Origin of the sequence: Vulcanococcus limneticus LL, from assembly GCF_943369875.1 — a bacterium.
Classification (GTDB): domain Bacteria; phylum Cyanobacteriota; class Cyanobacteriia; order PCC-6307; family Cyanobiaceae; genus Vulcanococcus; species Vulcanococcus limneticus_A.
Window position 1 is genome coordinate 1 of the sequence record NZ_CALROT020000017.1, and the last position, 50,405, is coordinate 50,405.

The window sequence follows — 50,405 nt, forward strand, 5'->3', positions numbered from 1 at the left end:
TCCCCGGCGGCCCTGGTGCTGGGGGACAACCTCTTCCACGGCCACGAGCTGGTGCCCCAGCTCCAGAGCAGCAACGCCGCCGGACCCGGCGCCACCGTGTTCGCCTATCCGGTGCGGGATCCCGAGCGCTATGGCGTGGTGGAGTTCTCCGCGGACGGTCGGGTGCTGAGCATCGAAGAGAAACCGCAGCGGCCCAGATCCCGCTATGCCGTCACCGGGCTCTACTTCTATGACGACACCGTGGTGGAGCGGGCTCGGGCGGTGCGCCCCTCGCCGCGGGGTGAGCTGGAGATCACCGACCTCAACCGCAGCTACCTCGACGAGGGACTGCTGACGGTGGAGCTGATGGGCCGGGGTATGGCCTGGCTGGATACCGGCACCTGCGACTCACTGCATGAGGCCGGCAGCTACATCCGCACCCTGGAGCACCGCCAGGGGCTCAAGGTGAGCTGTCCCGAGGAGGTGGCCTGGCGCCAGGACTGGATCAGCGCCGAGCAGCTGGAGCGCCTGGCGGCACCCCTGCGCAAGAGCGGCTATGGCGACTACCTGTTGAGGCTGCTGCAGGAGAGTGCCAGCACTCGTGGAGCACTGCAGCAGAGCCTGGAGGTGAGCCATGCGGGTTGAGCAGCTGAGCACCACGAGCGGCCAGCCGATGGAGGGGCCCCTGCTGATCACGCCGCAGGTCTTTGGCGATGCGCGGGGATTCTTCTTTGAGAGCTGGAACCAGCGCCGCTTTGATGAGGCCGCGGGTGCAGCCACCTGCTTTTCCCAAGACAACCACTCCCGCTCCAGCCGAGGTGTGCTCCGGGGATTGCACTACCAGCTGGAACCAGAACCCCAGGGCAAGCTGGTGCGCTGCCCGATGGGGGCGGTGTTCGATGTGGCGGTGGATCTGCGCCACAGCTCGCCGACCTTCGGGGAGTGGGTGGGTACGGAGCTGAGCGCCGAGAACCACTGCCAGCTGTGGGTGCCGGTGGGCTTTGCCCACGGTTTCCTGACCCTCAGTGAGGGTGCGGAGGTGCTCTACAAGGCCAGCGGGTTCTGGAGCAAGAGCTGCGAGCGTTCCTTGCGCTGGAGTGATCCTGTGCTGGCGATCGCCTGGCCACTGGATCGCATCGGCGGCAGCACACCGCTGCTGGCCGAGAAGGACGCGGCTGCCCCCAGCCTCGCCGAGGCCGTTGCAGCCGGGGAGGTGTTCGCATGAAGGTTCTGCTCACGGGCGCCGCCGGACAGCTGGGCTGGGCCCTGCGCCAGCAGGTGCCGGACGGGGTGGAACTGATCGCCACCAGCCGCAACCCTGCTGGCGATGGGAGCCGTGGCCTGCTGCCTCTCGATCTCGCCGATGGCGACGCCTGTCGGGCGGCAATACTGGAGCACCGACCCGACTGGGTGCTCAACGGCGGCGCTTACACCACCGTCGACAAGGCCGAGAGCGAGCCGGAGCTGGCCCTTGCGGTGAACGGAGGAGCACCGCGGGCCTTTGCCGAAGCCCTCCTTGAGACCGGCGGTCGACTCCTGCAGGTGAGCACAGATTTCGTGTTCAATGGCCGCCAGGGCAGTCCCTATCGCCCCGAGCAGCCGCGTGATCCTCTAGGGGCCTACGGGGCCAGCAAGGCCGCCGGCGAGGAGGCGGTGGAGGAGCTGCTGGGCGCTACAGCTGGCATTGATGGCACTAGCCAGGGCGTGATCCTGCGCACCAGTTGGGTGATCGGGCCGGTGGGCCACAACTTCGCCCTCACGATGCTGCGCCTGCACCGCGAGCGCGATCAGATCGGCGTGGTAGCCGACCAGGTGGGCTGCCCCACAAGCACCGTCACCCTGGCGTCAGCCTGCTGGCGCGCGATCGAACGCAACCTGGCGGGAATTCATCACTGGAGCGATGCCGGTGCGGCAAGTTGGTACGACGTGGCCGTGGCGGTGGGGGAGCTGGGCTCCGAACTCGGACTACTTGAGCGAATGGCCCAGGTCAATCCGATCACCACGGCGGAGTTCCCCACGCCGGCGCAGCGGCCCAGCTACTCGCTGATGGAGTGCAGCGATACCCGAAAAGCACTGGAATTGCCAGCCGCGCACTGGCGCCAGGCCCTACGTGAACTATTGGAGGTGTTGCCATGACCAATCCGATGCCCACTGCTTCCGCCCTACTGGGCGATTGCCGCCGCATCCTGGTGACTGGTGGCGCGGGCTTCATCGGCGGGGCTGTGGTGAGGCGCCTGCTGCGGGAGAGCGAGGCGCTGGTGATCAACCTCGACAAGATGGGTTACGCCAGCGATCTCACCAGCATCGAGGAGGTGCTGACTGAACTGGGCTCCTCAGGGGAAAAGCGCCACCAGCTACTGCGGGTGGATCTGACGCATGCAAAAGCGACGGCGGAGGCGGTGCAAGCGGCTGATCCGGATCTAGTGATGCACTTGGCGGCCGAAAGCCATGTGGATCGCTCGATCGACGGCCCCGGAGCCTTTATCGCCAGCAACGTGACCGGCACGTTCAACCTGCTGCAGGCGGTGCGGGCCCACTGGCAGGCGCTGCCGGCCGAGCGCCAGGCGCGCTTCCGCTTCCACCACATCAGCACCGATGAGGTGTTCGGCTCCCTGGGGCCCACGGGCCGCTTCTCGGAAACCACCCCCTACGCCCCCCGCTCGCCCTACTCCGCCAGCAAGGCCGCCAGCGACCACCTGGTGAACGCCTGGCACCACACCTACGGCCTGCCAGTGGTGCTCACCAACTGCTCCAACAACTACGGCCCATGGCAGTTTCCGGAGAAACTGATCCCGGTGGTGATCCTCAAGGCCGTGGCCGGTGAGCCGATTCCGCTCTATGGAGACGGCCTCAACGTTCGCGACTGGCTGTATGTGGAAGATCACGTGGATGCGCTGCTGCTGGCCGCCTGCCGGGGCGAGCATGGCCGCAGCTACTGCGTGGGGGGCCATGGGGAGCGCACTAACAGGCAGGTGGTGGAGGCGATCTGCAAGTTGTTGGATACGCTGCTCCCGGCTGGTGCCCCCCATAGCCGCCTGATCAGCAGCGTCAGAGACCGCCTTGGCCACGACCGGCGCTACGCAATCGATCCCACCCGGATCAGCGCGGAGCTGGGCTGGCAGCCGCGTCACAGCATCGAGGAGGGGCTGGCTGCGACGGTGACCTGGTATGTGGAGCACTACGCCAGCGCCTAGCCGGAGCACTCCGATCGTCAGCCCGTCACTATTCCGTTTCAACTCCAAGCTATCTCATGGTCGCTGCCAGGTCCTCCGAGCGAGATTTCAGTAACCCCGCTATTCGGTCGCGTGTTTTCGCGATCTCGTCGTTCGACGCGCACTGGTATCTAGCGACCAACAACATCAGCGACGTACCTCTGAACAAGGCCTGGTCCCACTACAGATCCATGGGCCATGCCCGGGGCTACCGAGCTCGCTATGAAGTGAGCAAGTTGGTGCGTGCTGTCCTGCGAGATGAGCTCAGCGGTAGCATTTATGCAATCCTGCAGGAGCAGCTGCAGCAGAGTGAAGCGGCTCCGATCTACTTCTACCCGGAACATCTCAGCGGACCCAGTCTGTACCGTTGCATAGACCCAGACCCCTTCTACAGCTTCGCGGACGCGTTTCGCCGCCTGCTGCTTCAGCAAGATACTTATGGGGCCATGCTCGGACTGCAGGCGCTCCTAGCCGGATCGACGCCGGAGCTGAGCGGCTACGACGGCAGCAACTCTCTGCTGCAATGCCTAGAAGCATGTCTAGTCTCTGGCTACAGGGCTACCGAAGAGCGACGTGAACGCTTCGGCGACCATTGGCGGGGCAATTTCAATGATTTGACGCGCAATGAGATCAGTGCAGTTGGACTTTGCTTTGACGCCGGTTTCTACTGCGGTGTCTACTCAGACATTCGCATGGCAGGAATAAATGCTCTCGACCACTTCCTGGGCCAGGGGCGATTAGAGGGGAGGCAGGGAACACCTATTTTTGATCCGCATTTTTATTTGGACACCAACCCGGATGTGCAGGCAGCTGGCGTAGACCCCTTCGCTCACTACATCATTCACGGTTGGCGCGAGAAGCGGGATCCCAGCGAGGCCTTCCCGCACTGCTGGCTGCTGCAGGTTTTTCCCGAGGCGATCAAGCATCCAAATGGGTTCTGCGGCTACTTAGCCGAAAGCATCAGTGGCGAGCAGAAACTTGAGGCCTTACACAGCAACTACAACAGCAGCTCTAACCCAGACTACCGGCAGCAACCAGCGTCAGCGGCAATTTCCGGGGCGCGGGACATCGCCCGCGTCTTCGCCTTCTACCTCACCCAATATCACCCAATTGCTCAGAACGACTTCGCTTGGGGCAAAGGGTTCACAGAATGGCGGAATGTCACTAAGGCATTTCCACGCTTCTTCGGTCACTATCACCCGAAGCTCCCCGCCGACTCAACTTTCTACGACCTACGGCTTCGGGAGAATATTGTCGACCAGATAGAGCTTGCTCGCAAACACGGAGTAAGCGGCTTTTGCTTTTATTACTATTGGTTTAGTGGTGAGCGCGTTCTCGAGCAGCCACTAGATATTTTTCTTCAGGAGAAAGATCAAGCAGATTTCCCCTTCTGCATTCTCTGGGCTAACGAGAACTGGACTCGCAAATGGGACGGACTATCAAAGGATGTAATCATCGGCCAGAGATATACTGAGTCGGATCAGCTGCAGTTTATCCGCGATGTAGAGCCTCTTCTGCTGGATCCGCGCTATGAGCGTGTTAACGGTGCGCCCCTGCTAATTGTCTATCGCCCCGACGATCTTCCTGGCTGCCAGCAATGGGTTACTACCTGGCGCGAATACTGGAGACGTCAGGGACATGGCGATCTTCATCTGGTGTGCGTGCAGTTCCTGCCGGACACGAATCCCAGAGACTACGGCTTCGACGCGATGCTGCAGTTCCCACCTAATGGTTTTCCCAATCACGGAACTCATCAGAAGATCGCCCGCTACACCCGAAGCTTTTCGGGGAATCTTTTCAGCTACGACGAAATGCAGTGGCGCGCTTTGGTCCAGCAATACGACCATGCTGTTTATCGTACGAGTGTTCCCTCTTGGGATAACGAATCCCGTCGCCCCCAGCAGGGGGACATTTTCGTTGGTTCAACACCAGCAAAGTTCCGCGACTGGACCACTGCTAATCTTCTTCACGCCCACGAGGACAACCCTGCGGGCATCTGCTTCGTCAATGCTTGGAATGAATGGGCAGAATCCGCTTGCCTTGAACCGGACAGTCGCTACGGCTATGCCCACCTCGAGGCATTAGCCGACGCTCGCACGATTGCAGCGGTGCAGAAGGAGGCCCAAACATGGTCTGCCTGCAACAGTGCGGCAATGGTCGTACATGCGTTTTACCTCGACAGTTTCGACTCGATCTCCAGCCGTCTCGAGTTGTACAGCGGTGACTGCGATTTGTACTTCACGCTGCCACCCTTATGCTGCCATGAGAAGGTTTCCCGCATTCGCGAGCGCTTTCCTCAATCCCGTTTCTTCATCTCGGAGAATCGGGGGCGTGATGTTCTGCCCTTTCTCTCCCTGATCCGGTTCCTGCGAACGCGTCGTATCAGGTATCGGGAATTCTGCAAGCTGCATACCAAGAAATCAGCGCACCGTCGCGATGGTGCCATCTGGCTTGATGAGATGGTCCAATGCTTGTTACCTGTTGATGGTATGCAACGGGTTAAGACGCTTCTGGAGGGGCAGGTGGGAATGCTGATTCCAGAGGGGCACGCTGTCAGTCTTTGGGAATTCATGGGCGGCAATGAAAGACTTCTGGATATGATCCTTGATGCTCACCAAGCACAGAATCAGAAGACCAGCACTAGTTATTTCTCTAGTGGAACAATGTTCTGGATCCGGAGCGAGGTTTTGGAAGCTCTCAGTGAAGATGAGCAGATCTATAGCTTCGAGTATGAACGTGGGCAGGTTGATGGCACCCTCGCGCACGCTTGGGAACGAGCGATGGCCCTGCTTGTAAGGGCAGCTGGCCTGCATTGCCGGCAGACCGATGGACGTGAGGTGGAGGTGGCTGCTCGTGGCACCTACCGGTTTGCGAATCTCGAGGGCCGGGTTGACCTAGGGGGGGCGAATTCAATGCGTACGGCCGGGGTGCTACGCACCCTCCAGTGCCACGACAATTCCCCCCAGCAGCGGATAGCACTTCTGGCCACATACGTCCGCGATCAGAGTGATATAGGTAACGTCCGACAGATCTGCTCCTACCTGCGCAAGAACGGATACTTTACTGTTGCTATTAATCCAGGCTACAATTACACAGAGAAAATTGGAGAAGACAATATCTGCTCTTACCTTGATTGCGACTTCTACATCGAGCGTGGCAATACAGGTTATGACTTCGGCTCTTGGGCGGAAGGATTCTTTCTGCTCAAGCAGCGAGGGATTCTCGATGTTGCCATCACCGAGGAGCTGCTCATCGTTAATGATAGCTGTTACCTAGTTGACCCCACGTCTGAACTGATCATCCAAGCACGCGCCATCGATGCCGACGTTGTCGGGCTTACTGATAGCCATCAAATCCTCCACCATCTCCAAAGCAATTTCTTGCTGTTTCGTCGCTATCAAGAGTGCGATTCACTTCTGGATAAGTTTTTTGAAGAGTATCTATCTCGGGCCATCAAGTCGAAGAGTGATGTTATTCAGCATGGCGAGCTTGCGTTGGCCCAGAAGTTCAAGCAAATGCACATTCAGAGCAAGGCTGTCTATGAGATTCAGCAACTGACCACCATGATGTGCCAGAAATATGCAAACTCTTCCGAGGAGAGCTGGGAGGCACTTACGCTTGCAAAGATTGCAGAGGGCAGCCATCTTAATCCGCACCATTACCTGAGCGAGATCCTCTATTCGGATTTATGTTGTCCACTGATTAAGAAGCAGTTTCTTCGCGAAAACCCCGGACAGCATCCAAATATTCAACCATATGTAAACCTTTTACCTTAGCAACCTGTATTTAGCGCTTTTCACTGCTTAGAGCATGGCCATTGCATGGTAGTTGTTAACTTTGAGTGACGTGACCCCCTTTATCGATCCAGGCCTTATGAGAGTGGGTGGATGTGGTCATGCGGCAGCTCAACAGGGAGCTGCCTCCAGGGGCGTCAGCCCCTGGAGGGCCAGGGCCGCCTAAAAGTCCGTCCGCATAGCTCTTGGCGAGGCTGTCAGCATTGGATTTGGTCGGCGGGTCTTACCACTCCCGATGCCCGAATCCCATTCCGCCGCAGTCGATTAGGGCGCTCCGACTGATCTGATTAGCTTTCTCAAGGCGATTCCCGATGGCCGCTACCGACGTGGGGGGCGTTACCCGTGACGTGGACCCCGGAAACCGGTCCAGGGTGAATGAGAGTCCTCATCCGGCCAGACTGGGCCGGGGACTCCACCATGAAACGCACCAGGCACACAGCGGAGCAGATCATCCGCAAGCTCAAGACCGCCGAGCAGCTGATCGCCCAGAGCAAAACCGTCGCCGACGTCTGCCGCGTGATCGAGGTGACACAGCCCACTTACCACCGCTGGCGGGAGCAATACGGGGGGATGCAGGCCGAGGAGGCAAGACGACTGACCCAGCTCGAGAAGGAGAACGCCCGGCTCAAGAAGCTGCTGGCGGAAGCGGAACTGGAGAAAGCGATGCTCAAGGATCTCGCCGAGGGAAACTTCTGAGCCCGGAGCGTCGCCGCAGGGCCGTAGTGGTCCTGCAGGAGCGTTACCGGGCCTCTGAGCGGTGGGTCTGCCGGGTGGTGGGCCAGCACCGCAGCACCCAGCGTCACAGCGGCAAGGTCGTTGACCTGGAGGAGGTCAAGCTCAGGCATCGCCTACGGAAGATCGCGGCTGAGCACATCCGCTGGGGCCGGCGGATGGCCTACCGGCTGCTGAGGCGAGAGGGCTGGGCGGTGAACCACAAGCGGGTGCAACGGCTTTGGCGAGAGGAGGGTCTGCAGCGGCTCACCCCCAGGAAACGCAAGCGAGCCCGGCCCGCCGACGGCTCGGTGCGGCGCCACCGGGCCGAACATCCCCACCAGGTGTGGGCCATGGACTTCCAGTTCGATGCCACTGCCGATGGGCGGCGGCTCAAGTTCCTGAACGTGATCGATGAGCACAGCCGCCTCTGCCTCGCCATTCGCGTCGGCAGGCGCTGCAAGGCCAAGGATGTGGTGGCCGTGCTGGAGGAGCTCACCAGCCTCTACCCGGCACCGGCGTACATCCGATCGGACAATGGGCCGGAGTTCATTGCCCAGGCTGTACGGGACTGGTGTGAGGCCAGCACCACCACCAGTACGGCCTACATCGAGCCAGGATCCCCATGGGAGATCGGCTTTGCGGAATCGTTCAACGGCCGGTTCAGGGATGAATTCCTGAACACTGAGCTGTTCACCACGGCTCCAGAGGCTCCACTGCTCGCCGATCGCTGGCGCTGGGAGTACAACACGTTCAGGCCGCATTTGACCCTCCAAGGGCGTACGCCCCTGGAGGCGGCTCAACAACGAGCTGCAGCATGACCACCACAACCCACTCTCATAAGCCCTGGTCCGACAAAGGGGGTCACGTCAGCCGCACTGAGCCGTCCGCGGGCCGTGCCCACTTTCGCTTCCTGGGAGTGGGCCGCTGCAGACCCTCTTCCCGCCAAATCCGTTGCACCCGTTTGTGATTCACGGTCCAGCCCTCCCTCCGCAGCAGGCGGTAGACCTTGCGGCGGCCCCAGCGGATGTGCTCAGCCGCGATCTTCCGTAGGCGATGCCTGAGCTTGCCCTCCTCGATCGAGACGACCTTGCCGCCATGACGCTGCGTTCTGCGGTGCTGGCCCACCACCCGGCAGACCTGGCGTTCAGAAGCCCGGTAACGCTCCTGCAGGACTACGACAGCCCTGCGCCGTAGTTCCGGGCTCAGAAGTTTCCCTCGGCGAGATCCTTGAGCATCGCCATTTCCAGTTCCGCCTCCGCCAGCAGCTTTTTGAACCGGGCGTTCTCCTTCTCCAGCTGAGTCAGCCGTCTGGCCTCCTCGGCCTGCATCCCCCCGTACTGCTGCCGCCAGCGGTGGTATGTCGGCTGTGTCATCTCGTTCACGCGGCAGACGTCGGCGACAGTCTTGCCCTGGGCGATCAGCTGCTCGGCCGTCTTGAGCTTGCGGATGATCTGCTCCGCTGTGTGCCTGGTGGGTTTCATGGTCGAGTCCCCGGCCCAGCCTGGCCGGCTGAGGACTCTCATTCAGCCTGGACCGGTTTCCGGGGTCCACGTCACGAGCATCGAAACGCGCCTAGTGCATGGTCAGATGGCAAGCACTGTTGCCTGTATTCGAAGCAACAGCAGTGCTTTAATGCTTCGTCGCTGTGGCCATAAGATACTTAATTGGATCGAGCTGCTTGCTCCTCCTTGAAAGAATCGATGATTTCACCAAGAACTGTGCCCTGATCCATGCCCTCCCCATACGAACTGCCCACAGGATGAGAATTGGCGGTCTTTCTTAGTGTCACAAAAAACTCGTAAACGCCATCAGACGCGACTTCTTCTAAGGCAAGGCTCACGAGATTAGATCGCTCAAGTATATTCATTATCGCCTTAAAGCTCGAAGGGGTGAAGGCCCAGGCGTGTATGTCGACATACTGTTCGGATTGATGCAAGGATATGGATTTCTGGTAGACATCGCTAATATCATTTTGAAGCCTAAATCCATCAAATCCTGTGCTCCCGGGAAAAGCTAGACTGCCATCCTTGAGACAATGCAGAGAAAGCGCATCAAAATACTGGCCGAGTGAATGGCGCTTTCTGTCTTCAACATAAGCTTGAATCAAGCCACCAGCTGTTGTCAATGGCTTAAGCGCATCAAAACAAAAACGCTTGTCGGGTATAGCCAAACGAAGAATCCCGCCCGGTCGAAGCAGTTGATAACTTACCTCGAGAAATCGCATAGGATTCGGAAGATGCTCGAACACATGGGAAGCCAAGATATAGTCAATTCCATTAAGCTCAGATTGCAACTGGACTTCAATAGGCTCGTCATCGCTCAGCACAATATCAACTCTCTCAATAAGATCGGTTGGAACATTCCATTGCGAATACTTAGATATTAGCTGCTCTTGAGTGGCGTGATCAACTACGATGGTATTAAAGCCCTGTGCTTTTGGCAAGACAGGCGCATACGAAGGTCCATACTCAATGCCACGCATCTGAGCCGTGATACCACTGCGAAGCTTTTCTAATCTGTCAGTCATTGGTCAAGAAAAAGAATTTAGAAAACATTAGGATAGCATATTTCGCAATGCGTTTTGAATTCCAATTAACGTAGCCCTGGCACGGCGGGAGTCAAGGTTGATTCTAAGTCTGGCCCACTCGGTCTTGTCGTGGTTGCAACCATCGGTGACTGCCAGGAAAGATGACGCCCCTGCTGCTGTTCAGGCAGCCATCGACAACGTAGCTGGCTCGAGTTCGATTTCGGCTGGTGGCGGATTGATCCAAACCACCTCCGGCTGACGCCAGCACCGCGTCGATCGTGTCCACCGGCGCGGATGCCTGTGGCGCACCTGTTCGTAGAAGACAGCGCGGTGCCGGCAGATCTCCACAGCCTCACCGTTGTGCCGCTGGTAAGGCGTCACGAACTTGATACCGCTGTGGCGGTGCCGGTGGTTGTACCAGTCCACAAATGCCGCCACCCATTGGCAGGCATCTTCCCTTGCTCGCGAATAGCCGGCTTGGGGAGTCGGGCCGGTACTTCGCAGCCCTGAAAAGGGATTCCGAGTACAGATTGTCATTCGACACCCGTGGTCTGGAGAAGGACCTGAGCACAGCCAGCTCCTCCAGACGTCTCTCCAGCGTTGCCGCACGCATGGCATTGCCGTTTTCGGCGTGGAGGATCAGCGGCTGACGGCGGCCCTTACTGATCCGCTCGCGTAGGCAGGCCCTGCTCACCAGATCCGATGCAATGGCTGGGGCTTCCCGGTAGGCGACATCCCAGGCCACCACCTTGGGCCTCCAGACGTCAATCACCAGGTAGAGGTACAGCCAGATTCCGCGCACGGTGGTGGGCAGGTAGGTGATGTCTCAGCTCCACACCTGATTTGGCCCTGCGGCCCGCAGCCGTGGAAACGGTCTGGGCTCTTGTGGTGGCCGCGCACGACCGCGGCGGTGGGCCTGGCCATGGGCGTGCAACACGCGGCAGAAGCTGCGCTCTGAACCGATGTAAGGCCACGATCTGCCAGCACCGGAATGATCTGGCGGGGCGGCAGCGCAGCAAAGTCAGGCTCGTTGCAGGCCAGCAGGATACGCTGACGCTCCTCCTCGCTGAGGCGGTGGGCCACATGGCGGCTGCTACCCACTGGTCAACCTGATTGACGCGACCCCTCAACCTGATTGACACGGGACAATCGCCACCCGTTTCACCCGGGTGAAGTGGAAGAAGCCAAACTCGCCGGGCTGATAGGCCAGCGGGAACATCAGCGCCGGCGGCGGGCCATGGAGCCCTTCCACTGCTGCACCCGCCGCTGCAGGGTACGTTTCACCGAACTCCAGTCCTGATGTGGCTTTTGCGCCTGCAGATGCTCCAGCAGGGTGGTGGGCGTCAAGGCTGGACGGCAGTCCAGCAGCGGCAGCAACAGGGGCTCCAGACCTCAGCCAATGGATCGGGCCGCCGCCGACCACTGGGCTTGGCGGTTTTGGGTTGGAGGCGGCCTGCATCGATCCAGTGGGCACTGCTCACCGAGATGCCAGCCCCAGCGGCAGCCACCTCATGGCGGCTGCCGGCTCGTTGCTTGAAAATGTTCAGCGCAATCTGATGGGTGGTGAGGGGAGCAGGTATGAATCGATGCCCTGTGCATGGTGTTCGGATTCAGAAGCCCCCCTCAGGAGCGGCCAACCTATTCGGCGCGACACCCCTCAACCGGATTGTCTTCGGACACACGGCAGAAACTCAGACCCAGCCTGGCCAGCTATGAACTCTGATTCACCGTGAATCGACCACCGAGGGTCACTTGAATTAGATTAAAGGGCCAGGATCCTCTGCCTGATCTCATAGAAAACAAGAAGCAGCCCCTCCCAATACATACAGAAGAGGCACTTCGTGGCAACCCAGACAGAGGAAGAAGATTCGCACCGATGATCGACTTACAATCTTGTGCGATTGAGCGCTAGCGTGTCTTTACATACTTTTGCCTCCCCAGGGGAGACTATCCTGGCTCCAAGCGAAACCGGCGCTTCGCCAGCAGACTTGCGGATCACAACCATGGAGTTTGCGAACTCAATTGAGCATATATGCAATACACTCTCTTCAGTTAGCCCGTCCTGATTCAGAGAGGCGCATACAAGCGGAACGCTCTCACGAAGAGAGTCGCAATCCCTTCTCAGCCAATGCTCCAGATTAATCAGATCAGCAATTTGCTTGAAAAACTCCATTGCAGAGAACTCACAGCCCGGCGCGCCTCCACCATAATCAGGAAAATAACTGGCATGAAGATCCTCGATGACATAAACACCCGATGGCTTAAGGTGACCAAAAAGAATGCAAAATGCTTTAACAATATCACGGCTCACATGAGACCCGTCATCAATAATAACATCAAACGGTCCATTATCCGATGCCATAGGTTCCGCCCAGGCTGGATCAGTAGCATCACCGATGAGGCATCGTACGCCAGCATCAAACTTCAGCAAAGACACAGAATGGTCTATGTCAACCCCTATTATTTGTGCACCTGCCCCAAAGAAATCCCTCCAAACCTCCAAAGAGCCACCATTCTGGACGCCAATTTCTAATAGTTTAAAATCTGCGCAACCCCTGGATAAGCCTTGAAAGATACGCTCGTAGACAGGAAAGTACGACTCCCACTTATCTGACGACTTCCTGGAAGCATGAAGATGCAACCCGAGAAGGCGCTGCTGCGTTTGCGCACCTTCAGAGCCGGAACCCTCGGATTGCGATGCAGTCAAATCATTCAAACCAGAAGGTACCTCGCGAGTGCCATCCACTTCAGATGACAGCGACAATGCATCACGATCCTTCAGTAGCAATGCAATCCTTGCAGCGTCAATACGCACTCGATCCGCAAGATCTCTCTTGTCGCGCTCCAATGCATCACGCTGCAAAGATATTTCTCGAAGCTTACTTGCCTGATCTAATGTGAGTAACTTATCAGCTTCAAGCTCGCATTGAAGCGAGGCGTTCTGGTCCTGCAACGCCTCGCGCTGCTGGTTCTGCTCCGCCATCTGTACTGTCTGTGCACTCAGCTGAACCTCTAGCTCTTCACAACGCATCTGCAACGCTTCACGCTGCTGGTTCTGCTCCGCCATCTGTGCTGTCTGTGCACTCAGCTGGACCTCCAGCTCTTCACAACGCATCTGCAACGCTTCACGCTGCTGGCTCTGGTCCGCTGTCTGCGCCGTCTGCGCACTCAGCTGAGCCTGCAGTTCATCAACCCTCACCTGCAACGCCTCGCGCTGCTGGTTCTGCTCCGCCATCTGTACTGTCTGTGCACTCAGCTGGACCTCCAGCTCTTCACAACGCATCTGCAACGCTTCACGCTGCTGGCTCTGATCCGCTGTCTGCGCCGTCTGCACACTCAGCTGACCCTGCAGTTCATCAACCCTCACCTGCAACGCCTCGCGCTGCTGGTCCTGCTCCGCCATCTGCGCTGTCTGTGCACTCAGCTGGACCTCCAGCTCTTCACAACGCATCTGCAACGCTTCATACTGCTGAGTGAGCACCAGCAACCGCCGCTCCAGCAGGCGCTGCCCATCCAGCCGCCACAGCTGACGGCTGGGGCCGTCCCTCTCCAGGCGATGGCAACTGGCCTCCAGCCAGGCCACCAGCTCGGTATCGAGGCCAGCGGCCACCGAAGTACCTTCGAGCCAGATCGACGCCAGTCGCTCCAGGAAGGCGCCGGCACCAGCCAGCACCGAAGGCGCCACCGTGGCCGGCAGCCAGAGCAAGCCGGGTTGGCTCGCATCGGCAGCAGCCTGCTCCAGCCAGACGCGGAGCACCGCATCCAGGCGCCGCGTGGGCCGCAGCTCCAGGCCCTCCAGCCGCAGATTGGGCCACAACACCTGCAGCCGCTCTGGCGATGTAGTGCCATCGCGGCGGGCGTCGTTATAGCGATACCAGCACACGTCGCCGTCCTCGGCGCCGAGCACCTGCGAGCAGAGGGTCACCCCCTCCACGCCCTCCTCCAGGAGCTGCTGCTTGAGCTCGTCGCCGTGATCCAGGCCCGGCAAGATCGCCAAAACGGGCACTCCAGGCTGGGCGGCTGCCTGAATCCAGCCCAGCTCCTGCCCGGCCGGGAGCGGCCCCACCAGCACCACCCACCCCACCGGAGCAGCATGGTGGCGCAACTGGTCGTGCAGCTCCAGCACATGCCCGGTGGCAACGGTCATGGCAGGCACCCAGCAGTGCCATAAGTCTATGGAAGGCCCACCGGATGGACCGCCAAACTGTGAGTCCTCGCCAGCTCCTGTGGCCAGCTCCAGCCAACCCCATGCCGCAGCGGTGGAGCAGCTGCTGCTCTGGCTCGAGCCACCCCAACCCGGCCACAACAACGCCAGTGCCGGGTGGGGAGCCACGGCCGTTGCTTGGAGGCTGCCCCTGCATGCGGGGCTATCGGCTGAGGAGCTGTACGCCAGCCTCAACGGCGCAAGTCAGGGGCCCCTGCCCATCACCATGGCCCTGGCCATCGATGGACGCGATCCCCCCAGCCCGGCCCAGCGCAACCAGCTGCTCGGGGCGCTGCAGCCCTGGCTGGAGCAAACGGGCTGGTTCAGACCCTGGGGTCGCCCCCTGCTGCTCCTGGAGCCCCTCGCCGATCCCCACGCCCAGAAGATCTGGCTCCAGCGGCTTCGGGGCCTCCAGGCCCAGCTGCTCGAGCTGCACCGCTGGCGGCCCGCCCACAGCGAAGCCGATGGCGTTGTGCTGTTCCATCCCCATGGAGAGCCACCCCTGCCGGCCTCCGCCAGCGACGAGCTGCTGGCCCTCCAGAGCCGCAGCTATGGCCCCATGGCCGCCCGGGAGCATCGCGCTGTGCAGCTCGACGCCGCGATCCCATGGCATCCCTGGCTGGTGAACGCCATCGCCAACACCGAACTCAACCACCACCACCAGCCCGGTCTGGTGGTGGTGCAGTTATCCGATGGTCACACCACGCCGCCGCCGCGTCCAGCCGATCCCCCCGTCCAGCCCCAGCAACCACGGAGGCCCCTGCAGCGCGGCTTCGTGCTGCACGCCTTCCACCTGGAGCTGGTGGAGCCGATCCTCCAACGCCTGGAGCAGCTCCTGGTGGCCGAGGGCCCCACGGCCTGGGCTGGCACGGAACTGTTTCTTACCGCCCCCGCCGGCCACATCACCATCCTGCGTGAACGGCTGAAGCACTTCCCCTGCGCCAGCCACCTCGCCGTGGTGGCCAACCAGGGCCGCGACCTGCTGCCCTTCCTGATGGTGCTGCCAGACCTCCTGGCCCGCCGCTGCCAGCAGGTGGTGAAACTCCACACCAAGCGCTCCAGTCACCTGCGTCCTGGCGCCCTGACGCGGGTAACCGATGGCGACGCCTGGCGTGAGGGCCTGCTCGACGGCCTGCTCGATCCCACCGCCCACCGCCAGCTCCAGCAGCAACTCCAGGGCGCCGCAGACAGGCCCTGCATCACGGCACCGGAGGCCTTCCTCTGGCCCGTGGAAGTGTCGATGGGGCCATCCCTGCCGCAACTGCGTCAGCTGCTGGCCGACCAGGGCCTGTCCCTGGCCGCCCTCGGCGGCCGCCGCTTTCCCGCCGGGTCGATGTTCATGGCCAACTACGCCGCCCTGGAATGGCTGGCCGCCCTGCAGCTTGGGGCCACAAGCTTCGAGCTGGAGGACGGCGCCACCGACGGCCAGCTCATCCATGCCCTCGAGCGGCTGCTGGGCCTGCTGGTATCGACCTAAGTTGGCGCTTCAGACAACTGGGGCTTCCTTGGTAGATCCATCCAGCCGCCCCAGCCACTCATCTCCCGCCACCATGGAGACCGCTTCGGCGCATCTTGAGCCCGCCATGGCCAGTTCCATGCCCCAACTGGTGAGCGCTGAGGGTGCTGACTGGCCTGACGCCATCTGCGCCACCACCGCCCCGGGCCCATCCCCTGAAGCTCTCACCCACTGGCTCCAATCGCCCCAGCCCGCCCCCCTCTGGATCGGCTACACCAGCCCCCTGGTGCTGCTCCATCAAGCCCAGAACCAGGCGTCCCTGGGCTGCCCCCCCAACCTCCTCAACCAACTCGCGCGCTGGTGCCGCCACGCAGAACTGTGTCTTGAAGCCCAGCGCAGCGCGCCCCAACGGGTCCGCCTGATCAACACCAGCCACCTCAACCCCAGCGCCATCGCCCAGCTGTTGGAACAACCCCAGCCAGCCTTGGGCGATCCCCCACCCTCTGCAGCGAAGGCTGAAGACCTCGATCCCCGCCTCCTGCTTGCCCTCAGCCGCCACAGCCGGCTCCTCAACCTCTACGCCGACCTCGAAGCCCAGGTCGACCTCCTCGGCCGCGAGCCGGAGTTCAGGCTGGTGTTTCCCCTCCCATCTCCCTCCGAGCTGCCGGAGCAGTTGCTTCTGGGCTGGCAACACGAGCAGCTGCAGCTGCAGCTCCAGGCCGACCACCAGGCCCTGCGCCAGCAGCTCGACGACGCCCAGGCCGCCGCCGTCGACACCAACCAGCTCCAGCAGCAGCTCAGCGAAGCCAGGGAGGAAGCCGAGCTCACCGTGGTCCAGCTGCACCAGGTGCAGGAGGAGCTCGAAGACCAATTCCTGGGGCAGCAGGCCACAAAACAGCAACTCGCCGAAGCTCAGCAGTGCCACGCTGCTCTCCAGGCCGACCACCAGGCCCTGCGCCAGCAGCTCGACGACGCCCAGGCCGCCGCCGTCGACACCGACCAGCTCCAGCTGCAGCTCAGCGAAGCCAGGGAGGAAGCCGAGCTCACCCTGGTCCAGCTGCACCAGGTGCAGGAGGAACTGGAATACCAATTCCTGGAGCAACGCAAAGCCAACCAAGAACGCGAAACCTTGGCCCAGCAGCTGAAGGCCCTCCAGCACGAGGCTCTTCTGCTGTTCCTACACAGCACCCCTCACCGCGACCTCGACCGCAGCCGCTTGCCCGAGCTCACCACCCTGATCCGCGAAGCCCTCAGCCCCAGCCGCTAACCATCCCCGTCCCAGGCCCCCAGCCACTGACGCACCCAGGCACCGCGTCGATCTCCCTGCCAGCGGCGACGGCTGAGATACCAGAGGCGGTTCAGCTGAAAACTGCGCCGGTTCCCCCGCTCCAGGGCGGGATCCGCCGCCAGGGTGGCGCTGCCCCCAGGGTTGGCAGCCGCCATTGCAGCCAGCCAGGGCCCCTCACCAATCCGCTCCACCAGCGGATCGGCTTCCAAGCGGTCCTGGTAGTCGTTGTCTTCCCAGTAGGCCGGCTGGAAGCTCTCCTCAAACAGACCCAAGCGGTTCCACGCCAGGGCCGTCACTGCAAACGCCGAATAGGCCGCCGGCGGAGGCAGCAGGCTCAGCCACTGGGGCCGTCGCCCATCCAGCCGTGCGGCCACCGCTGCCAACACCCCCGGCGCCATCACCACATCGTGGTTCACCAGCAGGGCCCAGGCCGCTTCCGGGAAGCTCCGGAGGATGCCGTTCCAGGCCGTGGCCACACCGCCGTTACCGAAGGGTCGTGCCACCCGCACCTGCTCCACCCCAGGGCAGCCCTGCCGCTCCAGCTGCTCCAGCAGCTGTCGCACGGGCCCCGGCCCACCGCTGTGGTCCACCAGGGCCAGGGTGTGCACAGGGGCATCAAGACTGGCCAACAATTGCTCCAGGCGATCTGCTCCATTCAGGATCGGCACCCCCAGGAGCGGGATCTGCCCTGGCGGTGGTGGTGGCGGCGCCAGCAGCTCCAGAACCTGCCAGAACTGTTCCAGTAGACGCTGGTCAGCCGTGCTCTCCACCACGTCCCCCAGGGCTTGCCACAGCGCCGGGCACCTCGCCCGCTGCCGCGTGGGGAACAGCTCCAGCTCAAGCCTGTACTGCCGCAACCAAGCCCACACTTCGGCGTGGGCCTGACGCCACTCCCCATCGGCCAGCCAGGCGCGAACTTGCTCCCCACGCTGGTCATCCGCCCATAACCGAGGAGAAAGGGGATCCATCAGAAGGCTCAAAACAAAAAATGCCTGACCAGAGGGCCAGGCATGCAAATCAGCAGGGACAAGAGGTCACGAAATCGTGGTTATATCGACGCTGAGACCCCTGAAGCCGTTCTGAGCCTCCTGACCAGCTATCTGATCAGCCCTAAAAGTTTGCCCACTGGAGTTGGTGAACAGGTCATTGTTGTCGGCTTGAACAACAAGCCCCTTGACTCTGCCAAGGACCTGAATGTTATCGACAGCACCATCTGTTGTCGCGAAGTTGCTGTTCTGCACTTGAGACCTAGCGCCAATAGTGAAGGTCTCACTAATACTTCCTTCCTTTCCTCTTACCCTAAGATTTTGATAGACCCCACTGGTAAGGTTGATGCCAGAATTGATCACCAGGCCCTTGATAGCGCCCTGGGCTGCCGTGGTAACGGTATTTGCATCGCCAATCGCCGTTAATCGTCTCTGGGTCGACGTAGAGAGGCTTGCAAAGTTAGAAGAGGCAAGAGCGCCAGAATCCGCAGGCATGGAACCAGTATGTAATCTCTACAAGTCTACGCCACTCTCCGGCCAGAAAGTCCCAACGCCCCCGTCTATGCGAAAAACGCATAGACCCCTATCCCGGTCGCCAATGAGTCTCCATGCCCCCGTCTATGCGGCAAACGCATAGTCCCTTATCCCAGCTGCAGGCGTCGCCTGCCCATGGCTTGGATTCCTGGTTAGACCGTGCTCGCCGTGCCGAAACAGCCGGCCAGTGGCGCCTCGCCGCCGCGGCCTACGGCCGCGCCGCGCGCATCCAGCCCTTCAATTACCGACTGGCCACCAACCACGGCAACGCCCACTGGTTGGCCGAAGAACCCCTCAAGGCCCTGCCGACCCTGCAAAGGGCCAGGGACCTGGCCCCCGAAGATCCGCTGCCCCTCCGAGGCCTCGGCAACGTATTCCGCGACCTCAATCAACACACAGCCGCCGCCGCGGCCTACAGGAGCGCCTACAGCCTCGATCCAGACCCTCACACCGCCTGGAACCTGAGCCAGGTGCTGATCGGCCTTGAGGCCTATAGCGAGGCCTTTGCCCTCGCCGAGCAGCGCTTCGCCATTCCCAGCTTTGTCTTCCACCGGCCAGGTCCTTGCTGGCAGGGGTGGCCTGACTGCCCCGAGATCACCATCTGGAGTGAACAGGGCCTCGGCGACACCCTGCAGTTCCTGAGGTGGCTGCTGCCCCTGAGCCACCGCGGCTATCGCCTTCACCTGGAGGTAGAGGACTGCCTGGTGAGCCTGCTGCAGGAGGGCCTGCAGTGGCTGCCTGCACCCGTCAAGGTCAGCGCAAAGGCCAATCCTGGGCCCAGCGCAAGCTGCCATGGCTCCCTGATGAGCCTCCCCCATCTGCTCGGGGGTGCGCCCCTGGATCCCCGTGCCTATGGCCATGTCGCCTACCTCCGCTCCCACCGTTGGCAGCGCCGTCGAGGCCGGCGAGCCCAGCCCCAGGTCGGGCTGATCTGGGCCTCCGGGCGCAAGCTGGAACAGCCTTTCATCGCTCGGGAATACCGACGCCGCAGCCTGCCACCGACCGCGCTCCAGGCCCTGCTGGCCGGCCTGGCAGACCGTGGTGCAACCTTGGTGAATCTGCAGTTCGGCCACGACCGGGATCGCGCGGGTCCCTGGCTCGAGCGTTTCAGCGAGACGCTCCCCGCCAGCGCGGACTTCGCCACCACGGCCGCCTTCATGGCCCAGCTGGATCTTGTGATCAGCGTGGACACCGCCGCCGCCCACCTGCTCGGAGCCACAGGCCTGCCCGCCTGGATCCTGCTGCCCTGGAGCGCCGACCCCCGGTTCAATACCGAGGGCGAGCGCTGCCCTTGGTACCCCGATCTCACCCTGCTGCGCCAGCCCCGTCCCGGGGATTGGGGGGGCCTGGTACACCATGTTTTGGAGCGGTTCAGCCGCTGGTGCAGCCAGCCAGCAGGCGGCTGAACAGGGCCAGATAGCGCTCCGCCGCCTGGCGATGGCTGTAGTTCTGGAGCACCGTGGCCCGAGCCGCCTCCCCGAGCCCCCGGCGTCGCTCAGGCTGCAGCAGTAGCTCCAGCAACGCAGCCGCCAGGGCCGCCGGATCGTTGAAATCCACCAGCACACCATTACGGCCATGCTGAATCAGGTCTTCCACCGGGCTGCGCCGGTTGCCCACCACCGGCGCTCCGCAGGCCATCGCCTCCAGCAGACTCCAGGAGAGGGTGTAGGGCGTCGTCAGAGACACGTGGGCCGCACTCACCTGGAGCAACGTCAACAGCTCGCCATAGGCCAGCTTCCCAACCAGGTGCAGTCGAGCTGGGTCGAGGCGATCCCCAACCCGGTCGAGCCACTCGCCGATGTGGCCGCCGGGATGGGCGCTCAGAAGGCCATAACCCATCCCCAGGGCCTCGCCCACAACCACCACCTGCACAGTGGGGTGGGCCTGCAGCAAGGCAGGCAAGGCCTCCAGCAACGTGTGCAGTCCCCGCAAGGGCTCGAGCGTACGGCTGATGAAGGTCACCACCGCATCCCCAGGCCGCAGCACCTGGCCATCGGGCAGCTGGAAGCTGGCCTGGTGGTCAGGTCGCACCTGGTCGAGGTTCACGCCCTCGTGGAGCACCTGCAACAGCGGCTGCACCAGGGCGGGAAACCCCCGCCGCTGTGTTTCCGTCGGCACGATGGCAGCAGAACAATGAGCGAGAGCCGCGAGGGCCAACAGATTCTGGCGATCGCTGCACCGCTGCAACCAGCCTGGGATCGGCCCCAGGCGTGGGTCGTAACCGAAGCCAAGGGCTTCAGCACTGCCATACAACTCCGGGTACACCACCCGAGGTGAGCCTGGCCAGATGGAGGCGAGGTGCAGTGCATCCCCCCAGCCGCTGTGCACCAGCACCAGATCGGGCTGGTAGTCCTTCTCCGCCAGCCCACGACAACAGGCCTCCACCGCCACCGCCCGGGTCAGACAGGTCTCCAGGTCAGGATCCACAACCGCCTGTTCAAGGCCCTGCTCCAGCCCTGGAGTGGGGCAGTGGTAGTAGCGCAGTCCGCCAGACTCCAGCCCTTCGGGCAGGAGCTCGGGCGGGGTCGCGCCAATCCCAACGACCCCGTGGCCGCGAGCCAGAAACTCCGGCAGCAGGTGACGGAATTGCCCTGGGAAAGAATGGTGGATCAGCAGCAGCTGCATCCGCTTTCGTTAGCACCATGGTCCGCACATCCCCACCCTAAACTGCGTACACGCCCATTGGTCTGCCATGTCGCTGCTGAGTCGTCTCCTCGGTCTTGGCCGAACCACGAGCAGCCGCCCCACCAAAGCGGTGGATCTTGTGGAAGCTCCTGTGGAGCGGTTCCCGGCCCCCCGCACGCTCGGCCTCGACCTCACCACCGCAGCCAGCAAGCCCTGGTCGGCCAGCCGTCTCTACGGACTGTTCAAGCAAGCGAACCGGTTCCCCAGCGAATCCAGCCTGCGTGATGCCCGCCACGCCCGCCATTGCCTCTCGCGCTTCTGGCTATCCGCCCCCATCGATGAACTTGAACTGCTGTACGCCAGCACCGTGGGCGAGGCCCAGCGACTTCTGCTCAGCGGGCCCTTGCCCAGCCAGGACCTCACCAACGACGAACAGACCTGGCGTCAGACCCTTCTCGGTCAGTTAACGGGCCGTGCCGACTGCCCCGAGCGGGTCAACCTGATGTTGGCCCTGATGCCCTACTTCGCCCCTGCCACCCTCCGCCTGGCCGAGGCCGCCCAGCGCCTGCCCACCTGGCTGCTCCACGACTACGCCCTGTACTGCGAGCCCGAGCTGGCCGACCAGTTACGCCAACCGGCCGGCCTGCTCGAGCCAGGCTTTCGCACGAGCCTGGTCGCGCCACCACTGGCGACGTCACAGCCCGAGGTGGTCGACACTCCTGGCAGCGGCTTCCGCGACGGTACCTCATTGACCGACCTCGCCCCCCAGCTCTCCGAGCTCCGCGGCGAAGCAAACAATCTGTTCCAAGATGCCGAGTACTACACCCGTATGCAGGGGTTGATCAACCTGCACCGCCTCGACCCCGCAGATGCCGAGGTGATCGCCGAACTGGCCAACCTGCGCCGCCACCTGGGACAGTTCTGGCTGGATGTTCGCCCTGAGCTGCTGGGCTCCCTCTACGAGGGTCCTCTAGGTACCCTCACCCGCCAACTGATCCAGAGTGGCTTTGGCGAGGCCCCCCTCTCCAGCGCCGATCGGAAGCTGCGCAGCCAGCTCGCCCCCTTGGCGGAGGACCTGAGCAAGCCTGGGGCCCACAACATCCTGCTGGCAACCCTGCCATTTTTCCCCCCTGGCGAAGTGAATCTGGCCGGTGGTCAGGAGTACCTGGCCCCCTGGATGCAGCGCCTTCTCGCCGAGCTCAGCGGTGGAATTCCCGCCATATGAGCCAGTAGCCGAGGTAGGCCACCGGTGGCACTGCCAACAACGGCATCAGGGCCAGCCCAGCCAGCGCAGGCATCTGCAGCCTGAGCAACAGCGCCAGGCAGAAGAACAGGTAAGTGAGCATCAATAGCAACAGCTGCACCGGTCTCCGCGAGAGCCAGGCCCAGAGCCGGGCCCTGACCAGCCGGCGCGCCCGTTGGCCCCGTTCAGCCATGGGTAGATGGCGCCACCAGGGGTGGAAGCCGTTGCCATTCCAGCTCACCGCAAACGCTCCAGGGATCGCAGCTTGTCTTCAAAGAAACCGGTGAGCACACTGATGAAGCGACGATCCCGCAACTCCAGATCCGCCTGCAGACTCATGCCGGCCTGAAGCGGCAGGCTTACCTGGCGCACCTGCAGAGTCTGGCGATCCAGATCAAGGGTGGCAGGAAAATAAAGCCCCTTGCTGTCGGTCCCGAGCACTCGGGCCTGTTCCTCGGGGGTGAGGGCATCGGAACCGATCCAGGTCACACGGGCCGGCAGGCGGCCGAAATCCGTAGAGGGGAATGCATCCAGGGAAAGCGAGGCCCGCTGACCCTTGCGCACAAACCCGATAGCAGTGTTGGGCACAAAAACCCTGGCCTGGAGGGCGTCCTGGGGAACAATCTTTAGGATCGGTCGCGTCGCAGGCAGGTTCACCACACTCCCCCGAGCAACGGTGAGGTCAAACACCGTGCCGGCGACCGGAGCCCGTAGCTCGCCGTATTGGATCAGTCGCCGGGCCTCGGCAATCAGGCGATCCTGCTCCGCTACTTGCTTAAGGTTCGTCTCGATCGTGCGCCGTAGCTCCACCTGCGGAGTGGCCTCCGCATTTTCGAGATTGGCACGGGCCCGAGCCAGCTCCTGCTGTTCGGCCTGCAAGTTCGCCTTCGCCTGGCTCAAGGTATTGTTCATATCCAACACCTGCACTTCACTGATCGCGCCCGATTTGGCGAGGCCGCGATAGCGCTGCAACAGATCTGCCGCGGTAGCCACCTGCTCCTCAAGCCCCCGGATCCGCGCCTGGCTCTTGTCGATTTCCTCTGCCGCCGCACGTAGCCGAGTGACCAAAGCGATCTCCTGGCTCCTTAGCTCCTGCCGTTGGTTCGCGGTCAGCCCCCTCCCCGTCCCCTCACCCAGGCTTGCCATGGCGATACGATTTTCGCCCACCAGCCGGCGGCGGATCTCCTCCGAGGCCGCCAACTGGCTGCGCGCCTGGCGCAGATCGAAGCGCACAAGAACCTGGCCGGCCTGCACCCGATCACCCTCCTTCACCTGCACAGCCTCCACAAGCCCCTGGGCCGGAGCCTCCAACTCCCGTGTCCGGGAACCCGGCAGCAATTTGCCCTGTACAGCGATGGTCTGTGGCAGGGGGGCCAGCACTGCCCAAAGCAGCGCAGCCCCGGTGGCTCCAGCCGCTGTCCACACCAGCAGCGATGACCCGGTGCGCTGTTTGCGCAGCAGCACAGGCTGATTGAACTGCCAGTAACGCCCATCGTCGGAGCGGCCCGGCTCCGACGCCGCCGCCCTCGGAGGCTTTAGATGCAGGCTTACAAGGGCTTGGCGGCAAAGCTGACGCAGAGACACAAAGGCCATCAGGACAGGCCCTCCTGATTCTGGCTCTGGAAAAGGGCGTAGTACCAGCCCTGCTGGGCCATCAAGCTGTCGTGGGAGCCCACCTCCATGACTGCCCCACGGTCCATCAGCACGATCATGTCGGCAGGCCTCACCGTGCTCAATCGGTGGGTAATGAAGAACACCGTGCGGCCGCGGAAGGCCTCGAACAGATTGAGGCAAACCTGGCGCTCGGTTCGCGCGTCAAGGGCGCTGGTGGCCTCATCGAGAATGAGCATGCGCGGGTTTTGCAACACAGCCCTGGCCAAGGCGAGACGCTGCCGCTGCCCTCCCGAGAGACCAGCGCCACGTTCACCCACGCTGGAGTTGTAGCCCTGGGGCATCTCCATGATGAAGTCGTGAGCACAGGCAATACGCGTCGCCCTAATGAGATCCTCTGTGCTTGCATCTGGCTTCACAAGGAGCAAGTTTTCCCTGATCGTGCCGTCAAACAACAGGCTGTCCTGGGGCACAACACCAATCTGCCGGCGGAGTGAATACAGCTCCACCTTGTTAATATCAAACCCATCGATCAACACCTTTCCCTGCTCAGGGCGATAGAAGCGGGGCAACAACTTCAGCAGCGTGCTTTTGCCACTGCCGGAGCCCCCCACCATGCCAACGAAGGCCCCTGTCGGTACTTCCAGATTGATCCCATGCAGCACCCGTGGCGCCTGCTCACCGAAGCGGAAAGTAACATCACAAAACTGCACCTCTCCCACCAATGGAGGCATCGGGATATTGCTAGCTTCCTTTTCGGTCTGCTCCGTCTGGCGGTCCACAATGTCGCCGACAAGCTTCAATTGGGCGCTGCTCTGCTTGAACTGCTGCCAGGTCTGCACCAGTCTCACCATCGGACCAGTGATATAGCCGCTGATGATACGAAAGGCAAAAAAGCCGCCAAGAGTGATCTGATTCTGCATCACGAGCCAGATACCAAACCCCACAACAAGCAGCCCATTGAGGTCATTGACAAGGGTTGCCAGGTTGCCGATCATCTCATTGGTAACCCTCAGCTTAAAATCCTCACCAATAAAGCGGGAATAACGGTTCTGAAATTCCCAGCGAGTCTTAAGCTCAGCATTCTGCGACTTAATCGTCTGGATGCCTGTGATCGCCTCGTTTAGGTAGGAGTAGGTACGGATTGCCTGGCCAATTGAACGCTCGATCCCGCGCTCCACCAGCGGATTACTCACGAGGGCAAGCATCAGGATCAGCGGCAGAGTGCTCAGAGTCACCAGGGTGAGCAAAGGGTTGATCGCGAGCAGAATGAAGACATAGAGGATCGAGAAGCTGAAATCGACGATCGTGGTGAGGCTCTGGCCGATCAGGAACTCCCTCAGACGGTCCAGCTGGGTGAAGTAGAAAGTGATCTGACCCACAGGCCGGCTGTCGAAGAAGCTCTGAGGCAGACGCACCAGCTGGTCCAGAATGGTGGCCTTGGTGTCCTGGTCGATCCGGTTGGCCACCCCAGTGAAGATCAGCGATCGCAAGGTGCGCACGAGGGCCGCCACCAGGCCAGCCACCAGCAGAAGAGCCGAGATGCTGATCAGGGCATTCAGGTTCTGGAAACGGGCCACCTGATCCACCAGCACCTGCAATCCAAGCGGTGTGGCCAGAGCCAGCAGGTTCACCACGAGGGAGGCCACCAGAACCTCTACCAGCTCCCGCCGGTGGGGCTTGAGATAGGGCAGAAACCACCCCCAGCTGAAGCGGGCCTCTGAGGTAGCCGGCGTGCGCTCCATCAGCAGAAGTTCCAGGCTGCCCTCAGTCCCGGCCAAGTCCTGGATGGGCACAAGCACAGCGCCCAACTCCGGCTCCAGCAGCCTCGCCCGCCCATCGGGCTCTACCCCATCAAGCAGGGCGATCTGGCCCGCCTGCAGCAACACAGCCGGCGTGGGCACCCGATGCAAGCGATCCACCGGTACCTCCGCGAGCAGAACCCGAAGGCCCAGGGTGCCGATCAACTGGCCCATGTTCACGAGGTTCAGCTGCTGCTGCCGCTGCAGGACCGCCTCCACTTGGTCACGCACCACATCCCGGTTGAATGGAGTGCCGAAATAGCGGGCAATGGCTTCAGTGATCGCCATCGGGACCCCCCGTGGACCACTGGCCACCGCCAGCCTCAAGGCCTGACCCAGCCCTTCGATCCGCTCCGCCATAGGTTCTGGAGAGAGGCTGTAGGCGCCCTCCTGCGGCGGTTGGCATTCGCTGGCCGCGGTAACGCCAGAGCCTGCTGGATGTTCGCCATCTGCAAGCGGGTCAGGCTCGATTCCCCCCGCGGGAGGCCGCAGCCCCACGAGCCGACACCAGCCCCCCGCCTGCGCATGGACGCTGCAGTCAACGGCTGCAAGCTCAGGAGTCCATGCTTGACCCATCAACGGGCCGCTGCTTACAAACCAGACCAAGTCCGAGCCATCGCTCGGGAGAATCGTCGGCGCCACTCCGGGTCCGCTGCACATCAGCTGGGCCTCCTGGAGCGGGCCTGGCCAGGCCTCCCGCAAAGGCAACCAGGCAGGAGTCTGCTCCGCCAGGGCAGCCAACAGTTGATCCAGTTCCGCCGCCGGCAACTGTGAAGCACACCAAGCCGCAAGGGCAGGCTGCTCCAACAGCAAGGCCCCGAAGCGGTCCGCCGGCAGCCATAGGAGCTCTGCCTCTTCGGAGCTCACCCGCACATGCTCACAGGGCCTGGCCAGCAGAAGACTCACCCAGCCCACCAGATCGCCGGGACCATGGCGGTCCAGGGTGCGCAGTCCCTGGCGCGTCGGGTCCGGTCCCAAACTGCGTAGCTGGCCCCGTTGAATCCAGGACACCCCATCCGGCAACTGATCCGGCAGCAGAACCACCTGACCGAGCCGGTAGCGCCGTCGATCCCAGCCGGGTTCTGCCGCCAGCAGATCACCAGGGAAAGGCTTGTTGAGCAGAATCGGCGTCATGGGCAGACACCCTGGCCACTGAGACGGTGGATCGGCAATCCCGGCAGAGGCTCCGCCGCCAACACCTGCCGTACCCGCTCGTCAAACCAACTCTCGAAAAGCTCGCCCAGCAGAGCCTTCCGGCATTCCGCGTCCAGCTGCGCCGGCATCAACCGCTCTAGCCGAAGCACCACCCAGATGTCCTTGACGAAAAACGGAGGCAGCAGCTCCCCGGGGCGAGAGACCCGCAGCCGACTTTCCAGCTCCGGATGGCCAATCGACAGCGACATGGGCCCCACCACCCCGTTCGTGTCGCGTTCAGAGCCCAGGGAGAAGCGGGGAGCCAGGTCGGCGAAATCGGCTTCCCCTTCCCGAATGCGCTGGTAGAGCTCCTCGGCCAGCTCCTCTTCACGCACACGGATAAGGGAATACACCACTTGGTCAAGGTCCCCCTTGCGCTCCAGAAAACGGATCTCCACCTCATCCCCGAAACACTGCTCCTTAAAACGGTCGAGACGGGATGAATGCGTCGCTATTGCCCGCACGTCGGCCAAATCGAGGCGGTTGGCGGCCAACCAAGCCTCGGTGGCCCCGGGGTCACCGGTAAGCCCCTGTGCCGCCAGATAGTCAGCCAGGACTTGCCTCTCCTGGTCAGCGGGCAGGGGGACCGCCTCAAGGATTTCATCAAGCACCAAGGCCTGGGCTATGGCCAAATCCAGACCATGGCGGCGCATCAGCCGCTCCAAGTGGTCCACTGTCAGCAGTGGACGACCTCCAGACAGGGAAACAACAGGACAGGATCCAACTCCGTGAGTGGCCGGTTCGGCCACGACAGAAGACGTGACGAAGTCGACCGTCCCGAGGGAATTGGTGGGTCGTCCTGCTGATAATGAGCCCATCACCACGGCCTCAAGAAGATCACGAAAGGAATCAGAACCCCAAGGGGCGAGACGGATCGGCCAGAACAGCCAGCCGGTCACAACTTAATATAGTGGCTTCAACTCTAGTTTCAACACCATTGTCCATGCCTGCACCGATCCTTTTGCTGGATCCGAATCTACACCTCTTCTTGGTCAGAGGGTGTGGCCGTCCGATTTGGGGCCTGGGGAAGGCGATGATGCCGTCTAGCCACCCCACTTGCCCCCAGTGACCCTGCGCCTCACCAACACCCTCAGCCGCCGCGCCGAGGACTTCCGGCCGCTCAAGCCCGGCCAGGTGAGCATCTACTGCTGCGGCGTCACGGTCTACGACCTCTGCCACCTGGGCCACGCCCGCAGCTACATCGCCTGGGACGTGCTGCGCCGCTACCTGATCTGGAGCGGCTACGCGGTGACGTTCGTGCAGAACTACACCGACATCGACGACAAGATCCTGCGGCGCGCCGCCGAGGAGCACAGCTCGATGGAAGCGGTGAGTGAGCGCAACATCGACGCCTTCAGGGCCGACATGGCGCGGCTGAACATCCTGCCGGCCGACCGCATGCCCAGGGCCACCCAGAGCCTGGACGCGATCCGGGCCCTGATCACCGAGCTGGAGGCACGCGGTGCCGCCTATTCCGCCGATGGCGATGTGTATTTCGCCGTGCTGAAACACGCCGGCTACGGCAAGCTCTCGGGCCGCGATCTGGCCGAGCAACAGCAGAACGCCGACGGCCGCGTCTCCGATGCCGAGGAAGCCCGCAAGCAGCACCCGTTCGACTTCGCCCTCTGGAAGGGCGCCAAGCCGGGCGAACCCAGCTTCCCCTCCCCCTGGGGCGCCGGCCGGCCCGGCTGGCACATCGAGTGCTCGGCCATGGTGCGCGAGGAGCTCGGCGACACCATCGACATTCACCTGGGCGGCGCCGATCTGATCTTTCCCCACCATGAGAACGAGATCGCCCAGTCGGAGGCGGCCACCGGCCAGGAGCTGGCCCGCTACTGGCTGCACAACGGCATGGTGAACGTGGGCGGCCAGAAGATGAGCAAGTCGCTCGGCAACTTCACCACGATCCGCGCCCTGCTGGATTCGGGCATCTCGCCGATGACCCTGCGGCTGTTCACCCTGCAGGCCCACTACCGCAAGCCCCTGGACTTCACCGCCGAGGCCCTGGAGGCCGCCGCCACCGGCTGGAAGGGCCTCAACGCCGCCCTGGGGCTGGCCGGCAGCGAAAAGCCCCCAGGCTCGGGGAGCACCGAACCCACCGATCCCGCGGCCATCACCCCAGCGGCAACGGGCAGCGATCCCGCCGGCCTCCCCAGCGATCTGGCCAAGGCCCGCAGCCGTTTCGTCGCCGCGATGGACGACGACCTCAACACTTCCGCCGCCCTGGCAGTGCTGTTCGAACTGGCCCGCCCCCTGCGGGCCCTGGCCAATCGCCTGGAACGCGGGGATGCGGCGGCCGCAGCCGAAGCCACCGACCCTGCCCTGGCCGCCGGCGGTCGGCTGCTGCAGGAACTGGCCGCGGTACTCGGGCTGCGCCCTGAAGCCCCGGCGTCCGGCACCTCATCCACCGCTGCAGCCGCCGGCGCCGACACCCTCAGCGACGCCGAAATCGAAGCCCAGATCGAAGCCCGCCGCACCGCCAAGGCCGCCCGCGACTTCGCCAGCGCCGACCGCATCCGCGACGCCCTCAAGGCCCGCGGCATCGAACTGATCGACAAGCCCGGCGGCCTCACCGACTGGCTGCGCAGCTGAACAGTCGGTAAGGCATGACCCAAAGCGTCCGCCCAGCGGTGGCCTCCGTCAGGCCAGCGCGAAGCAGTCGTGCGTCTCAGGGCTGCTGCTGATCGCGCATCATCCGCTCGATGCGGCGGATGCGCACAACGGTGGTGCTCCACACGTCCCGTCGAAAGCCCGGCGCGCAGTCCTCCACCAGCTGCTCGATCGGCTCACCGCGCTCGAACGCATCCCAAAGCTCCCGCTCCAGCCGGGCGCGCTCAATGAAATTCCAGCGCTGCACCCAGGCCATCAGACCCGCCACCGGCTGGCGCAGTTGGTGCTGCTCCTGCTGTTGCGGCTCCTGCTGCTCCTGCTCCTGCGCCATGGCCCCTGCCGATCCACTGCCTGAGCCTCAGTGTGCGGCATCAACACCAGTCGCCGCGCCGGCACCGTCCGGCCACCACCAGGCCACAACCGGAGGGAAGGGACGACACCCCGGGAGACAACCCTGAGAGACGGCGGCTGGAGGGAGCAGGGCGCAGGGAGCCGCTAACAGCTCCCGCTCACAGAAGGCAACAGCAGGAGTCCGCATGGGACGGCCACGCGGCCAGCCAAGGCCTCCGCAGACGTCTCCGGAAACGACTCGTCATGGCGAGCCATTTCCGGACACTGCGCTACACCCCCTTCCCCCCCTTCGTCAGCCAGCGGCTATGCCGAGCGCCACCCGCCAAAAAAAGGGGAACACTCCTGGGAGCCCTCAGCCAAGCCGTCCCGTGCCTTTCACCCCTAGCCGGCGTCGGCACCGGGTTCTGCTGCGGCGCTGGAGCCATTCGCTGGCGGTGCGCCTGCCGGCCCGGCTGCTGCGCGAGGCCGGCTTCAGCGAAGACACACCGCTCAGCGCCGAGCTGGACAGCGATGGCAGCCTCCGCCTGCGGGCCGAGGCCAGCTTCGACCGGCTGCGCTTCAGCTGGGATCAGCAGCAGCGTCTCCACCACCTGGCCTGCACGGAACCCAGCTGGCCCCTGCTGCGCCAGCTGCCCGCCGCCGCTGCCCAAACGTCCCCCGCCCAGACCGCAGGCGCCACTCCAGCCGCTGCCGCGACCGCAGAACCCGATCCCTGCCTCGGTGACGGCAGCTGGGAGCCCAGCCCCACCTACGTGGACACCGGCCTGTTGATGCCCCTCATCTGCCGTGAGCCCGGCAGCGAGGACCACCTGCGCTGGTTCGGAATCGAGCAGCGCCTGCTGGTCACCAGTGCCCTGACGCTGCTGGAGGCGAGTGCGGCCCTCGCCCTCAAGGGGCTGGATCCAGCCGACCTGCGGGACTGTCAGCACGCACTCCAGCGCCTGCTCCATGGCGGTGGCCTCAGCCTCTATCAACTCAGCGAAGCCGAGCTCCGGGCCTGGGCCGCCGGGTGGCCTGCACGGCTCGCACCACCAACAGACGCAACCACCATCCCGCCGCTGCACCCCTTGGTGCTGCAGCACCTGGCCACGGCCCTGGCGAGCGGCTGCCGCCGCCTGATCAGTCCGGATCCGGCCCTGCGCCTGGCCGCCAGCCGGGCCGGCCTCCAGGCCCACGCGCCCCTGCTCTGGCCCACGCGGCTGCGGCTGCCGTCGCGCCCGCCGATGGGAGACTGGCCCCCACCTTCGCCGATCCGCCCGTGAAAGCCCTCAGCGTGCTGGGATCCACCGGCTCGATCGGCACCCAGACCCTGGAGCTGGCCGAGGAGTTCCCGGATCGCTTCCGGGTGGTGGCCCTCACGGCCGGCCGCAACCTCGACCTGCTGATCGAGCAGATCCGCCGCCACACCCCCGAGGTGGTGGCCCTGGCCGAGGCCGATCTGGTGGCGGAGCTGCGGGAGCGGCTCAACGGTCTGGAGCCGGCCGCCCGTCCAGCGCGGCTGCCGGAGCTGCTGGGCGGCCCCGATGGGATCTGCGCCGCCGCCGCCTGGCCCACGGCCGATCTGGTGGTCACCGGCATCGTGGGCTGCGCCGGCCTGCTGCCCACCCTGGCCGCCATCCGCGCCGGCAAGGACCTGGCCCTGGCCAACAAGGAAACCCTGATCGCCGCCGGCCCGGTAGTGCTGCCGGAACTTGAGAAGTCGGGCTCACGCCTGCTGCCAGCCGACTCCGAGCACTCCGCCATCTTCCAGTGCCTGCAGGGCACCCCCTACGCCGAAACGGCGCGCCTGAGCACCGGCACCCCCACCCCGGGCCTGCGCCGCATCCAGCTCACCGCCTCCGGCGGCGCCTTCCGCGACTGGCCCGCCGCCGATCTGGCCAAGGCCACCGTGGCCGATGCCACCAGCCATCCCAACTGGAGCATGGGCCGCAAGATCACCGTGGATTCGGCGAGTCTGATGAACAAGGGCCTCGAAGTGATCGAAGCCCACTACCTCTTCGGCCTCGATTTCGACCACATCGAGATCGTGATCCACCCCCAGTCGATCATCCACTCGATGGTGGAACTGGCCGATTCCTCGGTGCTGGCCCAGCTCGGCTGGCCCGACATGAAGTTGCCGATCCTCTACTGCCTCAGCTGGCCCGAGCGCCTGGAAACCCCCTGGCGCCGCCTCGACCTCACCGAGGTGGGCAGCCTCAGCTTCCGCGCCCCCGACCCGGCCAAATACCCCTGCATGGAGCTCGCCTACGCGGCCGGCCGCGCCGGCGGCACGATGCCGGCGGTGATGAACGCCGCCAACGAGCAGGCCGTGGCCCTCTTCCTCGAGGAGCAGATCCACTTCCTCGACATCCCGAAACTGATCGACGTTGTGTGTGATCGCCACAAGGCGGATCTCACCGCCTCCCCCTCCCTGGACGACGTGCTGGCCGTGGACGCCTGGTCGCGCCAGGCGGTGCGTGAGGCTGCAGCCCAGCGCACCGCCAAGGCCCCGGCGGCGCTGCCGGCCTGACCATGGCCGTTGCCCAGTCCCGGATCGCCCACCACCTGCTGCTCTGCGCCACCCCCAGCAAGGCGCTGTGCTGCCCGGATCCCGCCGTCGGGGTGGCCAGCTGGGACACCCTCAAGCGCCTGGTGCGGGAGCTCGCCCTGGAGGATCCGGCCCGCCCCGGGGGAATCGTGCTGCGCACCAAAGCCGACTGCCTGCGGATCTGCGCCGAAGGCCCGGTGCTGCTGATCTGGCCCGAGGGGATCGTCTATGGCGGCGTGGGCCCCGAGCGGATCGAGCGGATCGTGCGGGAGCACGTGATCGGCGGGGTGCCGATCGAGCCGTGGATCCTGCGGCGGATGCCGTTCCAGCCGCACCCCCAGGAGCCCCCCCAGGAGATCAGCCCGGCCTGAGGGGCGCGGCCGGCGCCAGCTGCTCCAGCCAGCGCACGACAACCCGATCGGCCCAGCTGGCCTGGGGCTGATCGCCGGGGGCATGGAAGCCGTTGTGGCCCCCGCCAGGGCTCAGCAGCACCCGCGGCAGCGCGCGATCACCCCAGGCCTGGGCCAGCTGGCGGGCGGGGGCCGCCGGCACCCAGGGGTCGTCGCTGGCGTGCACCAGCAGCGTTGGGGGCAGCAGCTCGGGGCCGGGGCCGGCCAGCAGCCGGTGCAGGGGGCTGGCCGCCGCGTAGTAATGATCCACGGAGCGGTAGCCCCAGCGCGGCGCGGTGATGGCGGCATCGAAGGCGCGGATGGTGCGGATCGCGCCGCCGGGCCCGTCACCCAGCAGGGCCTGCCGCTCGGCCGCAGTGATCCCGAAGGGATCGGCCAGGGTCTGCACCCGCAGGCGCCCCAGCAGCCAGCGCTGGTACAGGCCATTGCGGGGGCGCTCGATCTGCCAGGCGCAGCGCTCCAGATCCAGGGGACTGCTGACGCAGACCAGGCCATCGAGCGGCGGCGACGCGCCCCCATCCAGGCAGGCATTGAGCAGAATCGTGCCCCCCAGCGACAGTCCGGCCCCGAACAGGGGCCGCCCCCCCGCCAGCTCGCGGGCCCGCCGCAGCACCGGCCCGATGTCACGGCTGCAGGCGGCCGCATAGGTGCCCGGCGCCAGCGGGCGACCCCGGCCGGCGCCCCGCAGGTTGAGCCGGAGCACCGCGAACCCCTGGCGCTGCAGGGCCAGGCCCTGCCGCCGCACCCCCAGCCCCTCGCTGCCGCCCCCCAGGCCATGCAGCAGCACCACCAAACCGCGCGGCGGGCCCGGAGACGCGACCGCGCCATCCGGGGTCGCCGCCAGCGGCGGATCCAGCAGCGCCAACAGCTGAGGCGCGCCGGCTCTGACGGTTGAACCGCCGGATGCAGCGGCGCCAGGGTCGCCGGATGCGGCGGGCCCGGGCAGGTTGATCAGCACCGGCTCGCCCCGTTCCGGCGGCAGGGCCAGCGGGTGCAGGGTGTCCCGCAGGGTCTGCAGGTCGGGGCCCCACCAGGGGGCCCGGGGCCGGAAGGGATCCAGGCCCAGCTGGCTCAGCAGGGGGGCTCCCACGGGCGGCAGCGGCGATGACTCCCCGCCAGCCTGCCGTGCCTCAGCCCGCCGCCACGGCCACCTTGCCCACCCCCAGGCTGCGCAGTTCGGACGTGAGCTGCTGCAGCACCGCCTTGGCGTCGCCGAACACCATCGAGGTCTGGGGCAGCTCGAACAGGCCGTTGCGCACGCCGGAGTAGCCGGCCCCGAGGCTGCGCTTGACCACGAACACCGAGCGGGCCTGGTCCACCTCCAGCACGGGCATGCCGTAGAGGGGGCTGGAGGGGTCGTTCTTGGCCTGGGGATTCACCACGTCGTTGGCCCCCAGCACGATCACCACATCGGTGCGCGGGAAGTCGGGGTTGATCGTCTCCATCTCGATCAGCTGCTCGTAGGGCACATCGGCCTCGGCCAGCAGCACGTTCATGTGGCCGGGCATGCGGCCCGCCACCGGGTGGATGGCATAGGCGACCTCGATGCCGGCGCTCTCCAGCAGCCGGGCCAGCTCCTTGAGGCTGTGCTGGGCCTGGGCCACCGCCAGGCCGTAGCCAGGCACGAACACCACCCGCTCGGCGGCCTCCAGGGCCAGGGCGCACTCCTCGGCGGAACAGGAGGTGATGCGGCTGTAGCCGGGGTCCTCACCGGCCTCGCCGCCGCCCGCGGGGGCCGCGGCGGCGCCCAGGGCCCCGCCGAACAGCACCGAGGTGAGCGAGCGGTTCATGGCCGTGCACATCACCTGGGTGAGGATCAGGCCGGCGGCCCCCACCATGGCGCCCGCCACCACCAGCAGCTGGCTGCCCACCACGAAGCCGGCCGCAGCGGCGGCCACGCCCGAATAGGAGTTGAGCAGCGAGATCACCACCGGCATGTCGGCGCCGCCGATCGGCAGGGTGAGGCCGATGCCCAGCAGCAGCGAGGCGGCCGTGAGCACCGCCAGGGCCGGGGCCGGAGCCAGCAGTCCCAGGGGCATGGCCGCGCCGGCGGCCAGGGCCAGCAGGGCCAGGCCGATGTTCACGGCATGGCGCTGGGGCTTCAGCATCCAGGCCGGGGTGGCCAGCCACTCCTGCAGCTTGGCCATCGCCACCAGCGAGCCGGAGAAGGTCACGCCGCCCACCAGCACCGAGGCGAGCACCGAGATCTCACCCAGCCGGTCGAGGCCGGCGGGCAGGGCTGCGGCCCCCAGGGCCACCAGCAGCGAGGCCATGCCGCCGCAGCCGTTGAACAGGGCCACCACCTCCGGCATCGAAGTCATCGGCACCCGGTAGGCCACCAGGGTGCCGAGGCCGCCACCGACCAGCAGGCCCAGCAGCATCCAGGGCCAGCCCACCAGCCCCTGCTCCAGCAGCAGGCCGGCCACCGCCACGGCGATGGCCACGGCCGCCAGGCCATTGGCACTGCGGGCAGTGCGCACCTTCGAGAGGCCCTTGAGGCCCAGGGCCAGCAGCAGCACGGCCCCCAGGTCCAGCGCCAGGTGGGCCGTGGGCAGGGGGAGGCTGGGCAGGGTGGCGGTGGGCACGGAAACGGTCAGAAGGGAAGAGGTCAGCGGGGAAACCTTCAGCAGGGAGGCCGTGGACAGGGAGAGGCCGGGCACCAGGGCGCCGACCCAGGGGGCGATCAGGGCGACCATCAGCTGGCCCTCCGGCGGAACATCGCCAGCATCCGATCGGTCACGAGGAACCCACCCACCACGTTGAACAGGGCGAAGCCCAGGGCCACGGCGCCCACCAGGCGCAGGCCTGGGGAAGCGGCCTGGCCGATCAGGGCCAGGGCCGCCAGCAGGGTGATGCCGCTGATCGCGTTGGCCCCCGACATCAGGGGGGTGTGCAGGGTGGGCGGCACCTTGCCGATCAGTTCGAAGCCCAGCAGGCTGCCGAGCAGGAGCACCCAGAGGGCCTCCGAGAGCGAGCCGTTCATGCCGCCACCTCCTGGCCGGACCGGGCGGGGCGCAGGTCGTCGCGACGGCAGACGCCGGCGTGGCTGAGCAGGCAGGGATCGAGCAGCGGATCCTCCGGGTCGAGGCGCAGCTCGCCCTCCTGGATCAGGACCTCCAGCAGGGCCGCCAGGTTGCGCGCATAGAGGGCGCTGGCGTGCTGGGGCAGGGAGGCCGGCAGGTTGCCGGCGCCGATCACCGTCACGCCATCCACGTCCACCGTGGCGTCGCTGCGGCTGCCGGCGCAGTTGCCGCCCTGGCCCACCGCCAGATCCACCACCACGGCACCGGGGCGCAGCAGGCCGAGCATCTCGCGGGTGATCAGCAGCGGTGCCGGCCGTCCAGGCACCTGGGCGGTGGTGATCACCACATCCGCCTCGGCCAGATGGGGCGCCAGCAGCTGGCGCTGGGCCTCCAGGAACACGGCCCCGGCCTCGCGGGCGTAGCCGCCCACCTCGCCGGGGGACTCCTCCAGCCGCGGCGGCTCGATGAAGCGCGCCCCCAGCGACTCCACCTGCTCCCGGGCCGCCGGCCGCACGTCGCTCACCTTGACCAGGGCGCCGAGGCGCCGGGCCGTGGCCACCGCCTGCAGCCCCGCCACACCGGCGCCGAGCACCACCACCCGGGCGGGCTGCACGGTGCCGGCGGCGGTCATCAGCATCGGGAAGAAGCGATCGAGCGCCGCCGCCGCCAGCAGCACCGCCTTGTAGCCGGCGATGTTGGCCTGGGAGGAGAGCACGTCCATGGCCTGGGCGCGGCTGATGCGCGGCAGCAGCTCCAGGGCCACGGCCGAGAGGCGCTGGCGCTCCAGCCTCTCGATCAGGCTGTGGTCGCCGTGGGGATTGAGCAGGCCCAGCAGCAGGGCCTCGGGGCGCAGGGCCTCCAGGCCAGCGGCGGCGGCCTCAGCACCAGGGGCGCCGGGGGTCTGCACCGCCAGCACCACATCGGCCTCGGCCCAGCGCTCCGCAGCCTCCGGGCCCTCGCCGTGGAACAGCTCGGCGCCGGCCTCGGCATAGGCCTCGTCCGCATAGCCGGAGCGCAGGCCCGCCTGCCGCTCCAGCCACACGGAACAGCCCCGTCCCCGCAGCCGCTTCACCGTTTCCGGGGTGGCGGCCACCCGGGTCTCCCCGGGCTGGCGCTCCCGGGGTACCAACACTCGAATCAAGACAGAGCCCTACCAGGGACGGTTCTCCATTCATCGGCCGCCGCGCCGGCGACGGCAACGGTCGCCGGGGCTTTGTGCGCAGTCCGGCACAGAGGGTCCGGGGGGCCGCCGTGCCCACTTGCCAGCCCGCCCCGGACGTGGCTACCGCGGAGGCTGAATCTGCTCCGGCTTTTCCATGGCTCTCTCGGCGGTCGAGTGCCCCAACGGCGTCTGTCACAGCCACCACGGCGGCCATGCCGTGGACCGCCACACCCTGCGGGACCAGCTGCACGCCCACGGCGAGGGCTGGTGCGAGCGGGTGGCCGAGCGGGTCTACGAGATCTCGGTCGACAGCTTCTGCCAGACCGTGATGCCCAACCTGCACCAGGAGGGCTGGCAGCGCCGTCACCTCGACTGGGAGTTCAAGCTCGACCGCGAACCGGCCGAGGCCGAGCGCACGGTGGTGGATGGCGCCATCAACGCCATGGAGAGCTTCCTGCGCAGCACCGAGGTGCAGCGGCTGTTCGTGAAGGAGCTGGTGCAGGGCACCCTGGCCGAGGCCGACCAGAGCGGCCTGCGCAGCCGGGCCGTGCGCCAGCTGATCGAGCAGGAGCTGCTGACCCATCTGCAGGAGCGGCGGGGAGAGCTGCTCGAGCGCCTGGCCGGCCAGCTGCTGGAGGAGGCCGGCGGCGATGGCGCCCGGGCCCAGCGGGCTGCGGCCGAGGGCCTCGAGGAGGTGCAACACCTGCTGGTGAACCACGCCGAGGCGCTCAGCTGAGGGTCGCCAGCAAGGCCGCCAGGGTGGGGGTGGCCGGCGTTTCGGCGTCGGCCGCGCTGGTGATCTCCACGATCCGGCCAATGCTGGCGGGCGCCGCCAGGGCCTCCAGGCACACCCGTGCCACCAGGCGTCGGGGGATGCTGCCCTCCCGCTGGCTGTCGGCTGGGCCGTAGCGCACCACCTGGGCCGCCACGTCGTCCTCCTGCTCCCGCAGGCCGCCGGGGCGCACCACCGTCCAGTCGAGGCCGCTCTGCTCCAGCCAGCGCTCCCCCAGCCGCTTCCACACCAGGATCAGGCCGAACAGGTTGAGGGGATGCAGCCAGGCGCCGGCCAGCAGGGAGCTCACCAGCACCACCCGCCGCAGGCCCACCGCCTGGCAGGCCGCGATCTGGGAGCGCACCCCGAAGGCGTCCACCTTCAGGGGGGCGGCCAGATCCACCGAGGGCCGCGCACCGGTGGCGATCACCAGGGCATCGCAGCCCCGCAGGGCCGTCTCCAGGGCGCCGCGATCGCCCAGGTCCAGCCGCACCAGCTCGGCGCCGGCCAGCCCCTCGGGCACGGCGGAACCGGGGCGCACGATCGCGCGCACGGTATGGCCCTGGGCCAGGGCCTCCTGAACCACGCGCCAGCCGGTCTTGCCGGAGGCGCCGCTCACCGCCAGACGCATTCAGAACAGGGGCAGAAGCTCCTGTTCTAGGCAGAGGGCCTGGAGGGCGGCCCCCTGGCGCCGAAGCAGCCGGGCCCGCAGAATCATCGGGTCGATGTCGCACTCGAGGGCCAGGGCGCGCTCAAGCAGCAGGCGGGGCCCATCGGGGGGACGGGCCGAAGGGGAACGCGCATCCATGGGCTGGCAGGCAGGACGGGCTGGGCGGCAGGACGGACCTGGAAGGCGGAACGAAGCGGGGAATTGAGGGGGCCGGCGGACGAGACCGACGGCGGGGGCTGGCCGGAAGCTAGGGACGCCAGAACCCGGGCGAATAAGTAGAAACACCCATCTTTTAGCCCGTCAGGCCGCCGCCAGCCTGGGCAGCGCCAGCACAATGGCGGCCATGGCAGCACCGTCCTTCGATCTGGGGCCCCGACCGGGCGGATCCGGCGGTCGCGGCGGCAGTGGCGACGCGGGCCGTGGCGGCGCCACGATCCGACCGCGCCAGTGGCAGAGCCAGCTGATCCAGCTGCTGCGCCGCCGGCTGGAGATCGCGGCTCCCGGTGCCCAGCCAGGCCCCTGCAGCGGCCCCCAGGGCCCCGGCCAGGACGTGTTGATCCACGCTGGCCCCGGCGCCGGCAAGACCCTCGGAGCCCTGCTGGGCTTCCAGCGCCTGCACGCCGAAGGCCGCCTGCAGCACTTCGTGGTGTTCTGCCACCGCAGCTCGATCGCCGGCCAGTGGCGCGGGGCGGCCGCCCGCCTCGGCCTCACGCTGGCCGAATGGGATCCGGAACGCAGCACCGGCGCCGGCGGCGGCCCCTGGCCGGACGGCAGCCATGGGCTGCTGCTCACCTACCAGGGGGCCGGCCGCAACCTGGAGCCGCTGGAGCAGCAGCTGGCGGCGGCCGGAGCCGCGGACTGGCTGGCCATCGCCGATGAGGTCCACCACCTGGGGGTGGATCCCGAGGAACCGGAGGCCACCGCCTGGGGCCATGCCTTCTCGCGCCTGAGCGCCTCGGCGCGCCTGCGGCTGGGGCTCACGGGCACCCCCTTCCGGGCCGACAACCTCGGCTTCTGCGCCGCCCGCCGGGTGCAGGTGTTCGACGAGGGCGTCTGGGTGGAGCAGATCGCCCCGGACCTGAGCGTGGAACCGCGCCAGCTGATCGCCGCCGGCGACGTGCGCCCCCTGGAGTTCCGCTTCCAGGACGGCTGGGTGGACCACGGCCGCCAGGGCCAGGCCTGCGAGGACGGGAGCGGCGACGGGCCTGGCGCCGCGGTGGCCGTGGGCGACACGGAGCGCTCGCCCCTGTCCCTGGAGCAGCGCGAGAGCTGGCGGGCCCGCAACCTGCGCCGCGCCATCCGCCTGGGGGACTCCAGCACCATTGCCCTGCGGCTGCTGCTCAACGCCCGCCGGCGCCTGGAGACGGTGCGGCGCCAGCACCCCGAGGCCGGCGGCCTGGTGATCGCCCGCGACATCGCCCACGCCCGCCGCATCACCGGCCTGCTGGAGGAGGAGGGCGACCGGGTGCACCTGGTGCACTCCCAGGACCCGGACGCCCAGGCGCGACTGGCGGCCTTCCAGGCGGGTGAGGCCGACTGGCTGGTGAGCATCGACATGTGCGCCGAGGGCTTCGATGCCGCGCGGCTGCGGGTGGTGGCCTACCTCACCACCGTCGTGACCCGCACCCGCTTCGTGCAGGCCATCACCCGGGCGGTGCGCATGGACGACAGCCGCTCGGCCCTGGAGGCCGTGCCCCGCCACCCCTCCTACGTGTTCGCGCCGGCGGATCCGCTGCTGATGCAGTACGCCCGCAGCTGGTCCCTGAGTGAGCCCTACCTGATCCGGCCCAAGGCCGCCGCCGTGCCGCCCGAGCCGGCGGCGGGCGGCCGGGCCCCGACTCTGCCCCTGCAGGCCGTGGAGGATGGCGCCGGCGACGTGATCCGCGTCAAGGGACCCGAGCTGCCGAAGTTCCTGTCACGCCCCTGATACCGGCAGATGAGGTAGTGCGACGCGGTAGTCGCATTGAGATACGCAATTCGCTACCCCACGAACTACCTCAACCGGGGCACCAGAACAGGGCGAACGTGTTGGCGCTGGCCCGACTTTGCAGCAGTCACTACATCGCCTGGCGGAAAAAAGTGCGACGTTCTGCGAATTCACACCACAGGCGGGCACCCTGCCCAGCAACGTGGTTCCACCCACCGGTCAACGGGGATGCATCCGATGAAAGGCTCGATCCAGCGCCGACTGACCGTCGCCATCAACTGGTCCGCCGCCCGGATCGCCAGCCTTGATTCCCGTGAGTCCTACGAGGACAGCTATGCCCTCACCGAGGAATTCCGAGAATGGATTCTGTGTATTGAAGAACACCCTAGCCTGATGGCGGAGCACGTGCTGATGGTGCCCGGCCCGGAACAGCTTCAGGCCCTGCTGGAGCTGCGCCGCCAGGGCGCCGGGCACGACGGCGACGGCCTGCTGGAGATCTGAGCCAACGGCGACCAGCCGGCACGGCCGACCCCACGGAGTCCCGAGCGAACGCCCCACGGCGACCCACCCTCCCCTCTACACTCAAGGCGAAGTGAGTCCGCCTTAGCCATGGTGTCCGAGGCCAGCACCGCCCAGGGGTCCGCCACTGCGGGGTCCGCGGATCCGGGGTCCATTGAAAATCTGGTGATCGTGGGCTCCGGCCCCGCGGGGTACACCGCCGCCATCTACGCCGCCCGCGCCAACCTCAGCCCGGTGGTGATCACGGGCTTCCAGGCCGGCGGCATCCCCGGTGGCCAGCTGATGACCACCACCCACGTGGAGAACTTCCCCGGCTTCCCCGACGGGATCATGGGGCCCGATCTGATGGATCGGATCAAGGCCCAGGCCGTGCGCTGGGGCAGCCGGCTGATTGAGGCCGACGCCGACGCCATCGACCTCAGCCAGCGCCCCTACCGCATCACCACCGAGGGCCGGGTGATCCAGGCCCACGCCGTGATCCTGGCCACCGGCGCCAGCGCCAACCGCCTCGGCCTGCCCAGTGAGGCGGCCTTCTGGAGCAAGGGCATCAGCGCCTGTGCCATCTGCGACGGTGCCACCCCCCAGTTCCGCAACGCCGAGCTGGCCGTGGTGGGCGGCGGTGACTCCGCCTGCGAGGAGGCCGTGTACCTCACCAAATACGGCAGCCGCGTGCACCTGATCGTGCGCCGCCACGAGCTGCGGGCCAGCAAGGCCATGGCCGACCGGGTGCTGGCCAACCCCGCCATCACGGTGCACTGGAACCGCCAGATCGGCGATGTGGCCGGCAGCGCCGACTGGATGGAGCGCCTGCAGCTCCAGGAGGCCGGCAGCGGCGCCCCCGCCGAGGAGCTGGCGGTGAAGGGCCTCTTCTACGCCATCGGCCACACGCCCAACACCCAGCTGGTGCGCGGCCAGCTGGAGCTCGATGCCAACGGCTACCTGGTGACCCGGCCCGGCCGCCCGGAAACCAGCGCCGAGGGCGTGTTCGCCGCCGGCGATGTGGCCGACGCCGAATGGCGCCAGGGCATCACCGCCGCCGGCAGCGGCTGCCAGGCGGCCCTGGCGGCCGAGCGCTGGCTCACCCACCACGACCTGGCCGTGACCGTGAGCCACAACCCGGTGGATCCCGAACCGGCCGGCGAACCCACGCGCACCGCCGAGAGCGACGCCAGCAACTACGACCCCAACGCCCAGTGGCAGAGGGGTGGCTACGCCCTGCGCAAGCTCTACCACGACAGCAACAAGCCCCTGCTGGTGGTCTACACCTCACCCACCTGCGGGCCCTGCCACGTGCTCAAGCCCCAGCTCAAGCGGGTGCTGGATGAACTCGGTGGCGCCGCCCAGGGCGTGGAGATCGACATCGAAGCCGACCAGGAGATCGCCGCCCAGGCCGGCGTCACCGGCACGCCCACCGTGCAGCTGTTCTTCCAGAAGGAACTCAAACAGCAGTTCCGGGGCGTCAAGCAGCGCAGCGAGTTCAAGGCCGCGATCGAAGGCCTGCTGGCCGCGCCGGTGGGCTGAGGCTGGAGCGGGGGCCCCACTGGAACGGGGGCCCCGCCCTAACCGGCGGGGCCTGAGACCTCAGGTGCAGCTGGAGCCCCAGACCCCAAGGAGCGCGCCCGCAGACCTCAGCGGCGCCGGGGACCGCCGGGGCGGTTGCCGCCGGGGCGGGGACCGGTGGCGCCGGCATTGCGCTCCCGGTAGGTGATGCGACCGCGGGTCAGGTCGTAGGGGCTGATCTCCACCAGCACCTTGTCGCCGGCGAGCAGCTTGATGCGGAACTTGGTGAGCTTGCCGGCAGCGCGGCACAGGCATTGGTGGCCGGCCGGCTGCTCGAGGGTCACGAGATAGAACCCGTTGCCCTGCTCTTTCTCGATCACGCCGGAGGTCTCAATCATGCGGGGCTGCCAGGGAACGTTCGAACTGCTGACATCAGCTTAGGTGTCGCCCCCACCACACCCCCTGGTCGGTGCCGCCCATGACCTACGCCCGTCGCGCCGGACCGGGGCGGCGTCTAGGGTCGCAGCCCCTGCCGAGGCCCGTCCCGGGCCGATTGCCAATGGTGCTGCCGCCCCTCTCGCTGGACCTGGGTCTGTTGCTGATCTCGATCGGCGTGGTGAACCTGTGGAAGGCCCGCCAGGCCTCCTGAGCCGCTCCGGCCCAGCAGCGACCAGCCGTCAACGTCCCTCCGACCGCCCCTGACGACGCTCCTGTTCCACAAGCCCTACGGGGTGCTGAGCCAGTTCACCCCGGAACCCGGCAGCCGCTGGGGCTGCCTGGCGGAGCACATCCCCGTGCCCGGGGTCTACGCCGCCGGTCGGCTCGATGCCGACAGCGAGGGGCTGCTGCTGCTCACCGCCAACGGCCGGCTGCAGCAGCGGCTCACGGATCCGGCCTGGGGCCACTGGCGCCGCTACTGGGCCCAGGTGGAGGGTGATCCCAGCGAGGAAGCCCTGCAACACCTGCGCGAGGGCGTGCTGGTGCAGGGCAGCCCGACCCTGCCGGCCCACGCGCGACAGCTGGATGGGGCCGAACTGGCGGCCGCCGCCCTGCCTGAGCGGGTGCCGCCGATCCGCCACCGGCTGCAGGTGCCCACGGCCTGGATCGAGCTGGAGCTGCGCGAGGGCCGAAACCGCCAGGTGCGCCGCATGACCGCCGCCGTGGGCCTGCCCACCCTGCGGCTGCTGCGGGTGGCCATCGATCTGATGGATGGCGAACCGCCCCTGGACCTCACCGGCCTGGCCCCCGGTCAGTGGCGCGCGACCGAGCCGGAGGAGGAGCGGCGCCTGCAGCGCCTGCTGACCCGGAGCGGACGTTCTGCCGCCGGCCCTGCCGCCAGGCCCCGGGGCCGCGGCGGCCGTGCCGGCGGCGGGAAGTCCGGCCGCAGCGGCGGTGGTGGGTAGGGGGGCTTAGCCCAGGGCATCGCGCAGTTCGCGCACGGCCTGGAGCTGACCGTAGTAGTAGTTGGCCCGGGCCCGCAGGGCCGGGTCCTCCAGGCTGTCGAGGGCGTCGAAGCCCAGGCTCTGCCAGAGCTCATGGCCGCAGGCCCGGGTCACCTCCTCGATGGCCTCCTGCTCCAGGTTGCCCAGACGGCGCTGGAGGTTCTTGATCTGGGCGACGGACATGGCACGAAAGGCCGCCCACGACGGCCGAAAACGGAGCAATATCACCCATAGTACAGACGCACCACTGGGCGATGGAATGGGAAGCCCTGGGGATCCGGCCTGACGTGGTCGGCCCGGCGGAGATCTTGCCGGCAGGCTTCAGGCCGGGATCAACCGGCCCTCAGAAGGGCAGCTTCTTCTTGGCGTCCTTGTCGAGATCCGCCTCCATCTCCCGCAGGCGCCGCAGGATCGTGTCGTAGTACTCCTTGAGATAGTCGTCGAGCTGGGTGGTCTCGGCCGGGTCGAGGCCGAAGGCCGCGTAGCTGGCCTCCATCGGCGCCTCGAGGCTGACGCCGCCGCCGGTCACCTTGTCGAAGGCGAGGCGCTCCACCACGTTCACCGCCGGCTCGAAGAAGGAGGCCACGGCCTGCATCGCCCGCAGCAGCACGGGCTGCACCCGGAACACCCGCGCCGACTTGCCGCTGTACTTCTCACAGAGCTGGGTGATCTCGCCGGTGTTCCAGGCCCGGGGGCCCACCACCGGGAAGGCCTGGCGGACGGTCTCAGGGCGCTCCAGGGCGGCCACCGCGAAGCGGGCCACATCCTGGGTGTTCATGTAGGCGATCGCGGTGGGGGTGCCGCTCACCCACACCGTCTGGTTCTCCAGCACCGGAATCGCCACCTGGCCGATCACGCCCTGCATGAAGGCCACGCAGCGCAGGATCGTGTAGTCGAAGTCCGAGTCGATCAGCAGCTGCTCGGTGCAGTACTTGATGTCCATCAGCGGCACGTCGCGGTGCTTCTCGGCATCCAGCAGCGAGATGAACACCACCCGCTTCACACCGGCCCGCTGGCAGGCGTTGAAGAGGTTGAGCTTGCCGGTCCAGTCGGTGTCGTAGACACTGCCGCCCTCGGTGGCCCGGGTGCCGGCGGCATCGATCACCGCCTCCTGGCCCTCGAGGGCGTAGTCGAGGCTGTCGGGCTCCAGCAGGTCGCCGCGGGTGAGCTCGCAGCCCCACTCCTGCAGGAACGACGCCTTGCGGGGGGTGCGCACCATGCAGCGCACCTGGTGGCCGGCGTCGAGGGCGCGCCTGGCGATCTGACGGCCGAGGGTGCCCGTTCCGCCGATGACCAGAACCCGCATGACCCTCGCTCAGTGAGGACCGAGCCTAGAGGTGCGCCTGGCTACAGCGCGTCGGCAACCTCCCTGGAAGGGCGTTGCGCGGACGGGCCCAGGCGCCCTCAGGCTCACTGGCCCTCGAGCTTGAGCAGCAGCAGGCCACCCACCAGGCCCACGGGGATCAGCAGCCAGAAGATCGCCGCAGTGCCGAAGATTTCAGAGGCCATGGCCGCTTGCCGTAACGGCCTACCTATTTAGCGTGTCGGCCGTGGGGCCCGGGGCCGCGCGGGCTGGCCTGTCATGGGCTGGCGGGATTCGGAGCCCCGGCGACCCGGGCCGCCGTGATCCGGCCCGCCAGCGCCAGCACCCGCGGCCAGGGGGCATCGCTGCGCAGCTGGCCCGCCATCACGCCACTCGGGCAGGCGCTCCATCCCTCCGCCCGCAGGGCCTCTACCAGGGCCGTCAGCGGCGGCGGTCCGCCCCCCAGCCGCCGGGCCAGCTCCGCCAGGGGCCAGCAGCGGGCCGGCTCGCCAGGGTCGCGGCGCAACGCCTCCAGCAGCCGCGCCCCGGCCCGGCCCAGGCTGGCGGGAGCCCCGTCCGCCACGACCCGCCGCTCCAGCTCGGCCATGGCGGCCAGGGTTGGAGGATGCTGCAGCGGACCGAGCCAGAGGGGCCCGGAGATCGCCAGCGGCGGTGCTTCGGACCCGGAACCGGCGCCAGAGCCCGCCGCCAGGCCCGCTCCCAGCGGGCAGGCACAGGCCGGCCACTGGCGCAGGGTCAGCAGCGGCTGCACCAGCTGCTCGCCGCAGCCGTGGCAGTGGGCCAGCAGGCCAAGCCGACGCTCCTCACCGCTCTCCGGCCGGCGCAGCAGCTGAACGGCCGTGCGGAAGGTGCGGCCCTCGCTGAAGCTGAACAGGGGCCGGACCCCACGCCCCAAGGCCCAGGCGGCCCGGGCCACCACCCCGATCTGCAGGCGCAGGGCCAGCTCCCAGCTGGCGGGATGGGCGCGGGCGGCGGCCCCCAGGGAGCGCACGGCCGCCGGCCGGTCATGGCCGGTGGGGGAGCGGCCGTCGGTGCTGGCCAGATAGAGCACGCCGCCGAAGGCCAGGGCCTCCAGGGCCAGGGGCAGCAGCGGGGTGGGACAGCCGAAGGCGTCCAGGTCGAGCAGGTCGAAGCGCTCCTCCCGCAGCAGGCAGTCGGCGAGGAGCTTCTGGGCCGTGAGGGCCGTGCACCGCAGCGCCACGCCGGCAGGCGCCAGCGGCGCCAGGTTGGCCTCCAGCAGGGGCAGGCGATCGGGGTCGGCGTCGTTGGCCCACACCGCCGTGGCGCCGGCCTCCAGGCCGTAGCGGAGGGCGCGGATGCCGCAGCCGGCCATGGCATCGAGCACCCGCAGGCCCGCCGCGGGCGGATCGGCCCCGCCGCCGGCGCCCTGGGCCAGGTGGCGGGCCAGCAGCACCCCCAGGTCGCGGCCGGGGCGGGAGTCGGGGCGGAAGAAGCCGGAGCCGGTGTCGAGCTGGACGGCACCCTCGGCGTGCAGCGGCATCGGCGGCGGGCGGCTGGCACCGCATCCTGGCCGGCCGGATCCGAGGGGCCGCGCCTCGGCGGTCTCGACCGGCAGCACCGTCATCCCGCTGGCCGCGAGCGCCGGCGGCCTCGCCGCCTGCCCGCGGGCGGCAGCAGGATGGAGAACGTCCACGCCCCGGCCGCCATCACCGCCCAGCCCGCCCCCTTCGCCGGCCCGGCCGCCAACGCTCCGGCCACGGCCGCTGCGGTGCCCGGGCCGATCGCCCCGGCGCTCCACGGCCCCCAGTGGGGCGAGCACGGCCAGTGGCACTGGCGCGGCCACGCCTGCCACTGGCGCCAGCTGGGGGATCCCCGCCATCCGCCGCTGCTGCTGCTGCATGGCTTCGGGGCCGCCAGCGGCCACTGGCGCCGCAATGCCGCCGACCTGGCGGCGGCGGGCTGGTGCGTGTACGCCATCGACCTGATCGGCTTCGGCGCCTCGGCCCAGCCGGGCCACCACCGCCACCGCCACCTCGACAACCGCCTCTGGGCCCGCCAGGTGCAGGCCTTCCTGGCCGAGGTGGTGGGCGGGCCGGCCGTGCTGGTGGGCAACTCCCTCGGCAGCCTGGTGGCGGTGAGCTGCGCCGTGTTCTTCCCCAGCTGGGTGCGGGGCGTGGTGGCGGCGCCGCTGCCCGATCCCACCCTGCTGATGCCCGTGGCGCAGCGGCGGCGACCCTGGCGGAGGCACCTGCAGCGGCGCCTGGTGGTGGGCCTGTGCCGGCTGCTGCCCCTGGAGCTGCTGCTGCCCCTGATCGCCCGCACACCCCTGCTGGATCTGGGTCTGCGCTCCGCCTACGCGGACCAGGGGGCCGTTGACACCGAGCTGCGGCGCCTGATCGCCCGCCCGGCCCTGCGGCCCACGGCCGCTCGCTCCCTGCGGGCGATGAGCATCGGCATGGCCCTGCGGCCCCGCGGCGCCACCGCGGCGGTGCTGCTGGAGCGGATGCAGCAGCCGCTGCTGGTGCTCTGGGGCAGCCACGACCGGCTGGTGCCGATGCAGGTGCGTCACCGCCTGCCCGCCCACAAGCCCGATCTGGAGCTGCAGGTGCTGCCGCAGCTGGGCCACTGCCTCCACGACGAGGCACCGCAGCACTTCAACCGCACCCTGTTGCAGTGGCTGGCCCAGCTGGAGCCCCAGCCGGCGCCGGCGGATGCGTAATTTGGGCCCAGATCGACGTCAGGGCACCGCCGGGCATGAAGCACACCCTCTCGGTGCTGGTGGAGGACGAATCCGGGGCCCTCAGCCGCATCTCCGGCCTGTTCGCCCGCCGCGGCTTCAACATCGAGAGCCTGGCGGTGGGCCCGGCTGAAGACGCCGGCTCCTCGCGGCTCACGATGGTGGTGGAAGGGGATGACCACACCCTCGAGCAGATGACCAAGCAACTCAACAAGCTGGTCAACGTGCTCGCCGTGACCGACCTCTCGGCCATCCCCTCGGTGGAGCGGGAGCTGATGCTGCTCAAGGTGTCGGCGCCGCCGGAGCAGCGCTCCGCCATCCTCGATCTGGTGCAGGTGTTCCGCGCCAAGGTGGTGGACGTGGCCGACACCGCCCTGACCCTGGAGGTGGTGGGCGACCCGGGCAAACTCGTGGCGCTGGAGCAGGTGCTGCAGAGCTACGGCATCCTCGAGATCGCCCGCACCGGCAAGGTGGCCCTGGAGCGGGCCTCCGGCGTCAACACCGCCTACCTCAAGACCACCGCCTCAGAGAAGCGGGTGCCGGCCTGAACCCCGGCTGAGGCCAGGCCTCAGGGCCTGTCCTTCACCAGGGTGCCGCCCGAGAGCAGGGTGGCCTTCAGCAGCTTGTCGCCCTGGTTGAGGCGATCCACCACATCCATGCCCTTGCTGACCCGGCCGAAGACGGCATAGCGGCCGTCGAGCTCAGGCAGGGCCTGCAGGGCGATGTAGAACTGCGCACTGGCGGAGTTCGGGTCCTCGGCGCGGGCCATGGCCAGGGCGCCGCGCTGGTGGGGCAGCGTCACGCGGGTGAGCTGATCGGGGCCGGCACTGACCTCGCCGTAGCGGGGCTTGGCCTCGCCGTTGAGGGCGATCTCCAGGGGCAGGTAGCGGGGCTGGCCGCTGGCCGGGTCGATGAAGCTGCCGCCGCCGAGCTGGTCCACCGGCACCTTGGGATCCCGGCTCTGGGGGTCGCCGCCCTGCACCACGAAGGGCGCGGGCTCCTTCACCACCCGGTGGAACACTGTGCCGTTGTAGACACCGCGCCGCACCAGATCCACGAAGTTGCCCGCGGTGAGCGGCGCCGCATTGCCATCGAGGCTCACCTGCACCTCGCCCTTGCTGGTGAGCAGCGACACCACGGCCTTGCCCTGCAGGCAGGGAATCCCGCCGCTGCCGCAGCCCAGGTCGGAGCTGGGGCCGGGCGCGGCGCAGGCCACCGGGCCCAGGGGGCTGAGCAGCAGGGCCAGCACCAGGGCCAGGGGGCTGAAGCGGCGCAGCCGCGCGGGCAACGTGAGAGAGGGGGTAGCGGTCATGGGGATGGGCATCGGAGCGGGGGCGGAACGGGCTGGCTTCACACGCCCTCGAGCGGCACCCCCAGGAAACGGGCCAGCTCGGCACCTTCGCGCTCCAGCTCCACCAGGGGGAGCGGTTCGCCCACGCGCGTCAGGGGCAGGTCGCGGCGCCCCTGCACCCGCAGGGCCAGGCGGCGGCGGGGGTTGAGGCCGTCGCGCACCTCCACCTTCACCGCCTGGATGTCCTTGAGCGGCGTCTCCACCTGGATCAGCTGGCGGAAGCCGCGGCGGGTCACCACCAGGCGGCCGGCCGGCTTGTCGAAGCGGTTGGAGCCGGCACCCACATCGATACCGATCACGGCCCACAGATACGTGGCCAGCAGCACGGCCGCCACCCCGTAGAGGCCCATCACCAGGCCCTGGGGCACCCACACCAGAGCGGCCGGGTGGCCGATCGGCAGCAGGTCCTGGCCCAGGTAGCTGGAGAGGCTGGTGAGCAGGAAGCCGATACCGCCGGCACTCACCACGGCGGCCACCAGCACGTTGGAGAGGCGGCGGGAACCCAGCACCGCCTGCTCAAGCACCACCGGGGCAGCCGCAGCCGGTGCGGACTGGGCGGAGGGAACGGAGGCCATGGGGGGCGAAACGCCAGGGGGCTGCCATCTTCGCTCCCCCCGCCGCCGCCCTGCCGGACGCGAAAGCCGCCCATGGGCCCGGGGCCGTCGAGGGCCTGAGCACTAATACCCAAACGCCAATGGTGACGGGCCGTGTCAGCGCGCCAAAGCCGCCCGCGCGGCGGCTGGGAACGTTGTTACGATCGCGCGGTAACCCTCAGCTCGCGGGTTTTCCGCACCGCTCATTCCGCTCTCATGACGATCGCTGTAGGGCGCGCGCCACAGCGGGGATGGTTCGACGTCCTCGATGACTGGCTCAAGCGCGACCGCTTCGTTTTTGTCGGTTGGTCGGGTCTGCTGCTGTTCCCCACCGCCTACCTGGCGCTGGGGGGCTGG

47 protein-coding genes and 1 pseudogene are annotated in these 50,405 nt (G+C 66.7%); 22 read left to right on the forward strand and 26 right to left on the reverse strand.

The window, feature by feature from the left end; all coding sequences use genetic code 11:
• The 6 genes from ACLV7J_RS14390 to ACLV7J_RS14415 form a co-directional block, all read left to right on the forward strand.
• Positions 1-624: sugar nucleotidyltransferase (locus ACLV7J_RS14390; RefSeq protein ID WP_411869755.1), on the forward strand; the 624-nt coding region annotated here is incomplete at its 5' end.
• Entirely contained in the window at positions 614-1,204 is a 591-nt protein-coding gene (rfbC, locus tag ACLV7J_RS14395; protein ID WP_411869756.1) for a dTDP-4-dehydrorhamnose 3,5-epimerase, read from the forward strand. The genes ACLV7J_RS14390 and rfbC, both read left to right, overlap by 11 nt.
• Complete coding sequence (rfbD, locus tag ACLV7J_RS14400; RefSeq protein ID WP_411869757.1) at positions 1,201-2,115, forward strand: dTDP-4-dehydrorhamnose reductase; 915 nt, start codon at positions 1,201-1,203, stop codon at positions 2,113-2,115. Before rfbC ends, rfbD begins: the two co-directional genes overlap by 4 nt.
• The gene (rfbB, locus tag ACLV7J_RS14405) at positions 2,112-3,173 is read left to right on the forward strand and encodes a dTDP-glucose 4,6-dehydratase (RefSeq protein WP_411869758.1); all 1,062 of its coding nucleotides are present in this window, start codon (positions 2,112-2,114) and stop codon (positions 3,171-3,173) included. The genes rfbD and rfbB overlap by 4 nt, the downstream gene beginning before the upstream one ends.
• 209 nt (positions 3,174-3,382) lie before the next feature.
• Positions 3,383-6,967: a glycoside hydrolase family 99-like domain-containing protein gene (locus ACLV7J_RS14410; protein ID WP_411869759.1), complete on the forward strand. Its 3,585-nt coding sequence runs from the start codon at positions 3,383-3,385 to the stop codon at positions 6,965-6,967.
• A gap of 435 nt (positions 6,968-7,402) precedes the next feature.
• Positions 7,403-8,517, forward strand: a protein-coding gene (locus ACLV7J_RS14415) for an IS3 family transposase (protein ID WP_411869760.1) whose coding sequence is annotated in 2 segments (ribosomal slippage) — positions 7,403-7,664 and positions 7,664-8,517 — 1,116 coding nt in all. Because the reading frame shifts where the segments join, the coding sequence is not laid out codon by codon here.
• A gap of 43 nt (positions 8,518-8,560) precedes the next feature.
• Here ACLV7J_RS14415 and ACLV7J_RS14420 read toward each other — a convergent pair.
• From ACLV7J_RS14420 to ACLV7J_RS14440, 5 genes are all read right to left on the reverse strand, one after another.
• Positions 8,561-8,827 carry an IS3 family transposase gene (locus ACLV7J_RS14420; RefSeq protein ID WP_411869761.1) on the reverse strand — a complete coding sequence of 89 codons (267 nt, stop codon included), beginning with the start codon at positions 8,825-8,827 and terminating at the stop codon, positions 8,561-8,563.
• A 74-nt stretch (positions 8,828-8,901) separates the two neighbouring features.
• The gene (locus tag ACLV7J_RS14425; RefSeq protein ID WP_411869762.1) at positions 8,902-9,180 is read right to left on the reverse strand and encodes a transposase; all 279 of its coding nucleotides are present in this window, start codon (positions 9,178-9,180) and stop codon (positions 8,902-8,904) included.
• A gap of 179 nt (positions 9,181-9,359) precedes the next feature.
• On the reverse strand, positions 9,360-10,181 hold the full coding sequence (locus ACLV7J_RS14430) for a methyltransferase domain-containing protein (RefSeq protein ID WP_411869763.1): 822 nt from the start codon (positions 10,179-10,181) through the stop codon (positions 9,360-9,362).
• Positions 10,182-11,444: 1,263 nt separating this feature from the next.
• Entirely contained in the window at positions 11,445-11,573 is a 129-nt protein-coding gene (locus tag ACLV7J_RS14435; protein ID WP_411869764.1) for a hypothetical protein, read from the reverse strand.
• Positions 11,574-12,111: 538 nt separating this feature from the next.
• The gene (locus ACLV7J_RS14440; protein WP_411869765.1) at positions 12,112-14,373 is read right to left on the reverse strand and encodes a hypothetical protein; all 2,262 of its coding nucleotides are present in this window, start codon (positions 14,371-14,373) and stop codon (positions 12,112-12,114) included.
• Between the two features lie 79 nt (positions 14,374-14,452).
• Here ACLV7J_RS14440 and ACLV7J_RS14445 point away from each other — a divergent pair, with 79 nt between their 5' ends.
• Positions 14,453-15,907, forward strand: coding sequence for a rhamnan synthesis F family protein (locus tag ACLV7J_RS14445; RefSeq protein WP_411869766.1), 1,455 nt, complete (start codon positions 14,453-14,455; stop codon positions 15,905-15,907).
• A 106-nt stretch (positions 15,908-16,013) separates the two neighbouring features.
• Positions 16,014-17,153 carry a hypothetical protein gene (locus ACLV7J_RS14450; RefSeq protein WP_411869767.1) on the forward strand — a complete coding sequence of 380 codons (1,140 nt, stop codon included), beginning with the start codon at positions 16,014-16,016 and terminating at the stop codon, positions 17,151-17,153.
• Here ACLV7J_RS14450 and ACLV7J_RS14455 read toward each other — a convergent pair.
• Entirely contained in the window at positions 17,150-18,031 is an 882-nt protein-coding gene (locus tag ACLV7J_RS14455) for a glycosyltransferase family 2 protein (RefSeq protein WP_411869768.1), read from the reverse strand. The two genes, ACLV7J_RS14450 and ACLV7J_RS14455, sit on opposite strands and share 4 nt — an antisense overlap.
• Positions 18,032-18,208: 177 nt before the next feature.
• Entirely contained in the window at positions 18,209-18,655 is a 447-nt protein-coding gene (locus tag ACLV7J_RS14460) for a hypothetical protein (RefSeq protein WP_411869769.1), read from the reverse strand.
• A 179-nt stretch (positions 18,656-18,834) separates the two neighbouring features.
• On the opposite strand from ACLV7J_RS14460, the gene ACLV7J_RS14465 reads away from it, so the two are divergent.
• Positions 18,835-20,100 carry a hypothetical protein gene (locus tag ACLV7J_RS14465; RefSeq protein WP_411869770.1) on the forward strand — a complete coding sequence of 422 codons (1,266 nt, stop codon included), beginning with the start codon at positions 18,835-18,837 and terminating at the stop codon, positions 20,098-20,100.
• On the opposite strand, the gene ACLV7J_RS14470 is transcribed toward ACLV7J_RS14465, so the two are convergent.
• A complete protein-coding gene (locus tag ACLV7J_RS14470) occupies positions 20,066-21,121 on the reverse strand; it encodes a glycosyltransferase (protein WP_411869771.1) in 1,056 nt (351 codons plus the stop codon). The genes ACLV7J_RS14465 and ACLV7J_RS14470 overlap by 35 nt on opposite strands.
• A 265-nt stretch (positions 21,122-21,386) precedes the next feature.
• On the opposite strand from ACLV7J_RS14470, the gene ACLV7J_RS14475 reads away from it, so the two are divergent.
• A complete protein-coding gene (locus ACLV7J_RS14475; RefSeq protein ID WP_411869772.1) occupies positions 21,387-22,544 on the forward strand; it encodes a hypothetical protein in 1,158 nt (385 codons plus the stop codon).
• On the opposite strand, the gene ACLV7J_RS14480 is transcribed toward ACLV7J_RS14475, so the two are convergent.
• From ACLV7J_RS14480 to ACLV7J_RS14495, 4 genes are all read right to left on the reverse strand, one after another.
• On the reverse strand, positions 22,519-22,755 hold the full coding sequence (locus ACLV7J_RS14480; RefSeq protein ID WP_411869773.1) for a hypothetical protein: 237 nt from the start codon (positions 22,753-22,755) through the stop codon (positions 22,519-22,521). The two genes, ACLV7J_RS14475 and ACLV7J_RS14480, sit on opposite strands and share 26 nt — an antisense overlap.
• 44 nt (positions 22,756-22,799) lie before the next feature.
• The gene (locus tag ACLV7J_RS14485; RefSeq protein WP_411869774.1) at positions 22,800-24,026 is read right to left on the reverse strand and encodes an HlyD family secretion protein; all 1,227 of its coding nucleotides are present in this window, start codon (positions 24,024-24,026) and stop codon (positions 22,800-22,802) included.
• Between the two features lie 128 nt (positions 24,027-24,154).
• Complete coding sequence (locus ACLV7J_RS14490; protein WP_411869775.1) at positions 24,155-27,109, reverse strand: peptidase domain-containing ABC transporter; 2,955 nt, start codon at positions 27,107-27,109, stop codon at positions 24,155-24,157.
• Positions 27,106-28,068: a peptidylprolyl isomerase gene (locus ACLV7J_RS14495; RefSeq protein WP_411869776.1), complete on the reverse strand. Its 963-nt coding sequence runs from the start codon at positions 28,066-28,068 to the stop codon at positions 27,106-27,108. Before ACLV7J_RS14495 ends, ACLV7J_RS14490 begins: the two co-directional genes overlap by 4 nt.
• Positions 28,069-28,234: 166 nt before the next feature.
• On the opposite strand from ACLV7J_RS14495, the gene cysS reads away from it, so the two are divergent.
• The gene (gene cysS, locus ACLV7J_RS14500; protein ID WP_411869794.1) at positions 28,235-29,761 is read left to right on the forward strand and encodes a cysteine--tRNA ligase; all 1,527 of its coding nucleotides are present in this window, start codon (positions 28,235-28,237) and stop codon (positions 29,759-29,761) included.
• Positions 29,762-29,837: 76 nt separating this feature from the next.
• Here cysS and ACLV7J_RS14505 read toward each other — a convergent pair whose 3' ends face one another.
• Positions 29,838-30,035, reverse strand: coding sequence for a hypothetical protein (locus ACLV7J_RS14505; protein WP_411869795.1), 198 nt, complete (start codon positions 30,033-30,035; stop codon positions 29,838-29,840).
• A gap of 463 nt (positions 30,036-30,498) precedes the next feature.
• Between ACLV7J_RS14505 and ACLV7J_RS14510 the strand changes: the two genes are divergently transcribed.
• Genes ACLV7J_RS14510 through ACLV7J_RS14520 form a run of 3 tightly spaced genes read left to right on the forward strand, consistent with a single transcriptional unit; the run spans position 30,499 to position 33,028 of the window.
• Complete coding sequence (locus ACLV7J_RS14510) at positions 30,499-31,392, forward strand: AbrB/MazE/SpoVT family DNA-binding domain-containing protein (RefSeq protein WP_411869777.1); 894 nt, start codon at positions 30,499-30,501, stop codon at positions 31,390-31,392.
• Positions 31,389-32,639, forward strand: a complete 1,251-nt coding sequence (locus ACLV7J_RS14515; protein ID WP_411869778.1) for a 1-deoxy-D-xylulose-5-phosphate reductoisomerase — start codon at positions 31,389-31,391, stop codon at positions 32,637-32,639. The genes ACLV7J_RS14510 and ACLV7J_RS14515 overlap by 4 nt, the downstream gene beginning before the upstream one ends.
• A 2-nt stretch (positions 32,640-32,641) precedes the next feature.
• On the forward strand, positions 32,642-33,028 hold the full coding sequence (locus tag ACLV7J_RS14520) for a (2Fe-2S) ferredoxin domain-containing protein (protein WP_411869779.1): 387 nt from the start codon (positions 32,642-32,644) through the stop codon (positions 33,026-33,028).
• Here ACLV7J_RS14520 and ACLV7J_RS14525 read toward each other — a convergent pair.
• From ACLV7J_RS14525 to ACLV7J_RS14540, 4 genes are read right to left on the reverse strand one after another with little or no spacing between them, the layout of a single operon-like run.
• Positions 33,015-34,157: a YheT family hydrolase gene (locus ACLV7J_RS14525; protein ID WP_411869780.1), complete on the reverse strand. Its 1,143-nt coding sequence runs from the start codon at positions 34,155-34,157 to the stop codon at positions 33,015-33,017. The two genes, ACLV7J_RS14520 and ACLV7J_RS14525, sit on opposite strands and share 14 nt — an antisense overlap.
• 40 nt (positions 34,158-34,197) lie before the next feature.
• Positions 34,198-35,763, reverse strand: coding sequence for an NAD(P)(+) transhydrogenase (Re/Si-specific) subunit beta (locus ACLV7J_RS14530; RefSeq protein ID WP_411869781.1), 1,566 nt, complete (start codon positions 35,761-35,763; stop codon positions 34,198-34,200).
• Positions 35,763-36,050: an NAD(P) transhydrogenase subunit alpha gene (locus ACLV7J_RS14535; RefSeq protein ID WP_255128169.1), complete on the reverse strand. Its 288-nt coding sequence runs from the start codon at positions 36,048-36,050 to the stop codon at positions 35,763-35,765. Before ACLV7J_RS14535 ends, ACLV7J_RS14530 begins: the two co-directional genes overlap by 1 nt.
• Positions 36,047-37,231, reverse strand: a complete 1,185-nt coding sequence (locus ACLV7J_RS14540; protein ID WP_411869782.1) for an NAD(P) transhydrogenase subunit alpha — start codon at positions 37,229-37,231, stop codon at positions 36,047-36,049. The genes ACLV7J_RS14535 and ACLV7J_RS14540 overlap by 4 nt, the downstream gene beginning before the upstream one ends.
• Before the next feature lie 175 nt (positions 37,232-37,406).
• Between ACLV7J_RS14540 and ACLV7J_RS14545 the strand changes: the two genes are divergently transcribed.
• On the forward strand, positions 37,407-37,988 hold the full coding sequence (locus ACLV7J_RS14545; RefSeq protein WP_411869783.1) for an EF-1 guanine nucleotide exchange domain-containing protein: 582 nt from the start codon (positions 37,407-37,409) through the stop codon (positions 37,986-37,988).
• Here ACLV7J_RS14545 and ACLV7J_RS14550 read toward each other — a convergent pair.
• Positions 37,981-38,655: an SDR family oxidoreductase gene (locus ACLV7J_RS14550; RefSeq protein WP_411869784.1), complete on the reverse strand. Its 675-nt coding sequence runs from the start codon at positions 38,653-38,655 to the stop codon at positions 37,981-37,983. The genes ACLV7J_RS14545 and ACLV7J_RS14550 overlap by 8 nt on opposite strands.
• Positions 38,656-38,832: a hypothetical protein gene (locus tag ACLV7J_RS14555; protein WP_411869785.1), complete on the reverse strand. Its 177-nt coding sequence runs from the start codon at positions 38,830-38,832 to the stop codon at positions 38,656-38,658.
• A gap of 205 nt (positions 38,833-39,037) precedes the next feature.
• On the opposite strand from ACLV7J_RS14555, the gene ACLV7J_RS14560 reads away from it, so the two are divergent.
• The 3 genes from ACLV7J_RS14560 (at position 39,038) to trxB (ending at position 42,661) form a co-directional block, all read left to right on the forward strand.
• Entirely contained in the window at positions 39,038-40,621 is a 1,584-nt protein-coding gene (locus ACLV7J_RS14560) for a DEAD/DEAH box helicase (RefSeq protein WP_411869786.1), read from the forward strand.
• A 237-nt stretch (positions 40,622-40,858) separates the two neighbouring features.
• On the forward strand, positions 40,859-41,122 hold the full coding sequence (locus ACLV7J_RS14565; protein WP_411869787.1) for a hypothetical protein: 264 nt from the start codon (positions 40,859-40,861) through the stop codon (positions 41,120-41,122).
• A 108-nt stretch (positions 41,123-41,230) separates the two neighbouring features.
• Positions 41,231-42,661, forward strand: a complete 1,431-nt coding sequence (gene trxB / locus ACLV7J_RS14570) for a thioredoxin-disulfide reductase (RefSeq protein ID WP_411869788.1) — start codon at positions 41,231-41,233, stop codon at positions 42,659-42,661.
• Between the two features lie 107 nt (positions 42,662-42,768).
• On the opposite strand, the gene infA is transcribed toward trxB, so the two are convergent.
• On the reverse strand, positions 42,769-43,038 hold the full coding sequence (gene infA, locus ACLV7J_RS14575; RefSeq protein ID WP_015108791.1) for a translation initiation factor IF-1: 270 nt from the start codon (positions 43,036-43,038) through the stop codon (positions 42,769-42,771).
• A 300-nt stretch (positions 43,039-43,338) separates the two neighbouring features.
• Here infA and ACLV7J_RS14580 point away from each other — a divergent pair, with 300 nt between their 5' ends.
• Entirely contained in the window at positions 43,339-44,043 is a 705-nt protein-coding gene (locus ACLV7J_RS14580; protein WP_411869796.1) for a pseudouridine synthase, read from the forward strand.
• A gap of 6 nt (positions 44,044-44,049) precedes the next feature.
• Here ACLV7J_RS14580 and ACLV7J_RS14585 read toward each other — a convergent pair whose 3' ends face one another.
• The 4 genes from ACLV7J_RS14585 to ACLV7J_RS14600 form a co-directional block, all read right to left on the reverse strand.
• The gene (locus tag ACLV7J_RS14585) at positions 44,050-44,265 is read right to left on the reverse strand and encodes a hypothetical protein (RefSeq protein WP_255128734.1); all 216 of its coding nucleotides are present in this window, start codon (positions 44,263-44,265) and stop codon (positions 44,050-44,052) included.
• Positions 44,266-44,425: 160 nt separating this feature from the next.
• Positions 44,426-45,388, reverse strand: coding sequence for an NAD(P)H-binding protein (locus ACLV7J_RS14590; protein WP_411869789.1), 963 nt, complete (start codon positions 45,386-45,388; stop codon positions 44,426-44,428).
• Between the two features lie 104 nt (positions 45,389-45,492).
• The gene (petM, locus tag ACLV7J_RS14595) at positions 45,493-45,591 is read right to left on the reverse strand and encodes a cytochrome b6-f complex subunit PetM (protein ID WP_255128736.1); all 99 of its coding nucleotides are present in this window, start codon (positions 45,589-45,591) and stop codon (positions 45,493-45,495) included.
• Between the two features lie 71 nt (positions 45,592-45,662).
• On the reverse strand, positions 45,663-46,991 hold the full coding sequence (locus ACLV7J_RS14600) for a N2,N2-dimethylguanosine tRNA methyltransferase (protein WP_411869790.1): 1,329 nt from the start codon (positions 46,989-46,991) through the stop codon (positions 45,663-45,665).
• A 54-nt stretch (positions 46,992-47,045) separates the two neighbouring features.
• On the opposite strand from ACLV7J_RS14600, the gene ACLV7J_RS14605 reads away from it, so the two are divergent.
• Positions 47,046-48,086 (forward strand): alpha/beta fold hydrolase, encoded by a 1,041-nt coding sequence (locus tag ACLV7J_RS14605; RefSeq protein ID WP_411869791.1) that lies wholly within the window; start codon positions 47,046-47,048, stop codon positions 48,084-48,086.
• Between the two features lie 35 nt (positions 48,087-48,121).
• Entirely contained in the window at positions 48,122-48,652 is a 531-nt protein-coding gene (gene ilvN, locus ACLV7J_RS14610; RefSeq protein ID WP_255128739.1) for an acetolactate synthase small subunit, read from the forward strand.
• 20 nt (positions 48,653-48,672) lie between these two features.
• Here the strand turns inward: ilvN and ACLV7J_RS14615 are convergent, their stop codons facing one another.
• Both ACLV7J_RS14615 and ACLV7J_RS14620 read right to left on the reverse strand, forming a co-directional pair.
• Positions 48,673-49,416, reverse strand: coding sequence for a peptidylprolyl isomerase (locus ACLV7J_RS14615; RefSeq protein ID WP_411869792.1), 744 nt, complete (start codon positions 49,414-49,416; stop codon positions 48,673-48,675).
• 38 nt (positions 49,417-49,454) lie between these two features.
• Positions 49,455-50,030 carry a photosystem I assembly protein Ycf4 gene (locus ACLV7J_RS14620; protein WP_411869793.1) on the reverse strand — a complete coding sequence of 192 codons (576 nt, stop codon included), beginning with the start codon at positions 50,028-50,030 and terminating at the stop codon, positions 49,455-49,457.
• A 234-nt stretch (positions 50,031-50,264) separates the two neighbouring features.
• On the opposite strand from ACLV7J_RS14620, the pseudogene ACLV7J_RS14625 reads away from it, so the two are divergent.
• Positions 50,265-50,405 (forward strand): annotated as a pseudogene (locus ACLV7J_RS14625) (photosystem II D2 protein (photosystem q(a) protein)); the annotation flags it as partial.

Bases quoted from the DNA above. Each gene is read 5' to 3' on its own strand.
- rfbC (WP_411869756.1), top strand. From the start codon at position 614: ATGCGGGTTGAGCAGCTGAGCACCACGAGCGGCCAGCCGATGGAGGGG.
- rfbD (WP_411869757.1), top strand. From the start codon at position 1,201: ATGAAGGTTCTGCTCACGGGCGCCGCCGGACAGCTGGGCTGGGCCCTG.
- rfbB (WP_411869758.1), top strand. From the start codon at position 2,112: ATGACCAATCCGATGCCCACTGCTTCCGCCCTACTGGGCGATTGCCGC.
- ACLV7J_RS14410 (WP_411869759.1), top strand. From the start codon at position 3,383: ATGGGCCATGCCCGGGGCTACCGAGCTCGCTATGAAGTGAGCAAGTTG.
- ACLV7J_RS14425 (WP_411869762.1), bottom strand. From the start codon at position 9,180: ATGAAACCCACCAGGCACACAGCGGAGCAGATCATCCGCAAGCTCAAG.
- ACLV7J_RS14430 (WP_411869763.1), bottom strand. From the start codon at position 10,181: ATGCGTGGCATTGAGTATGGACCTTCGTATGCGCCTGTCTTGCCAAAA.
- ACLV7J_RS14440 (WP_411869765.1), bottom strand. From the start codon at position 14,373: ATGACCGTTGCCACCGGGCATGTGCTGGAGCTGCACGACCAGTTGCGC.
- ACLV7J_RS14450 (WP_411869767.1), top strand. From the start codon at position 16,014: ATGGCCAGTTCCATGCCCCAACTGGTGAGCGCTGAGGGTGCTGACTGG.
- ACLV7J_RS14460 (WP_411869769.1), bottom strand. From the start codon at position 18,655: ATGCCTGCGGATTCTGGCGCTCTTGCCTCTTCTAACTTTGCAAGCCTC.
- ACLV7J_RS14475 (WP_411869772.1), top strand. From the start codon at position 21,387: ATGTCGCTGCTGAGTCGTCTCCTCGGTCTTGGCCGAACCACGAGCAGC.
- ACLV7J_RS14480 (WP_411869773.1), bottom strand. From the start codon at position 22,755: ATGGCTGAACGGGGCCAACGGGCGCGCCGGCTGGTCAGGGCCCGGCTC.
- ACLV7J_RS14490 (WP_411869775.1), bottom strand. From the start codon at position 27,109: ATGACGCCGATTCTGCTCAACAAGCCTTTCCCTGGTGATCTGCTGGCG.
- ACLV7J_RS14505 (WP_411869795.1), bottom strand. From the start codon at position 30,035: ATGGCCTGGGTGCAGCGCTGGAATTTCATTGAGCGCGCCCGGCTGGAG.
- ACLV7J_RS14520 (WP_411869779.1), top strand. From the start codon at position 32,642: ATGGCCGTTGCCCAGTCCCGGATCGCCCACCACCTGCTGCTCTGCGCC.
- ACLV7J_RS14530 (WP_411869781.1), bottom strand. From the start codon at position 35,763: ATGGTCGCCCTGATCGCCCCCTGGGTCGGCGCCCTGGTGCCCGGCCTC.
- ACLV7J_RS14535 (WP_255128169.1), bottom strand. From the start codon at position 36,050: ATGAACGGCTCGCTCTCGGAGGCCCTCTGGGTGCTCCTGCTCGGCAGC.
- ACLV7J_RS14545 (WP_411869783.1), top strand. From the start codon at position 37,407: ATGGCTCTCTCGGCGGTCGAGTGCCCCAACGGCGTCTGTCACAGCCAC.
- ACLV7J_RS14550 (WP_411869784.1), bottom strand. From the start codon at position 38,655: ATGCGTCTGGCGGTGAGCGGCGCCTCCGGCAAGACCGGCTGGCGCGTG.
- ACLV7J_RS14555 (WP_411869785.1), bottom strand. From the start codon at position 38,832: ATGGATGCGCGTTCCCCTTCGGCCCGTCCCCCCGATGGGCCCCGCCTG.
- ACLV7J_RS14560 (WP_411869786.1), top strand. From the start codon at position 39,038: ATGGCAGCACCGTCCTTCGATCTGGGGCCCCGACCGGGCGGATCCGGC.
- ACLV7J_RS14565 (WP_411869787.1), top strand. From the start codon at position 40,859: ATGAAAGGCTCGATCCAGCGCCGACTGACCGTCGCCATCAACTGGTCC.
- trxB (WP_411869788.1), top strand. From the start codon at position 41,231: ATGGTGTCCGAGGCCAGCACCGCCCAGGGGTCCGCCACTGCGGGGTCC.
- infA (WP_015108791.1), bottom strand. From the start codon at position 43,038: ATGATTGAGACCTCCGGCGTGATCGAGAAAGAGCAGGGCAACGGGTTC.
- ACLV7J_RS14585 (WP_255128734.1), bottom strand. From the start codon at position 44,265: ATGTCCGTCGCCCAGATCAAGAACCTCCAGCGCCGTCTGGGCAACCTG.
- ACLV7J_RS14590 (WP_411869789.1), bottom strand. From the start codon at position 45,388: ATGCGGGTTCTGGTCATCGGCGGAACGGGCACCCTCGGCCGTCAGATC.
- petM (WP_255128736.1), bottom strand. From the start codon at position 45,591: ATGGCCTCTGAAATCTTCGGCACTGCGGCGATCTTCTGGCTGCTGATC.
- ACLV7J_RS14600 (WP_411869790.1), bottom strand. From the start codon at position 46,991: ATGACGGTGCTGCCGGTCGAGACCGCCGAGGCGCGGCCCCTCGGATCC.
- ACLV7J_RS14605 (WP_411869791.1), top strand. From the start codon at position 47,046: ATGGAGAACGTCCACGCCCCGGCCGCCATCACCGCCCAGCCCGCCCCC.
- ilvN (WP_255128739.1), top strand. From the start codon at position 48,122: ATGAAGCACACCCTCTCGGTGCTGGTGGAGGACGAATCCGGGGCCCTC.
- ACLV7J_RS14615 (WP_411869792.1), bottom strand. From the start codon at position 49,416: ATGACCGCTACCCCCTCTCTCACGTTGCCCGCGCGGCTGCGCCGCTTC.
- ACLV7J_RS14620 (WP_411869793.1), bottom strand. From the start codon at position 50,030: ATGGCCTCCGTTCCCTCCGCCCAGTCCGCACCGGCTGCGGCTGCCCCG.